This is a genomic window from Haloferax sp. ATB1, from assembly GCF_000730175.1.
On sequence record NZ_JPES01000077.1, the window covers coordinates 1 to 47,252 of the forward strand.

General features: G+C 62.5%; 43 protein-coding genes, 2 tRNA genes and 9 pseudogenes. 27 read left to right on the plus strand and 27 right to left on the minus strand.

The window, feature by feature from the left end; all coding sequences use genetic code 11:
- Positions 1-731: pseudogene (locus tag ATB1_RS12075) on the plus strand (SDR family oxidoreductase); the annotation flags it as partial.
- 18 nt (positions 732-749) lie between these two features.
- Here the strand turns inward: ATB1_RS12075 and ATB1_RS12080 are convergent.
- Positions 750-1,754 carry a mannose-1-phosphate guanylyltransferase gene (locus ATB1_RS12080; protein WP_042663970.1) on the minus strand — a complete coding sequence of 335 codons (1,005 nt, stop codon included), beginning with the start codon at positions 1,752-1,754 and terminating at the stop codon, positions 750-752.
- 22 nt (positions 1,755-1,776) lie between these two features.
- Positions 1,777-2,114: pseudogene (locus ATB1_RS12085) on the minus strand (hypothetical protein).
- 170 nt (positions 2,115-2,284) lie between these two features.
- Here ATB1_RS12085 and ATB1_RS12090 point away from each other — a divergent pair.
- From ATB1_RS12090 to ATB1_RS12100, 3 genes and pseudogenes are all read left to right on the plus strand, one after another.
- Positions 2,285-3,221 (plus strand): annotated as a pseudogene (locus ATB1_RS12090) (replication factor A).
- Positions 3,222-3,812 carry an RPA family protein gene (locus tag ATB1_RS12095; protein WP_042663972.1) on the plus strand — a complete coding sequence of 197 codons (591 nt, stop codon included), beginning with the start codon at positions 3,222-3,224 and terminating at the stop codon, positions 3,810-3,812.
- A 190-nt stretch (positions 3,813-4,002) separates the two neighbouring features.
- A complete protein-coding gene (locus ATB1_RS12100) occupies positions 4,003-4,416 on the plus strand; it encodes a ribbon-helix-helix protein, CopG family (RefSeq protein WP_004044633.1) in 414 nt (137 codons plus the stop codon).
- Positions 4,417-4,455: 39 nt separating this feature from the next.
- Here the strand turns inward: ATB1_RS12100 and ATB1_RS12105 are convergent, their stop codons facing one another.
- A complete protein-coding gene (locus ATB1_RS12105; protein ID WP_042663975.1) occupies positions 4,456-4,917 on the minus strand; it encodes a DUF5814 domain-containing protein in 462 nt (153 codons plus the stop codon).
- 150 nt (positions 4,918-5,067) lie between these two features.
- Between ATB1_RS12105 and ATB1_RS12110 the strand changes: the two genes are divergently transcribed.
- Positions 5,068-5,140, plus strand: a tRNA-His gene (locus tag ATB1_RS12110).
- 528 nt (positions 5,141-5,668) lie between these two features.
- Complete coding sequence (locus tag ATB1_RS12115; protein WP_042663976.1) at positions 5,669-6,451, plus strand: molybdopterin-binding protein; 783 nt, start codon at positions 5,669-5,671, stop codon at positions 6,449-6,451.
- A gap of 15 nt (positions 6,452-6,466) precedes the next feature.
- Here the strand turns inward: ATB1_RS12115 and ATB1_RS12120 are convergent, their stop codons facing one another.
- Positions 6,467-7,639: a M50 family metallopeptidase gene (locus ATB1_RS12120; RefSeq protein ID WP_042663979.1), complete on the minus strand. Its 1,173-nt coding sequence runs from the start codon at positions 7,637-7,639 to the stop codon at positions 6,467-6,469.
- 88 nt (positions 7,640-7,727) lie between these two features.
- Here ATB1_RS12120 and ATB1_RS12125 point away from each other — a divergent pair, with 88 nt between their 5' ends.
- From ATB1_RS12125 to ATB1_RS21605, 7 genes and pseudogenes are all read left to right on the plus strand, one after another.
- A complete protein-coding gene (locus ATB1_RS12125) occupies positions 7,728-8,123 on the plus strand; it encodes a cupin domain-containing protein (protein WP_042663981.1) in 396 nt (131 codons plus the stop codon).
- Positions 8,124-8,240: 117 nt separating this feature from the next.
- Positions 8,241-10,295 (plus strand): annotated as a pseudogene (locus tag ATB1_RS12130) (DEAD/DEAH box helicase).
- A 74-nt stretch (positions 10,296-10,369) separates the two neighbouring features.
- On the plus strand, positions 10,370-12,226 hold the full coding sequence (locus ATB1_RS12135; RefSeq protein ID WP_042663983.1) for an SLC13 family permease: 1,857 nt from the start codon (positions 10,370-10,372) through the stop codon (positions 12,224-12,226).
- A 49-nt stretch (positions 12,227-12,275) separates the two neighbouring features.
- Positions 12,276-12,348, plus strand: a tRNA-Pro gene (locus tag ATB1_RS12140).
- A 61-nt stretch (positions 12,349-12,409) separates the two neighbouring features.
- Complete coding sequence (locus ATB1_RS20740; protein WP_082256393.1) at positions 12,410-12,643, plus strand: hypothetical protein; 234 nt, start codon at positions 12,410-12,412, stop codon at positions 12,641-12,643.
- Between the two features lie 88 nt (positions 12,644-12,731).
- Positions 12,732-14,363, plus strand: a complete 1,632-nt coding sequence (locus ATB1_RS12150) for a hypothetical protein (protein WP_042663987.1) — start codon at positions 12,732-12,734, stop codon at positions 14,361-14,363.
- Positions 14,364-14,715: 352 nt separating this feature from the next.
- On the plus strand, positions 14,716-15,393 hold the full coding sequence (locus ATB1_RS21605) for a hypothetical protein (protein WP_128081460.1): 678 nt from the start codon (positions 14,716-14,718) through the stop codon (positions 15,391-15,393).
- Here ATB1_RS21605 and ATB1_RS12160 read toward each other — a convergent pair.
- The 8 genes from ATB1_RS12160 to ATB1_RS12195 all read right to left on the minus strand — a co-directional run bounded on the left by ATB1_RS12160 (position 15,390) and on the right by ATB1_RS12195 (position 22,181).
- Entirely contained in the window at positions 15,390-16,109 is a 720-nt protein-coding gene (locus tag ATB1_RS12160) for a hypothetical protein (protein WP_042663991.1), read from the minus strand. The genes ATB1_RS21605 and ATB1_RS12160 overlap by 4 nt on opposite strands.
- 734 nt (positions 16,110-16,843) lie before the next feature.
- The gene (locus ATB1_RS12165; RefSeq protein WP_042663994.1) at positions 16,844-17,986 is read right to left on the minus strand and encodes an ATP-binding protein; all 1,143 of its coding nucleotides are present in this window, start codon (positions 17,984-17,986) and stop codon (positions 16,844-16,846) included.
- Positions 17,983-18,777, minus strand: a complete 795-nt coding sequence (locus ATB1_RS12170) for a hypothetical protein (RefSeq protein WP_042663996.1) — start codon at positions 18,775-18,777, stop codon at positions 17,983-17,985. Before ATB1_RS12170 ends, ATB1_RS12165 begins: the two co-directional genes overlap by 4 nt.
- Entirely contained in the window at positions 18,771-19,334 is a 564-nt protein-coding gene (locus tag ATB1_RS12175) for a hypothetical protein (protein ID WP_042663998.1), read from the minus strand. The genes ATB1_RS12170 and ATB1_RS12175 overlap by 7 nt, the downstream gene beginning before the upstream one ends.
- Positions 19,335-19,366: 32 nt before the next feature.
- Positions 19,367-21,037, minus strand: coding sequence for a hypothetical protein (locus ATB1_RS12180; RefSeq protein WP_052367958.1), 1,671 nt, complete (start codon positions 21,035-21,037; stop codon positions 19,367-19,369).
- A gap of 6 nt (positions 21,038-21,043) precedes the next feature.
- Entirely contained in the window at positions 21,044-21,574 is a 531-nt protein-coding gene (locus tag ATB1_RS12185; RefSeq protein WP_042664002.1) for a hypothetical protein, read from the minus strand.
- Positions 21,571-21,786, minus strand: a complete 216-nt coding sequence (locus ATB1_RS12190) for a hypothetical protein (RefSeq protein ID WP_042664004.1) — start codon at positions 21,784-21,786, stop codon at positions 21,571-21,573. Before ATB1_RS12190 ends, ATB1_RS12185 begins: the two co-directional genes overlap by 4 nt.
- Positions 21,783-22,181 (minus strand): hypothetical protein, encoded by a 399-nt coding sequence (locus tag ATB1_RS12195; RefSeq protein ID WP_004045393.1) that lies wholly within the window; start codon positions 22,179-22,181, stop codon positions 21,783-21,785. Before ATB1_RS12195 ends, ATB1_RS12190 begins: the two co-directional genes overlap by 4 nt.
- A 117-nt stretch (positions 22,182-22,298) precedes the next feature.
- On the opposite strand from ATB1_RS12195, the gene ATB1_RS12200 reads away from it, so the two are divergent.
- The 3 genes from ATB1_RS12200 (at position 22,299) to ATB1_RS12210 (ending at position 23,363) form a co-directional block, all read left to right on the plus strand.
- On the plus strand, positions 22,299-22,502 hold the full coding sequence (locus ATB1_RS12200; RefSeq protein WP_042664053.1) for a hypothetical protein: 204 nt from the start codon (positions 22,299-22,301) through the stop codon (positions 22,500-22,502).
- Between the two features lie 23 nt (positions 22,503-22,525).
- Positions 22,526-22,840: a hypothetical protein gene (locus tag ATB1_RS12205; RefSeq protein WP_052367960.1), complete on the plus strand. Its 315-nt coding sequence runs from the start codon at positions 22,526-22,528 to the stop codon at positions 22,838-22,840.
- 262 nt (positions 22,841-23,102) lie between these two features.
- Positions 23,103-23,363, plus strand: coding sequence for a hypothetical protein (locus ATB1_RS12210; RefSeq protein ID WP_042664008.1), 261 nt, complete (start codon positions 23,103-23,105; stop codon positions 23,361-23,363).
- A 25-nt stretch (positions 23,364-23,388) separates the two neighbouring features.
- Here the strand turns inward: ATB1_RS12210 and ATB1_RS12215 are convergent, their stop codons facing one another.
- The 4 genes from ATB1_RS12215 to ATB1_RS12230 form a co-directional block, all read right to left on the minus strand.
- Positions 23,389-25,830 carry a class I SAM-dependent DNA methyltransferase gene (locus ATB1_RS12215; protein ID WP_082256391.1) on the minus strand — a complete coding sequence of 814 codons (2,442 nt, stop codon included), beginning with the start codon at positions 25,828-25,830 and terminating at the stop codon, positions 23,389-23,391.
- A 61-nt stretch (positions 25,831-25,891) separates the two neighbouring features.
- A complete protein-coding gene (locus ATB1_RS12220; protein WP_042664012.1) occupies positions 25,892-26,314 on the minus strand; it encodes a hypothetical protein in 423 nt (140 codons plus the stop codon).
- Positions 26,315-26,434: 120 nt separating this feature from the next.
- Complete coding sequence (locus tag ATB1_RS21610; RefSeq protein ID WP_128081462.1) at positions 26,435-27,544, minus strand: hypothetical protein; 1,110 nt, start codon at positions 27,542-27,544, stop codon at positions 26,435-26,437.
- A gap of 559 nt (positions 27,545-28,103) precedes the next feature.
- The gene (locus tag ATB1_RS12230; protein WP_013035412.1) at positions 28,104-28,391 is read right to left on the minus strand and encodes a hypothetical protein; all 288 of its coding nucleotides are present in this window, start codon (positions 28,389-28,391) and stop codon (positions 28,104-28,106) included.
- A 212-nt stretch (positions 28,392-28,603) separates the two neighbouring features.
- Between ATB1_RS12230 and ATB1_RS12235 the strand changes: the two genes are divergently transcribed.
- From ATB1_RS12235 to ATB1_RS12250, 5 genes are all read left to right on the plus strand, one after another.
- Positions 28,604-28,780, plus strand: a complete 177-nt coding sequence (locus tag ATB1_RS12235) for a hypothetical protein (protein ID WP_241768206.1) — start codon at positions 28,604-28,606, stop codon at positions 28,778-28,780.
- The gene (locus ATB1_RS12240; RefSeq protein WP_042664018.1) at positions 28,777-29,073 is read left to right on the plus strand and encodes a hypothetical protein; all 297 of its coding nucleotides are present in this window, start codon (positions 28,777-28,779) and stop codon (positions 29,071-29,073) included. Before ATB1_RS12235 ends, ATB1_RS12240 begins: the two co-directional genes overlap by 4 nt.
- Positions 29,070-29,240, plus strand: coding sequence for a hypothetical protein (locus ATB1_RS22445; protein WP_162471309.1), 171 nt, complete (start codon positions 29,070-29,072; stop codon positions 29,238-29,240). The genes ATB1_RS12240 and ATB1_RS22445 overlap by 4 nt, the downstream gene beginning before the upstream one ends.
- The gene (locus ATB1_RS12245; protein ID WP_004045374.1) at positions 29,237-30,268 is read left to right on the plus strand and encodes a tyrosine-type recombinase/integrase; all 1,032 of its coding nucleotides are present in this window, start codon (positions 29,237-29,239) and stop codon (positions 30,266-30,268) included. Before ATB1_RS22445 ends, ATB1_RS12245 begins: the two co-directional genes overlap by 4 nt.
- Before the next feature lie 310 nt (positions 30,269-30,578).
- Positions 30,579-30,770: a hypothetical protein gene (locus ATB1_RS12250; RefSeq protein ID WP_042664023.1), complete on the plus strand. Its 192-nt coding sequence runs from the start codon at positions 30,579-30,581 to the stop codon at positions 30,768-30,770.
- A gap of 18 nt (positions 30,771-30,788) precedes the next feature.
- Here the strand turns inward: ATB1_RS12250 and coxB are convergent, their stop codons facing one another.
- Complete coding sequence (coxB, locus tag ATB1_RS12255; protein ID WP_082256392.1) at positions 30,789-31,613, minus strand: cytochrome c oxidase subunit II; 825 nt, start codon at positions 31,611-31,613, stop codon at positions 30,789-30,791.
- Between the two features lie 188 nt (positions 31,614-31,801).
- Here coxB and ATB1_RS24385 point away from each other — a divergent pair.
- Positions 31,802-34,077, plus strand: a pseudogene (locus tag ATB1_RS24385) (DUF6789 family protein).
- Complete coding sequence (locus ATB1_RS12265) at positions 34,074-34,586, plus strand: hypothetical protein (protein ID WP_042664027.1); 513 nt, start codon at positions 34,074-34,076, stop codon at positions 34,584-34,586. The pseudogene ATB1_RS24385 and the gene ATB1_RS12265 overlap by 4 nt, the downstream one beginning before the upstream one ends.
- Positions 34,587-34,654: 68 nt before the next feature.
- Here ATB1_RS12265 and ATB1_RS12270 read toward each other — a convergent pair whose 3' ends face one another.
- Together ATB1_RS12270 and ATB1_RS12275 are read right to left on the minus strand one after the other, a co-directional pair.
- Entirely contained in the window at positions 34,655-35,467 is an 813-nt protein-coding gene (locus tag ATB1_RS12270) for a heme-copper oxidase subunit III (RefSeq protein WP_042664029.1), read from the minus strand.
- 50 nt (positions 35,468-35,517) lie between these two features.
- Positions 35,518-37,135 (minus strand): annotated as a pseudogene (locus tag ATB1_RS12275) (spermidine synthase).
- Between the two features lie 138 nt (positions 37,136-37,273).
- Between ATB1_RS12275 and ATB1_RS24150 the strand changes: the two are divergent.
- A pseudogene (locus tag ATB1_RS24150) lies at positions 37,274-37,964 on the plus strand (hypothetical protein).
- Between the two features lie 7 nt (positions 37,965-37,971).
- On the opposite strand, the gene ATB1_RS12285 reads toward ATB1_RS24150, so the two are convergent.
- The 3 genes from ATB1_RS12285 to ATB1_RS12295 all read right to left on the minus strand — a co-directional run bounded on the left by ATB1_RS12285 (position 37,972) and on the right by ATB1_RS12295 (position 39,452).
- Positions 37,972-38,574: an L-threonylcarbamoyladenylate synthase gene (locus tag ATB1_RS12285; protein ID WP_042664033.1), complete on the minus strand. Its 603-nt coding sequence runs from the start codon at positions 38,572-38,574 to the stop codon at positions 37,972-37,974.
- A 108-nt stretch (positions 38,575-38,682) separates the two neighbouring features.
- Positions 38,683-39,189 (minus strand): redoxin domain-containing protein, encoded by a 507-nt coding sequence (locus ATB1_RS12290; protein WP_042664034.1) that lies wholly within the window; start codon positions 39,187-39,189, stop codon positions 38,683-38,685.
- Positions 39,189-39,452, minus strand: a complete 264-nt coding sequence (locus ATB1_RS12295; protein ID WP_004968989.1) for a glutathione S-transferase N-terminal domain-containing protein — start codon at positions 39,450-39,452, stop codon at positions 39,189-39,191. The genes ATB1_RS12290 and ATB1_RS12295 overlap by 1 nt, the downstream gene beginning before the upstream one ends.
- A 235-nt stretch (positions 39,453-39,687) precedes the next feature.
- On the opposite strand from ATB1_RS12295, the gene ATB1_RS12300 reads away from it, so the two are divergent.
- Positions 39,688-41,097, plus strand: coding sequence for a hemolysin family protein (locus ATB1_RS12300; RefSeq protein ID WP_042664037.1), 1,410 nt, complete (start codon positions 39,688-39,690; stop codon positions 41,095-41,097).
- Positions 41,098-41,227: 130 nt separating this feature from the next.
- Here ATB1_RS12300 and ATB1_RS12305 read toward each other — a convergent pair whose 3' ends face one another.
- The 3 genes from ATB1_RS12305 to ATB1_RS22450 are packed head-to-tail and all read right to left on the minus strand — an operon-like array spanning position 41,228 to position 42,913.
- The gene (locus ATB1_RS12305; protein ID WP_042664039.1) at positions 41,228-41,503 is read right to left on the minus strand and encodes a hypothetical protein; all 276 of its coding nucleotides are present in this window, start codon (positions 41,501-41,503) and stop codon (positions 41,228-41,230) included.
- Positions 41,500-42,699 (minus strand): inorganic phosphate transporter, encoded by a 1,200-nt coding sequence (locus ATB1_RS12310; protein WP_042664041.1) that lies wholly within the window; start codon positions 42,697-42,699, stop codon positions 41,500-41,502. Before ATB1_RS12310 ends, ATB1_RS12305 begins: the two co-directional genes overlap by 4 nt.
- Positions 42,700-42,745: 46 nt before the next feature.
- Positions 42,746-42,913, minus strand: a complete 168-nt coding sequence (locus ATB1_RS22450; protein WP_167321013.1) for a hypothetical protein — start codon at positions 42,911-42,913, stop codon at positions 42,746-42,748.
- Positions 42,914-43,009: 96 nt separating this feature from the next.
- On the opposite strand from ATB1_RS22450, the pseudogene ATB1_RS12320 reads away from it, so the two are divergent.
- Positions 43,010-43,983, plus strand: a pseudogene (locus ATB1_RS12320) (ArsR/SmtB family transcription factor).
- 207 nt (positions 43,984-44,190) lie between these two features.
- Here ATB1_RS12320 and ATB1_RS12325 read toward each other — a convergent pair.
- Positions 44,191-44,709 carry a metallophosphoesterase gene (locus tag ATB1_RS12325; RefSeq protein WP_042664046.1) on the minus strand — a complete coding sequence of 173 codons (519 nt, stop codon included), beginning with the start codon at positions 44,707-44,709 and terminating at the stop codon, positions 44,191-44,193.
- Between the two features lie 140 nt (positions 44,710-44,849).
- Here ATB1_RS12325 and ATB1_RS12330 point away from each other — a divergent pair.
- Positions 44,850-45,793: pseudogene (locus ATB1_RS12330) on the plus strand (cation diffusion facilitator family transporter).
- A gap of 221 nt (positions 45,794-46,014) precedes the next feature.
- Here ATB1_RS12330 and ATB1_RS12335 read toward each other — a convergent pair.
- Positions 46,015-47,040, minus strand: coding sequence for a low specificity L-threonine aldolase (locus ATB1_RS12335; protein ID WP_042664049.1), 1,026 nt, complete (start codon positions 47,038-47,040; stop codon positions 46,015-46,017).
- Positions 47,041-47,252: the final 212 nt, after the last annotated feature.

Consider the following 47,252-nt stretch of genomic DNA (forward strand, 5'->3'; position numbering starts at 1 on the left):
CGGGCGCGCGAGCGCCGCGGCGCTGGCCGACGAAGGAGCGAACGTCGTCGTCTGCGGGCGCGACTCAGAGCGCCTCGCGGCGACCGAATCGGAACTGGGCGACCTCGACGGCGACGTGCTCGGCGTCGAGACCGACATCACGAGCAAAGGACGACGTCGAGGCGCTGGTCGAGGCGGCCGTCGAGGAGTTCGGCGGCGTCGACCACGTCGTCACCTCGGCCGGCGGCGTGCCGCCGGGCGGCTTCGCCGACCTGACCGAACAGGAGTGGTACGGCGCGTTCGACATGCTCGTCATGAGCGCCGTCTGGACCGTGCGGGCGGCGCGGCCGCACCTCGAAGCGAGCGACGCGGGCACGATTACCTGCATCACCTCCACCTCTGTCAGGGAGGTCATCGACGACCTCATCCTCTCGAACGCGGTCCGCCGCGGCGTCATCGGCCTCGTGAAGTCGCTGTCGCGCGAACTCGCGCCGGGCGTGCGGGTGAACGCGGTGCTGCCGGGCGCACACGAGACGAGTCGCATCGAGGAACTGGTCGAGGCGGCCGTCGAGCGCGGCGACCACGACAGCTACGAGGAGGGCCTCGACTCGTGGTCCGACGGGATTCCGCTGGGCCGCGTCGGCGACCCGCGCGAACTCGGCGACGTGGTCGCGTTCCTCGCCAGCGACCGCGCGAGCTTCGTCACCGGGGCCTGTGTCCCGGTTGACGGCGGCCGATTGCGGAGCGCCTGACGCGGCGCTCGACCCGACTCAGAACGCGTCGCGGTCGCGGAGGACCGAGACCACGTCGCGAACTTTCTGCGCTTGTTCTTTCGGCACGACGAGCACGCGGTCGTCCCACGCGACGACCGCGAGGTCGGAGACGCCGACGAGCGAGACGTTCGCGCCGTCGGTGGCGACCACGTTGTCCGCGGCGTCGACGAACACCGGGTCGTCGCCGAGCGCGACGTTGCCGTCCTCGTCGGCGTCGACGATGCGTTCGAGGGCATCCCACGAGCCGAGGTCGTCCCACTCGAAGCCGACCGGGACGACCGCCGCGTCGGCGGCGCGCTCCATCACCGCGTAGTCGATGCTGACGGCCTCGACCGCCGCGAAGCCGGCGTCCGTGTCGCCGTCGTCGAGCGCGTCGAGGAGGGGGGAAAGCGGCGAGTCGCGCGCGGCGGAAAACAGCGCCTCGGGCGTCCACGCGAACATCCCGGCGTTCCAGAGGTAGCCCTCGTCGACGTAGCGGGCGGCCGTCTCGGCGTCCGGTTTCTCGTGGAACGCGGCGAGGTCGCGGTAGTCGCCGCGGTCCGCGCCGGGTTCGATGTAGCCGTAGCCGGTGTCCGGACGGGTGGGTTCGACGCCGAAGGCGACGAGCGAGCCGGTGTCGGCGGCGACGCGCGCGCCGCGGGTCATCGCCTCGGCGAAGCCGTCGCCGACGTGGTGGTCGCTCGGGAGGACGACGACGACCGGGTCGTCGTACAACTCGGCGATGCGGTGGGTCGCGTAGACGAGCGCCGGGCCGGTGTCCTTGGCCGCGGGTTCGACTACGACCTCGGCGTCGGGCGCGTGGTCGGTGACATCGTCCGCGAACGCTGGTCGCGTCGAGACGACGACGTGGTCGGCGAAGTCGGCGCGAGCGACGGTCTCGGCGAGGAGGGAACGGTCGCCGCCGAGCGGGAGGAACTGTTTGGGCCGGTCGCTCCGACTCGCGGGGTACAGGCGGGTGCCGGTGCCGCCGGCGAGGACGAGCGCGACGAGTGGTCGGTCCATACGTCCCGGTGGCGCTACAGCCTCAAAACCGTACCACGTCGCCGGCGGCGTCGCCGACCGCGTCGCCGACAGCATCGCCTACCACTGTCTCGACTATCCCCTCGCGGATGTCCTCGACGCAGCCCTGGCAGTCGGGGTGGTCGGGGTCGAAACAGGCGGGACGACCCTTCCGTCGACGGCGACGGCGCGGCGCTCGGCGTGGCGGCGACAGACGATTTTGGCGCGGCCCTCGCCGTCCCGCGGGAGGGAGTGCGCCGGAGACGAGTCGCGACCGTCTCGATAGGCGCGTTTGGCCTCCTCGTAGCGCTTGCCGGCGTTTCGAGCGGCGCTGCGAATGATGCTTTCGAGGCGGTCGTCCATGCTGTCGAATGCGTCTCCGAGGCTATCAATTCCTCGCTCGGTGCGACGGTTCTGACGCGCTCTCCGGCGTGACGTTCACTTTCACTGCGCCGTTTGCAACTTTTTATATGAGTACGCATCCAAGCTCAGTATGCCTCCCAATGGAAACCAAGGTGGAGGCGAGGTAGACCATGACTGATTTGCGAACCCACGCGGCTGAGATAGCCGACCAGTTCTCGGACCACCTAGACGTGTCCGCGGACGAAGTCGAAGAACGATTAGAGAGCCTCGTCAGCGAGTACCGCGTCCCCGTCGACGAACGCGCGACGGAGCGTCGTCAACAGTTACCTCGACGAGGCCGGCATCGAGCGCGACGAGCTCGCCGGCGGCTCCGGCGGGAACGAACAGACCCTGCTCAACGACATCGACCAAGACGAGCAGTGGGTCGACGTGCGCGCGAAGGTCGTCGAACTCTGGGAACCCCGGAGCGAGTCCGTCGCACAGGTCGGCCTGCTCGGCGACGACTCCGGGCGGATGAAGTTCATCGCCTTCACCACGTCCGAACTCCCCGAACTCGAAGAGGGGAAGTCGTACGCGCTCGGCAACGTCGTCACAGACGAGTACCAGGGCAACTTCTCCGTGAAGCTCAACCGGACGACGAGCATCACCGAACTCGACGAGGAGATCGAAGTCGGCGACGACTCGACCAGCGTCGAGGGCGCGCTCGTGGACATCCAGTCCGGAAGCGGCCTCATCAAGCGCTGTCCCGAGGAGGGCTGTACGCGCGTCCTCCAGAACGGGCGCTGTTCCGAACACGGCAGCGTCGAAGGCGAGTTCGACCTCCGCATCAAGGCCGTCGTCGACGACGGCGACGAGGTCCACGAAGTCATCTTCAACCGCGAGATGACGGAGGAGCTGACCGGTATCGAACTGGACGAGGCGAAGCAGATGGCCATGGACGCCCTCGACACCACCATCGTCGAAGAGGAGATGCGCGGTGACCTCGTGGGGTTCTACTACCGCGTCACCGGCCCGACGCTGGGTCGGTACGTGCTCGCCAACGAAGTCGAACGGCTGAGCGAGCCAGCAGACGCAGAAGAACTGCTCATCAAAGCGAGGTCGATGTAAATGAGTTCCAACGAAATCCCCACCCGAGAGGTCGCCCGGCGCGTCTTCGCACAGGAGTTCAACGACGCCGGTTACACGTTCAAAGAGTCCGACGACGAGCGCGCGCCCGTCTACCTGCTGCTCCCGACGGGCGAGAGCGCCAACCGCGTCTTCCTCGTCGGCACGCTGACCGAGAAGGAAGACGTCGGCGAGGACAACGAGTACTGGCGCGGTCGCATCGTCGACCCGACGGGGACGTTCTTCGTCTACGCCGGCCAGTATCAGCCCGAGGCCGCCAGCGCGCTGCGCGACCTCGACGCGCCCGCCTACGTCGCGGTCGTCGGCAAGCCGCGGACCTACGAGACCGACGACGGCAGCATCAACGTCTCCGTCCGCCCCGAGTCCATCACCGAGGTCGACGCGGCCACGCGCGACCGCTGGGTGACAGAAACCGCCGACAAGACGCTCGACCGCATCGCGGCGTTCGACGACGAGGGCAACGAGTACGCGCGGATGGCCCGCGAGCACTACGACCTCGACCCCGAGGCGTACAAGCGCGCCGCCATCGCCGCGCTCGAAAGCCTCGAACAGGCCGACGAACTGAGCGCGTAAGCGAGCGTCTCGACCCGCGACCCGGCGCATCGGTGGGTTCGAATCGGTCACCGAACCCACCGAACGCCCTCGAACACCGACTGACGGCCGATTTCCACCGTCACACGCCCTTTTTTGCGACGAATCAGGACGTCTGAGACCCCTCGTCTGACGAACCATTAAGTGTCCTCACCACGGACCGAGGAATATCATGGGCAACAAGAACAAAACCATCTCGTTTCGCGTCAACGAGGACGCGTTCGAGACCCTTCGGGAGATAGCCGAGGAGCGGGACATCTCCCTGTCCGCCGTCTTCCGCGACTACGTGGACACGTTAGTTGCCCACGACGGTCAGGTGCAGGTCGTCCCCAAACACGAACTCGAAAAGCTGCGCGAGGGCGAAGACGAGTCGTTCCCCCCGACCGTGGAGGTTCCCAAGAGCTTCATCCGCGAGCACGAGCGCCTCGAACTGGAGGCCGAACACCTCCGCGAGCAGCTCGAAGAGCACAAGGGCTACGTGAACTATCTGCGCGAGCAGGTCGAAAACGACCACGACGACGTCGAGGAGGTCATCCAACTGGAAGACCTCGACACGGGTGACGAGCCGTCGTTCCGCCTCGGCTAAGCGCTGTACTGTCTTCTGTGTCGTCGGCTCTCACCGATTTCAGCGAGGACCGACGAGGTCCTGCTTCGCCTGCCGCGCGTCGTCCTGCATCTCTCTGTCTCCTTCCACGTCCGCGAGCGCTTCGACCGATTCGAGCGTCCGGACCGCGTCGTCGAGGAACGAGAGCACGTCACCGGGGTAGGCGTACACCATGTAGTCGTCGCTCATCACGTCCACGATGGCGTCGGGGCCGAGCCCCTGCGCGCGGAGTTCGAGCAGGTACTCGATGAACTGGCGCTCGGGGTAGCCGGTGTAGATGTCGTCCGAATTTTCGCAGTCGAGGAAGTCCTGCGCGAAGTCGAGCAAGCGGTCGCGGGTGGCGTCATCCACCTTGGCGAGTCCCTCGCCGGAGTAGAGGATTTCGAGGGTCGCACCGCTGAAGACGCGCTTGGGGATGTTCGTATCCAGTTGCGAGACGATTTGGCGGTGGTTTTTGAGATAAATCTTGTCGGTGATAGCCACTGCTACCCGCGACTTCGGGCCTCCGCGGCAAAAGCGTCCCGCTCGCCGGCGCGGCATCGTCGACACGGGTGAGCTCTGTTACGTACTGTCATTCCGAGACCGTAGCGTAACGTATTTTAGTCGTAGCGGATTAGGAAGGGTTGCAGCGTGTCCGGGTTGGGGTAGTGGACTATCCTTCAGCCTTGTGGAGGCTGAGACGCGGGTTCAATTCTCGCACCTGGACCTTCTTCACATTCTCACTCTTTCGAGCGTGTGCTCGCGCCAGCGAGCACCGCGAGAACCCACCGAGAATGTGCGAAGTCGAGCCGAGAGAATTGAACCGGGGAGCGAACGGAGTGAGCGACCAGGGTTCAATTCTCGCACCTGGACCTCTTCTCTAAATTTCGACCGGTGAGCGCCGCGTCGCGTGTGCGAATCGCCTACGTACCTCCCACCAGACCCAAGTGTGTCATAGACAAACACACCAGGTGGGATGAGAACCCAACTCCGCGCGGACAACTCGGTGTTCGACCGCATCCGCGACGCGATACTCAACCGCGGTGACCCGGAGGACAACGAAGACCCCGTCGGCCCCACGGTACCGACCGGGTGACGACTCGGTTGCGCACGGTCGCCGCCGGCCCTTCTCACTTTTCCGCACTCACACCGAGAGCGACCGTTCCGGAGCGGCGGGACTTCGGCCGTCGCCGACAACCCGAAGGGAACGCCGAAAACGGGCAGGTCTTTCGTCTGGGAGTCCTAGCACCCGGCCATGCAGGTCGCCATCCTCACCGTCGGCAACGAACTGCTGGCGGGGGACATCGAGAACACGAACGCGACGTGGTTGGCCAGACGGCTCACCGAGGGCGGGGCGACGGTGGCGCGGATTCAGACGGTCCCCGACGACCACGGGGTCATCGCCGAGACGGTCGCCGACTGGGCGGCCGCCTTCGACGCCGTGCTCGTCACCGGCGGCCTCGGCGGGACGCCGGACGACATCACGATGGAGGCCGTCGCCGCCGGTCTCGACAGGGCGTTCGTCGTCAACGACGAGGCCGAAACGCAGGTCGAAGCGACCATCGCGGCGATTCTCGAACGCCGGTCAGACATCGACTTCGACCTCGAACCGGAGTGGTACGCGTCGATGCCCGCCGACGCCGAGGTGCTCCCGAACGAGGAGGGCCTCGCGCCCGGCTGTCGAGCGGGGAACGTCTACGTCCTGCCGGGCATCCCCACGGAGATGAAGCCCATGTTCGAGCGCATCGCCGAGCGCTTCGCCGGCGACGCGCAGTCGCGAGAGTGCTACGCCGACGCGCCGGAAGGAGCCGTTGCCCGCGAACTCGGCGTCGTCGCCGAGCGGTTCGGCGTTGGCGTCGGGAGCTACCCCAACAGCGGCGGGCCGACGCGAATCAAACTCAGCGGCGGTGACCCGGCGGTCCTCGACGAAGCGATGGCGTGGTTCCGGGCGAACGCGACGGTTGACCTCTACGAAAGCGAGGCGGCTGTGATGGCGGCGCGCGAGAGAAACGCGGGGAGTGACGCTCCCGAGAACTGAGAGCCGGTCGGCGAATCAGCGGAGCTGKGCGAGGCCGGCGTCGGAGCGGGGCATGGCGTCGAGCGACCCGCGACTGCGGATGATGTTGAAGGCGGTGACGAGGTCCGACCGGGAGACGAGGCCGACGAGTTCGCCCGCCTCGTCGACGACCGGGAGGCGGCCCACGCCGCGTTCCTGCATGAGTGCGATGGCGTCCATCGCGTCGGCGTCGGGGGTGATGGTCGCCAGTTCGTCGCTCATGATGTCGTCCACACGGAAGGCGTCGCGTTCGACCTCCTTGACGCCACGGGCGTCGTCAAGGGTGACCATGCCGACGAGGTCGCCGTTCCTGAGGACAGGGTAGCCCGTGTGGCGTTCGACGAACATGCGTTCGAGAAGCTCCGCGACGGAGGTCTTCTCGTCGACCACGTCGAGGTTCTCGCGACCGGTCATGATGTCGCGGACGACCACGTCCTGGAACGTCGCCTTGAGGACGGTCTGTTGGGCCTCGCCGGACGCGCCCATGTAGATGAAGAAGGCGAGCGCGACGAGAAACAGGTTGAAAAAGAGGCCGAACAGGCCGAGCAGGAACGCGAACACCTTGCCGACCTCGGCGGCCATCTGCGTCGCTTTCGCGTGCGGACGGTTCCGCGCGAGGAGCGCCCGGAGGACGCGCCCGCCGTCCATCGGGAAGCCGGGGAGCATGTTGAACACGGCGAGCGAGACGTTCACCAGCGCGAGGTAGCCGAGGACGAACTGCGCGGGGGCCTGCGACTCGGGGAGCAAGAGGAAGCCGGCGTAGGCGACGACGCCGATGGCGACCGAGACGAGCGGGCCGGCGACGGCGATGGTGAACTCCTGTTTCCAGTCCTCGGGAATCTCCTTGAACCGGGCGACGCCGCCGAAGAGCCAGAGCGTGATGGACTCGATTTCGTAGCCGTAGCGCATGGCGACGAGCGAGTGGCCGAACTCGTGCAGCAGGACGCCGGCGAACAGGCCGATGGCGGCCGCGCTCCCGAGCACCCACTGCATCGACCCCGCGGAGATGGCCGCGCCGTCGATGTTCGCGCCGAAGAGGTCGTTGACGACGAGCGCGAGATTCGTCACGTCCGAGCCGATGAGCCACGCGAAAAGCGGGAGAACGATGAGGAACGTGAGGTCCAACTTTATCGGGATGCCGAAGGCGCTACCGATGCGGATTCCTCGCATACCCCGTAGTAACCGTGGAGGGGCCTTAAGCAGTCAGGGCGAAGAGACGGGGAAATGCTTACGCGGGCGGGCAATCGACGGAGAGATCATGAGCGATTCCCGACCGGTGCCGGTGGTCAAGCGGAGCGCGGACATCGAGTACGAGACGGTCGGCGCGGCCGACGGGATGTCAAAAGGCGTCCTCGTCTCCGAGGCCGACGGCGCGCCGAACTTCGCCATCCGGCGGTTCGTCCTCGACCCCGGCGCGACGGTGCCGAAACACACCAACGAGGTCGAACACGAGCAGTACGTCCTCTCGGGGCGGTACGTCGTCGGCATCGGCGACGAGGAGTACGAGGTCGAAGCCGGCGACTCGCTTTTGATTCCCGCCGGCGTCGTCCACTGGTACCGAAACGAGTCCGACGAGGAGGGAGCGTTTCTCTGTGCGGTCCCCAACGGCGACGACGCTATCGAACTCGCAGACGACGCCGACACCGACGCCTGAGCGCGGCCGGGCGTCAGTGACCGTCGGAACCAAGCCACGGGGGCGCATGCGGGTCGCTATCGTCCCTGAGCGTTCGCAGGCGAATCGCTGAAATACCACGTCGCCGTAGCAGAGACCGTGTCTAAACAGGTCACCCGCGTCGACACGCTCTTTCTCCACCAGACGGGAGACGACTACCTCGTCGTCGCCCGCCGGGACGGAAAGCGGGTGCTCCGCGGCAAGCTCGAACTCAAAGAGACGAACGCGGGGCCTCGTCCCCTGCGCTTTCTGGTGACTCGAAGGGAGACGACTCGCCGCGCGACCCGAGTCAGTTCGTCGAACTCGCCCGGTCGGCCGCCCGTATCCGCATCTCTCAGCAGACGCCGAAAGCCGGCCGCGACGAACTGAAAGAGATGCTCGACGGCTACCAGTTGGAGGCGCTGACGGTTCGGACCTGCCGCCGCTGTGCCGTCAACGGTCGGTACTCGCCCATCACCGACGACACGGCCATCAAGGCCGAACACGAGCACATTTGTCGCGACTGCGCCGTCCAAGAACTGGAGGGTGAACTCTCCTTCGCGGGCGGGCTCACGCAGGCGGCCCAAGAGCGCCTAGAGGAACTGCTGTACGAGACGGGCGACCTGACCCGCATCACGAACTTACTGCAGGGCGAGTTGGACCCCGACCTGACGAAGTTCGACACCATCAGCGCGACGACGGAGGACGTGGAACTGGTCGAGACGAGCACCGCTCGACCTCCACCCGAACCTGAAGTCGATGCTGACCGAGCGCTTCGACACCCTGCTCCCCGTCCAGAGCCTCGCCATCGACAACGGACTGCTCGACGGCGACGACCAACTCGTCGTGAGTGCGACGGCGACCGGGAAGACGCTCGTCGGCGAACTCGCCGGCATCAACCGGATGCTGAACGACGACGGGAAGATGCTGTTTCTCGTCCCGCTCGTCGCGCTCGCGAACCAGAAACACGAGGACTTCAAGGAGCGCTACGGCCACCTCGGCAAGGTCACCATCCGCGTCGGCGCGAGCCGAATCAACGACGACGGCAACCGCTTCGACCCGAACGCCGACGTCATCGTCGGCACCTACGAGGGCATCGACCACGCCCTCCGCACGGGGAAGGACCTCGGCGACATCGGCACGGTCGTCATCGACGAGGTCCACACCCTGAAAGAAGAGGAACGCGGCCACCGCCTCGACGGGATGATAGCCCGCCTCAAACACTACTGCGAGGCCCGCGCGAAGCGTCGTGAGGGGTACGGCGGCGCGCAGTGGATTTACCTCTCTGCGACCGTCGGCAACCCGAAATGGCTCGCCCAGAACCTCCGAGCGAACCTCGTCGAGTACGAGGACCGCCCAGTTCCCATCGAACGCCACGTCACCTTCGCCGACGGTCAAGAAAAGCCGCGCATCGAGAATCGCCTCGTGCGGCAGGCGTTCGACTCGAAGTCCTCGAAGGGGTACCGCGGCCAGACCATCATCTTCACTAACTCCCGGCGGCGCTGCCACGAAATCGCCCGGAAGATGGACTACAACGCCGCGGCGTACCACGCCGGACTGGACTACGGTCAGCGAAAGCGAGTGGAGCGACAGTTCGCCAATCAGGACCTCGCGGCTGTCGTGACGACCGCCGCGCTCGCCGCCGGCGTCGACTTCCCGGCGTCACAGGTCATCTTCGACACGCTGGCGATGGGCATCGAGTGGCTCTCCGTCCAGGAGTTCAGCCAGATGCTCGGCCGCGCCGGCCGCCCCGACTACCACGACAAGGGCGTCGTCTACCTGCTCGTCGAACCCGACGCGAGCTATCACAACACGATGGAGATGACCGAAGACGAGGTCGCGTTCAAGCTCCTCAAAGGCGAGATGGAGGAGGTTCGCACGGTGTACGACCAGTCCTCGGCGGTCGAAGAGACGCTGGCGAACATCGTCGTCGCCGGCAAGAAAGCGAAGGCGCTCAACAACCGGATGCTCGGCGAGGTGCCGACGACCCACGCAGTGGGCAAGCTTCTGGAGTGGGGCTTCATCGACGGCCTCGACCCGACCCCGCTCGGCCTCGCCGTGACGCGGCAGTTCCTCTCGCCGAGAGAGGCGTTCGCCATCCTCGACGGCATCCGGAAGGGCTCGTCGCCGTACGAAATCGTCGCCGACCTCGAACTCGACGAGGAAGGCCGGTAGCGACCGACGCGCTCGGCCGAGGCTGACATTCCGAATCCCGCACGCTTTTTGGCCGCCGACGCGTCGATGACCGCGTGGTAGCGATAACGCCGGCCATCCTCGTCGTCTTCGCCGTCATCCTCGTCGCGTTGGCGTTCTTCGCGACCGAACCCGTCCCGGTCGACGTGACGGCAATCGGCGTGATGGTGTCGTTGATGCTGATTCAACCCGCCTCGGAGGCGCTCGCCTCGGCGGGGATGCTCGGCGCACCCATCGTTCTCTTCGACTCTTACCCCGGCGACGCCCTCTCGGGGTTCGCCAACACGGCGACGCTGACCGTCCTCGCGATGTTCATCCTCAGCGAGGGCGTCCAGCGGACCGGCATCATCCAGCTTCTGGGCGCGAAAATATCGACGTTCACCGGCGACAGCGAACTCCGGCAACTCGGCGCGACCGTCGGCGTCGTCGGCCCCATCTCCGGCTTTATCAACAACACCGCGGCGGTCGCCATCCTGCTCCCGATGGTGACCGACCTCGCAGAGCGCGGGCGGACATCGCCCTCGAAGCTCCTCTTACCGCTGTCGTACGCCTCGATGTTCGGCGGCATGCTGACGCTCATCGGGACCTCGACCAACATCCTCGCCAGCGACGTCTACTCGCGCATCACGGGCGAAGCGCCCTTCACGATGTTCGAGTTCACCGCGCTCGGCGCGGTGGTCATGGCCGTCGGCGTCGTCTACCTCATGACCGTCGGTCGGCGGCTCACGCCGGCGCGAATCGAGCCCCGGCGCGACCTGACGGAGGAGTTCGAGATGGCGGAGTACCTGACCGAGGTCGTCGTCCGCGAGGACTCCCCGCTCGTCGGCCAACAGGTCCAGCGGGCGCTCGTCGAGACGGAGTTCGACGTGGACCTCCTCCAACTCATCCGCGGCGAGAGCGTCTTCCTCGAACCGCTCGGCCCGAAGGAGATTCAGCCGGGCGACGTGTTCACCCTCCGGACCGACCGCAACACGCTTGTCGAACTGCTCGACGTGGAGGGACTCGACCTCGTGCCGGCGACCGTCACCGAAGACGAACTCGAACTCGCCGACCGCGGCCAGAACCTCGTCGAAGTCGTCGTCGCGCCGGGGTCGGCACTGGTCGGCGAGTCGCTCGCCTCGGCGAGTTTCAGACAGCGGTACGACGCGACCGTGCTCGCGCTCCGCCGTGGTGGCGAACTCATCCGCCGGCGGATGGACAACCTCCCGCTCCGCGTCGGCGACACGCTCCTCGTGCAGGCGACCGTCGAGAGCATCGAGCGCCTCGACAACAACCGCAACTTCATCGTCGCCCAGGAAATCGAGCGCCACGACTACCGCGAGTCGAAGATTCCCGTCGCAGTCGGCATCGTCGCCGGCGTCGTCGCGCTCGCCGCGCTCAACTTCCTGCCCATCGTCGTCGCCGCGCTCCTCGGCGCGCTCGCCATGGTCGCCACGAAGTGTCTCCGGCCGACTGAGTTGTACGACGCCGTTCAGTGGGACGTTATCTTCCTCCTCGCCGGCGTCATCCCGCTCGGTATCGCGATGGAGAACTCCGGGGCCGCCGAACTCCTCGCCGAACTGGTCGTGATGACCGGCGATTTCCTCCCGCTTATCGCCGTCCTCGGGGTGTTCTACTTCGTGACGGCGCTCCTGACGAACGTCATCTCGAACAACGCGAGCGTCGTGCTCATGATTCCGGTCGCCATCGAGGCCGCGACGACGCTCGGCGCCGACCCGTTTTCGTTCGTCCTCGCGGTCATGTTCGCGGCGTCGACGGCGTTCATGACCCCCGTCGGCTACCAGACGAACCTGTTCGTCTACGGCCCCGGCGGCTACAAGTTCACGGACTACATCCGCGTCGGCGGCCCGCTACAGTTGCTCCTCGGGGTTGTGACGACGCTCGGCGTCGCGTACTTCTTCCCCCTGACCTGACGGGGCGGAACGAAACCCTTTACTCCGCGACGGGGAGAGTCGTATATGCGGGACCGTGGGTTAGCCTGGTATACTTCGGGCCTTGGGTGCCCGTGACCCCGGTTCAAATCCGGGCGGTCCCATACCCATTAAGGCTGAATCGGCCGTTTTTGCCGGTTCTAACGGCCGTTTGAGGTGGTCGGCATGATGCTACTCAAGTCCCAGAGCGACGCGAGTAGCTGTCGGTACTGCGGGTCACACGTCACCCGCGACTTCCGCCGCGTCTACGGCGATTCTGACGACCACGTTCACCGCTGCCGCGAGTGTGACACGCTCATTCGTCTGCAGAGCGGGTCGGCCGCTGGTCTCTCTGTCTCTGTCCCAGACCCACAGCACGCGTGCGGTCGGCACGGCGGTAATCCGGAGCGGTGGCAATGACGGTTCGCTGTCCATCCTGTAGCCGCGACAGCGACTGTCTCTTCCGCTGTGAGTACTGCGGCCACGATCTCGCGGAGGAGGACCGGCGGTGAGTTCCGTCGCAAGCGCGCCCCACGAGACGCGCGGTAATCTTCTCTACGGTGAGTACGGGTCATCGCCGTACTGGGCGGTGCGCCAGTTGTACAACCACATCGACGGCGGTTTCTCAAAACTTGAAGTAGAGGTCCCCCGCTTCAAGGAGGACGGAACCGAGACATGGGAAGTCTCGATGGGGTTCCACCAGTCGGGCCTGTCTCCGCGCGAGGCAGACACGGTGAACTCGCTTCTCGAGTACGACATCAACGCGTACGGTGAGGGAGAGCGGAAGCTCCCGGTCTGTGTACAGCCGCGTCTCGCGTGGTCCGACGAGAACCGGCCGGACAGCGTCCCTGCGGCGCTCGGACCTGCCACGAACGTGAAACTGCAGAACGTGGTCAATCTCGAGTTAGACGAGATTCCGCACGTCTTCAAATGGGTGATGCGCCGAGTCTGTGAGAAAGTCGGCTTCGACTGGTCGCGCAAGTACTTCGCCGAAGACCCACACGAGTTCTCGACGATAACTCAGCACGAGCGGTATCTGAGAATCGACCGTGATCAAGCCAAGAAACTGGTTCGGCGTGACGGCGTCTTCATGCGGTTGTTCATGCTCTCGGCCGACATCGAGGGCTCACACGTCGTCTACGATTCGAACAACGAGGACGTAGTCGGCTACAACCACCAGCTCCGGCTTGATCGGTCGGCGATCACCGAACTGTTCCCAAACAGCCAGCACCGTCCTCGAGGATTACAGCTGAAGCACTACCATCCGAAGCACGTTCGTGAGAGCGCTAACGGTGACCCGCTGTACCACCCGAAGCTCGGTGCGCTGTACAAGAAAAATCTGAATCGAGATCAGGCTGTCGCGTGGAGCGACCGGCACGATCTGGTTGGTGACCTGGAAGAGAAGTTGCTGAACGTCCTGTCGTGGGCGGACATCCCGACTCGACCCGGTATGTGGTTCATCGCTGACGACCATTTCAGCGCGGTCGCATCCGACCGAACGATTGCGCTGTGGGATGACCCGACGCCGCAGATCGAAGCGTCTCAGGACTCGATCATCATGCGTACGCTCTCGAGACTCGCCGATTCAGACAGAGACGTTCTCAAGCACCTCGCAGTAACCGATGGGGGCACACCTGTCGGTGAACTCGAGGACGGGACCGGCTGGTCTTCTACGACGATCTACCGCGTCCTCCAGCGACTTTCAGGACTCCTCGAGAACGACGGTGGAGTCGTGAAGTGGGTTTCTTCGAAGATCGCGCAGGAAGTGCGCGAGCTGGTGAGCATCGCGGACGACGTGGTGGACTCAGTCGCCGGCCGGATCGAGAACGTGCTGAACGTCGACCCGCGCGACCTGGAGCGCTCCGGTCGCGCACTACAGAACTGGCTGAACCGCTACGGTGCCGAAGTCGTCGCCGGGATGGACGACCGCGATGACCGCGTTCGGATTCGTATCCGGACGGTTCTCACTCAGTCGAAGAACTCCGCGGCGACGGGCGAGTATCTGCCCGACGTGCTCGAGGAGGGCTACAGCGCGTGGTGTGACGCCGGACTCGACTCTCGGCGGTTCCTCAACGCGATTGTGACCTATGACCGGGCGTACGGTCCCGTGCAGAACACGGTCGCTCAGAAGCACCTGTAGCCGGTGGCCGTCTGAGTGGCAACACTCTCGGTCGGTCTCTTCTTTTATATACTACACCGCTGTTTTCGCCCGAACCCTGTTTTCGGGTGGAGTCACGATTCTCCGTGAGCGGCCGCGCTCGAGGAGATCGGGCGGGTGCTGTTTCGTCCGGTGGGACAGCCCCCTTAGGGAGTGTGACTAACGTCACAACTGAGAAAAATAACCCTCCGGCCGTGTAACTGCAATTGATCCACATGAAACGGATGCCGAGCGGTTGCTTCGGCATGGCGTACTGCAATCGGGAGTGGAGATGTGTGACAACACGTTTGACCGACAGGTATTATACCAATACATTTCAATACGTCTTAATTAGATGCAAAACCCGCCTGCTACAATATACCGACTCAATAACGAGCACGCGGTTTCTGAGCTCTACGAGACTTTAGCGGATTATCACGACAAGCGTCACGTGACGGAAGTGCAAGAACCTTTAGAGACTACAGTTGAGCAACTAGAAAAAACAGAACGGGGTTTGAGCTTTGTACTGGAACATGACTACGTGCATACACTCCGCCAACGTGGCCAAGATGAGCCAGTACATATCAAAGCTACAAAATCTGTGACAGGTCGTTTTTGTAAAAATATCGCTAGTGATGGATTCATTCTGATGGGAAGCGGGCACGATATCGCTGCTGGTCCAGTCACAAAGGCCATAGAAGGTCGTGATGAATCATACGTTGAATTACAGATAGCACCAACTACGATAACGACTATCGTGAGTATGGACTCCCAAGACGCACGCTACAAAATATGGGAAAATATCGACGTATTCACCAATATGGCATCTATTCAAGGGAAAGTAAAAGATTCAACCTACTCACAAGATTTTGACGAGTATGGTCGTCCAGTATGGGTAATGTTTGACTCGAAGTATCTGGGAGAAACCGTTGGAATTAGCAAAAGTGGATTTGTCGTTTACGGCGCTGATATCGAGCCAGAAGACATTGAATCATACTTCTTTGATGTGATGAAAAAAGCGATCGAAAGTTAGGCATAGTGGACGATGGCGCGCCTAACAACAGATGTTACTGCTGAATCTGGGTCCGCATGAATCTGAATCTCGTTTCTCGAGACATCAATTCGGGTTCCGTCCTCCGTGCTTCCTCGAATCGTGTCTATATCCCCTTTGCCAATTAGCTTCTGCAGAGTGGGTTTAGCAGGCATTTCGCACTTTATTACTGACCCATTGCGGTGGGCACCAACAGACACAATTTGCTCCAAGAGATTTCTCTCGATGTCTTGCAGATCTAGAAGCGATGAAGTGAGCTGCCGGTAATCTGGATTGCAACTCATTGTCACAGTAAGTCTAGATACTGAGTTCTGATGGTGAGTGACCTTCCCACCTTGGCTCACACTACTCGCGTACTCAGGGATTATCTCGATATCCGAATCGATCATCCCTTTTTTTTTGTCAAAGGTGAACTTGCCATTGTCGTCGGAGCGAACACCGAGTGACCGCGCCAGTTCTTTATCAAATTGATTTGCATCAACTTGGGAATCCAATCGATACTTGGTGGTGATTTCAACCTCGTAGGATTCATTGCTAACCCACTTTCGGGCTCTCCCCCCCCAATATATCAGGTTGTTTCGCATAGAAGTGGGTAGCAATCCTTCCAATAACAATCCAACAGCTACCCCTACAATACCTATCAAGACCCGGCTTCCCAACCAGGTCAGAGTCTCCATAATTGCCGTGATAGGGGTCATGATAATTTCGCTACTAGTTCCAATGTTATTACTGTATTGTCTTATCACTATTCCCCAGAGTCAATGTGAAACCGGGGTGTTAAGCGGCCGTGCAAGCATATCACGCTCGGGGTTCGGTGATTTCCGGTCCATTATAGATGAATATGAAAAACAGCTAATGCTGGAATCAACCAAAGATTCGGTGCGGATGGATCTTCACCTGCTCCGAGTCACGGTGTCCACCTGCACTGTAAAACCGTAGTTGCAGCGAAGATGCGTCGACAGAGCGCATATTTCGAACCCGAATACCGCCACCGGCAGACCCACCGGTAGCTGAATAGAGAACGAACACATACAGACCATCTTCTCTCTGTAGCCGAGCATGATAGTCCTCGAACACACGAAATCGACCGATTTTCCCACTCCTCCGATTCAACATAGCACTCTTCACTTCGACGGGTTTGCCGTCATCGGTCTCAGCATCCTGCCAAGATGAGTGCGCAGGTTCAAGCCCGTACCGCTGTCGAGCAGCACGCTCAGCGAGTGCGCCGTAATGAGCTGCTTTCTTACTTCGATTCCTCATGGCCTTTGACCCACCACGTCTTCGCACCGATCTCCTCGAGGACCAAGAGCAATTTTCTGGTTCAACCAGGGTCGGGCCACCACCGGGGGCAGCCAGCGGCGCATCAGTAGATAAGTAATTATACGCCGTCCGGGGGGTCGATGGTGGTGGCGACTGCTGGAAGTTACCGCAGTCACTCGAAATCGCCTTCCGGACTGCTCACGATATCTCGATGATCGCCACGTTTCCACTCGCGGACGCGATTCCCGACCCATGAATCTCCGAAGCTGACGAGTTCGGCCGCGTCAGGATAGCTCATCCCGTTTTCTTCATCCCACGGCTTGCACGCTTTGATCACGGTCGCCACGGCAGACTCCCATCGAATCTGGTTCGGGTCTGGCGAGTCGCCGGAGTCATCGGTCTCGTCGTCGAGCGTCACCGAGAAGTGAGACGCTTCGTGTTCGTCGTACTTCTCGCGGGTGTCCGTAACGCCCGTGAACTCGGCGGCTTCCTCGAACGAGTCTGCACCACCCTCGGAATCGAGAAAGACAACGCGGCCGGGATCGTTCCGAGTGGGTTTGACGAACGCGCCCGATGCGAGTCGGCGAATCTCGGCGGCGGTGTCCTTTCTCGTGTGTCCGATGAGCAGAACGGAGCCACGTTTCGCGTAGGTATCGCCGTCCTCCTTCTTGCGGACGTACTTCAGCGATTTCACGAACTCGTCGGTGATCGCTGCTTCAGCTCCTCGAGACGTGAGCGACTGCCCCGCCTCGTCGATTAGCTGTAGCACTTGTCCATCGGTCGAACCCATCGCGTCGAGCATCGAACCGGACGATGTCGTGACTCGGTCTGCACCGTCCCACGCGACGTTCGCGAGGACGGTACCGCCGGTGAGAGAACCGAAGACGCGCGCCACGTCGAGCGCGAATGCAGTCTTTCCCGCACCCGGTGGACCGAGAACGAGATAGATCGCACCTTCGTCGGCGAGTCGTTTCGCCGCCTCGACGATAGCCTCGGAACCGTCCCGCTTCTGGTTAGTGAGACCGACCATGCCCTGCAGTTGCGAGACGTTCCCCTCGCGGTACGCACGGTCAGCCATCGACGTTGCGGCCGACCGGACGACGTGCCGACCGACGTGAGTCTCGAGAAAGTTCTTGCCGCGTTCCTCGTAGATCGAGCAGTAGCGATTCAGAAAGTCGAGTACATCGGGGTCGTCGATCATCCCGGCGAACTCGCGAATGTACTCGTTGCTCTTGTCGCGAAGAGCACCCCGCAGGAACTCGCGGCCCTGTGCCGCGGCGTAGACAGCCGAATCGCCCTGCTTGCGTCCGCTCATCGGTGACCACCGTCGTTAACGAGTGGGTCGGTGGGGACAGGCTCGAGAGCGTCATCGGGGAGGTCGTCATCGAGAACCATCCCGAGACCATCGCCCCAGTTACCCTGGTTGTCGTCCTGGTCGCCCGCGGCCTCGAGGAGATCACGGAGGTCACCGTTCTGCAGTCGGCCGGGGCGGAGTTCTTCGGGGAGTTCGGACGTGATGATCTCGTCGACCGTCGGCTGGTCGGTGATCATCGGTGCCGATGGGTCGAGCGCGGCGTTCTGTGCCTCCATCGTATCGTGCTTCACTCTCCTCACAATAGCTGGGAGCGCCTGTCTGAGTTCTTGTCCTCTCCGCGCCGCTGGTTCGAGATCGCCGCGAAGTTCTCCAACTACGTCGAGAACGTCGTCCGTATCGTGCCGCCCCACGAGTGACGAACCGGGGAGGGAACGCCGCCACGTCCCTACTGCGACATTCGAGGACGGATCATACGCGTAGCACTCGTACACATCGCCGTGTGCCTGCTCGTGAGGATACAGCGGTCCCCACTCGACCTGCATCTCTGCGAACTTGTCCGGGGACAGAGACCAGCACGCCAGCGGGTCGTCGCTGTTCGCGTTCACCTGCACGAGACGCACCCGCGGTGGGTCGGGGAGGAGATCGTTGATCTTCCCCGTCGCGAACAGCGCACCGATTCCAGCGATGACGAGACCCGACGCGGCGAGTGGTGCCCACTTGGGAAATTGGTACCCGCCAAAGTAGGCGAGAACAGCGCCCACAGCGCCGAGTTTTACCCAGTCGTTCACCATTCCCGCTCAACCTCCAGTTGCTTCTCGTCGCGCTTCTTGCGAACCCACAGGAAGGTACCACCAGCCGCGGCTACTGCTGTCGATGCGAGGAGCGTCTGGACTGTTCCGTACTCGACGGGCGGGTTTCCAGTCTTGATCGCGTCGGAGCGGATGGCGACGATGCCGTCTGCGTTCGACGAGGAGACGGTGATTGCCGACGCGTCGCCGACCGATTCGGCGCGGAACTTGACGACGGTCGTTCCGGGGGTCAAGGTCATGCGCCGGACGCGGGCTTTCCCGGCGGCTGCACCATCTCCCTCAGAAAGAATCCGAGAGAGTTCACCCGCGTCGGTGATGGCTATTCGAGTCGGGACTTCGGCGTTCACGCTCAGATAGAACGTGCCGTTTTCGAACCGCCAGTCTTCGATTGTCGTCGTTTGCGAGAGTTCGATAGTTCGGGTTGGTCCGTCGGTCGGGGTCGAGGCCACCGTAGAGTTGTTCGCGGCGGCGACGGTGCCGACGAAGGCGGGCGATGCGACTGCGATGAGCATGATGAGTGTGATGATGATTCGGCGCATGAGTCTCCGAAAGGGTTGATTGGAGGTCGGTGCTATCCGCGAAAGACGACGATGAGCGCGACGGCAACGAGGGCGATTAACGCCTTGTTCTCGGCTGATATCGAAACGCCGGCGTCTCCTCCACTACCGATGAGAGCCTCACGTTCCTCTAACTCAGATCTGAGGCTGAGGAGGCTCTGTTGTACCTCTAAGAGTTCGCTGGTGTTGGCGGTTCGGTAGACGTATTTTGTCGTTTCCTGTTTCTGGATGTTTGAGCCATCCTTGGCCGTCATCTCGTGGATGGTGAAGGTGGTATTGTTGGCGAAATCGACTTTGTTCCCCGTGACGGTCGCCATAAAGACGGGTCCGCTGATGTTTGCGGTGTTGTATGTGGTATTCGATTCCCACGCACCACCGGGCGCGTTCCGTGCAAGGATGAGACCCTGATACGTCTGGTTTTGATAGGAGACATTCATTACCCCGCTGGAGTTGAGGCGCGGCGTATCGAAGCCCATGAGCGATAGCGCAGCCGTAGAACTGTAGAGCGTCGAGTTGTTGCCAGTCCGAGTTGCGTACTCGAACATGGCGGTATTCGCGCTAATCACGTCACTCGGGTCGATCGCCCCGCTCTCGAAGTCAGAGTACGTCGCGTTGACGAAGTTGTCCGCCTCGCTCTGGAGACTCGCGGTCTGCGTCTCGATTTTGTCCCAGCGATTGTGGTAGTCCTCGAAATACCAGATTTCGAGGTCAGTATAATTGGAATCGGGTGCTTGAATCCCGACACCGTAGCCGGTGTACCCGTTCTGACTTGGGTTCGTGCTGTTGCCATCAACACGAATGTCGTAGCTGTCGCCTGCGGCATCGTAGAGGTAGAGGTACCGACTATCACGAACATCACCATTCACGAGTGTGACGCTACTCGTGTGGTTCAGAGAACGGATGTAGTACAGATCGTCACCCGCCTCTTTCCCAGTCGTTGCGATGTAGACCCACTCTTGATTGGTGGTGTGAAGGCCCTCCGTATCCGCTGTAGACCACAGCGTTTCCGACGAACTGACTGTAGCGTTGTAGGACTCGATGAGGTTCTTCTGTTTGGTTGCGTAGTAGTCCGCAATCGCGTCGCTCGCGGCTTGCTTGGCCTGAGCCTCTGTCGAGTTATTCTGATACGCCTCTGCAACAGCAACCTGAGCTTTCTGCCAAGCGACGCTTTGTGTGTCGCTCAGGTAGTTGTCAAACGGGGCCATCCCCGCATCCGTCGTCGCTTTCTGACTAAGTGCAGCGTTATAGAGGTCAACTTTCGTCTGGTTGTCCTGCGCGTCCTTGAGGTCCTGAACAGCCTGATCGACCTGATACTGGGTCGAACACGGGTTATCAGAGTTCCCGTCGAAGGGTTGGAAGTTGAAAATGTCGTAGATGAACCCATCCAAAGTAGTGCAGTCCTCCCCAGTTGCAGCAACCGCAGGACTGGCGGTCGAGGTCGTAACGAGCACTCCGATGAGTGCAAGGGTAGTCACCCGCTTCCCCATGACCTTGACCCCGCGAGGTACGACACCAAAGAGATCGGCGAGAAGACGCCGGTCAATCATCGTCACTCGGAGGACGAAGAAGAAGGCGGCGACCAAGGCGACGGCGAGGCCAGCCGATATCTCCCCGTGAACCCCGGCGAGGTAGGCGGCAGCCACCGAGAGACCAACGGCGGCGTAGGTCGATGCAATTCGGAGCATCAGGATTCAGTCCTCCTTGAGCGCGAGATAGCCGCCAACCGCGACGACCGCGATCGCGCCGATTCCGACGCCTCCGGACGAGCCACCGAAGAAGCCGCCGCCAGACGAGACTGCCGCGACCGTCCCCACGTCGAGGGCGGACGAGTCGATCGCCGACGCAGTCCCGAGCACTTCGACGCGGTAGGTCGAGACGTTCGTCGGGTCGAGAGCATCGAACTCGTAGAGTTCAGTCGTCCCGTCCGCTGCAGAGATCTGCACGCGGTCGACTTCTGTTTCGTTACCGTCAGCGTCGACTTCGAAGACCGCGACTTCGACGGGTTCGGAAGCAGTCGCGGTGTCGTTGTCCAACTCGACGTAGAGGCTCCGCGTGTCGTTCGTCACGTCGATGGTCTGGTTTGCGAGCGAGTCGTTGCCGACGCTCGTGAAGTTCGCCGAGTCGGTCGTCACAGTCGCTGCACCGAGACCGACGAAGGCGACTGCGGCGACAGCTGCGACCAGAAGACCGACGAGCGCGAGGGTTGCGCTGCCGCGCCTCACGACTCGAACACCTCAACGAGGCCGAGCTTGTCCGCGATAACGACACCACCAGCCGCACCGACCGCCATAAGTCCGGTTTCGAGGCTACCACCGAGGAGATCAGACAGGAGCGTGATGTCGGTCGCGGCCGACAGGCCAGCGTCGAGCGATCCGACGCCCGCGCCGATGATCGCGACCGTTTCGAGGTCGAAGTCGTCGAGATCGAGGTTCATAGCATCCACCCGATCGCCATCTGCGCGGTAAGACTCACAGCGACGTAGCCGACGCCCCAGAGGTCCTGTGACTGCACGAACGAACTCACGTCACCGAAGAAGACCCAGCCGACCAACAGGCCGACCGAGGCGACGATGCTGTAGTAGTAGTAGTTGTCGAGGTCCTTCGCCTGCTGGTGCAGGGTGGACAACTCGGCGTTGTCGTTCGTGAGGATAGTGACGCCGAGCGCCCCCAACGTGAGGAGCGTCGCCAGCGTCACGTCGTTGCCCGCGAGTTGGAACGCCACGTCCGAGAGCGTCACGTCGAACAGCGACCACGATGCGATTCCTGCCATTGCCGTCGTCCCGATGAACGTCGCGACGAGCGCCGCGGCGTCCTCCGGGTCGAACTCCATTACGGACATGATACGGTGATGGCGGCCACCCGGCACGTCGTATCATTCAGGGTTTTGGCTACGAGAGGGCCACAGCAGGAACATTTTTATCTAGGCGGGTGGCCCGCCCCGTGTACAATGTTCCGCAAACTGTGCGATCGAGAAGGTACCCCAACTGTGTCGCTTGACAAGGACGAACTACGGATGGACGGCGTCCTCGACGAGGATGGAGTAGTCCCAGATGACCAAGAGATGCACATTCAGCGGGTTGGGAAGCGCTCGTACCTCGTGCGCGCAGTCGATTCCGACGGCATCCCGGAGCTCGACGAGGTGTTTCAGTAGGCCGTTTCAGACGGGTGCTCACTATGATGACTCTACTCAACCGCTTCACAGACCGAGAAAAGATACTGGCCATCCTCAGCGCCTCAACGATGTTCGTCACGGGCGTCTGGGCCGGCGTCTGGATTGTTCCGAGCGCTGCCCTCGATGTTCCGATGAACTCGCACTTCGACGGCAGACAGATGGTCAACACACCAGCGTACCAGCCCGTTCCAACGTACCTCCCGGTGCTCTCGATTCTCGTCGTTGTCTTCGCCTTGTACGCCGCGAACCACTTCTACTCGAGAGAGTCACCACCCGAACTCGCGGCAACTGATGGAGGTGAGGACCATGACGAGTAGAGACTACTCAAGACACTCCGGTAGCCCCGTACAGACCCCTTCTCAATCCCGCACCCACGGGGTTGCCCGCGAATGTATACGCCATCCTCGATGTATGCATCTTCATCGACGTCGACGGGGGACACCGTGCATAGATTCAGACCGATTCGACCAAGTGGCCGGCACGGTCGCGGTCATGGGTCACCCCCAGTATAAGAAGAATCGACGTTCGGTTACTCCAGATTCACGCAAATCGACCCCCGGTGCATACGGTGATTCATAAATGACCAAGCGAACCAGCCTGAAGTTGACCGACGAACGGCAGCTGCTCTTCGACAAAGCAAGCGAGATCGTGGCGCGAAACGCGTCAGATGACCCGCCACGGAGTGACGTGATTGACGCAGCGCTCACGCACTTGATCGAGAGCTACGAGAATCTCGAAGACGTTCGCGATGCGTATCCGCCGCAGACTGTGAAGGAGTGCTGTAATACGTCGGTGTTGGGGATGCGGTATCGGACGAGTTTGGAGAGTCGATGGAGGTGAGCTAGTCGGTTTTTAGTTCAAGACCTTAGTCCATCATCAGTTTGAGTGCCACAACTTCCTTGAGCAGAGCAGGATACAATAGTGCGAGTATCTCTTCATGACGCTTGACCGGGACGTCAATTACTTCGAGGACCGCACGATCCAGCCGACGACGTGCATCAAATCCGTCACCGAGTTGTTCGAATAAGGACGGGAATGCGGTTTCTAAGCGCTTGTGTTCGTCTTCGGTTAGAGCTGCTTCAGGTGTGTTTCGGATCAACTGCTCTGAGATGCTGGGGAAGTCAACATCCCGTACTTCTTCAAACACGCTATCAAGTAGGGACTCATCTTCTTCGTCTAACGCGAGAGGGTCAGGAACGTAGAATTTCTCGACAGTATTCCGATGATATTTCGTCCACCCACCACGGTCCGGTACTCGAGTGATTAGCATCTGAAGGAGGTTCAAACTGCTATCCATCCACATCGAAAGACGTCGTGCATCGTTCTGTTCTAACCCAGGTAAGCAAAACATCATCCCGTGGAACAGATGAGGCTCGTCGCCGTAGTAGGCAAGGTGAGAAAGACCAGAGGCAGTAAGATCCAGACGTCGCATGAACCCAAGGTGTGAAAGACGCTTCTCGGCGAGTTCGGTCCAATTTTTCTTCGGATACTCGTCGATTTCGCCCAAGTCAAAGAACCGATTCACACCGTCGAAATCATCCCGAATAACAGCGTACTCCTCTGAACTGCTTAGGTCGAGACTGGTAGTATATGGAATTCGGTGGAATGCTGGTTCTACCTTCGATTTTGGAATCTCGATAGTCTCGTCTATGAATCGGTGTCTAGCGGTGACTGATTCTTCCGATGAATCATCTACAACCCAAACGTCGCCTTTGTGCAAACTCGAATTCGGGTTGTTCAGTATTGCTGCTTTACAGTCAGGAGCGTTTCCACCGAATCCCAGTCCACCGGTCAACCAAGGGTCTTTGAGATCTCCCAGTCGAGTGAACACGTCCTTTCCTCGTATCTGATACCACAAGTCGAACATCTCGTGGTTGTCGACAGTGAATGGCGCGAACAGGTTGTGTTCTTCCAATTCACTGGTAGGGAATCTTCGTGTAGTGTATCCTTCCCCATTGTAGTCTTTTGAGACACTCTCACTCGATTTGACCTCGCCCTCAGCGAGTATTTTTGCATCGTTCAGTAGGTCTTCTGGGTCGATTTTGGTAAGACCATTTAGGTTGGTGTATGCCGTACTGGAGCCCTCAGAATCACGCTCCTTTTCAGCCACGATCAGTATCTCACGAAGGTCAGTATCCTCGCTGAAATTAGGTGCGTCAGTCCGAGCAAGAATATGCTGGATGTTGTAGTCGTTTATCAGCATTTCACGAACACCCGAGTCCGTGGTTTTGTTGAGAGTTGATGCTGGAACGACCGCCGCGATCTTTCCACCTGGCTTCAGGAACTTGTCTGCAAGGAAGAAGAAATAAGAGCAGAACGACATTTTCCCGTGGATTTGGCCCTTCGAATCACGTCGAGAGAAGCGGTCACGTAGTCGTCCCTTGTACCCATCTGCAAAGCGTGCGATGGATTCCTGCCGCGAGTACGGCGGGTTCATAATCACGACGTCCACGTAATCCAAGTCCATCTCCTTACCGGACACCGCATCCATAGCGATACTCCCACCCTCAACCACTTCATCAGATACGTCGGGAGAATTGTCGCCAGAGAATTCATGAAGACCCCGTTGCTCGCTTGCTTCGGGAAGTACGAACGAGAGCGGACTGATCGTGCTACCGGGTTTGAGTTTGGTGCTGTCTTCAATGCCGATATTCACTTCGTCCGTCTCATAAACCGGTGCTTGAAGTGCGAGATGTATACAAGAAAGATGCGCTGCAAACGGCATCACGTCAATTCCCGTGATGTCTTTCTCAACGAACTGACGGTGCGTCTCTTCTCCGAACACCCCTGTGAGTTCGCGTTTCCGCATATAACTCGCTGCAAGCAGCGTTCCACTCCCACAGGCAGGGTCCATGACCCGATCATCCGCATCCTCAATTGCGAGGTGCGCGAGGATGTCTGCTGCCTTGTTCTTTGTGTAGTAAGCAGCGACTTTCTTTCGTGCAGAGATTGGAATCAGTTCGTGGAAGACCTTCCCCAGAATGTCGTGGTTTATCCGTTCTGGGCTTAGGGCGTAGATTGCTTTGATTGCATCTCGAAGAAGAGGGAGTGACTCTTGCGGTAGGTCATCGACAATTTTGAAACTGTAGACCGGTGTGTAGTCGTACTCCAGAACCAGTTCGAAGTAGTCTCCGAGGTCTCCAGGAGACTGTAAATCGTTCGGCTGAATGTCTGGGAAGTCCTTGTGAGCAGAAAGAACACGGTAGAATGTAATCTGGTTTGTGAGTAGGAACCCAGCTGCTTCGCGAGCAGCCTGTTGTTCTTCTTCGTCGTCTTCAGGTGTCGCTCCAAGGACGTTTCTGAACAGGTTTTCATCAGGTGCCGCTTCTAACTCCTCATTGAGTTTATGAGCAGTTTGCCGAAGGACTCTACGACTTCATCGGGGTCGGCTTCAGGAGAACGCTTCTGTTCGATATTCTCTTAATCCAAGCTGGGATTTCCTCCAATCGGAGGTTGACCATGTCGGTCGGCTTGTCACGTCTGAGAAATGCACAACTGTACTTGTGACCCGACAAGACTGACTCAGCTACATTTTGGCCGAGGCGACTCTGTGCACCTTCAGTCTTCAGTTCCATTGGGTAGGTGATCAGAAATGAGCCATTGACCCCAGTGAGCTGGCCATAATCACGCGCCTCACCAAAACCTTCCCACTTGTTATCTTCCCACTTGGCTTCACCAACATACGTGCCGCCATTATCGAGTTGGAAGTCGGGCTGTGAGCGAGTTCCTGGTGTTGAGATAGAGACCTGCGTAACCGTATTGACGCCATGCTGACGGAGGTAGTCAGCCATCAAATCGGTTATTCCGTCTTCCGTTGCGGACATTGATAGATAGAGTGACCTTCCAACACCGGACACATAAATTGTGTCTCTCGTTGGTACGGGGGTGGTTCCTGGTGAATTGAGATTGGACTAATTCTTTTCTCTCCCGATTGTTCTCTGGAGTTGAATCTCACAGGAGTCAATAGTACTCATTGACAGTCCGATAGCGGTGGAAATCTTGAATTTTGTTTCCGATCTCGAGCCCATCTTCTCACGTTCGTACGGTGTTGCAACGACACGTCCAGAACTATCGTACACCTTCGCAACAACAAAAAACGGATTAGAGTAACTATTTGTATTCTTTACTGAGCCCGTAACGGTGACACGGGTCCGTCCTCCGAATTCAGATACTGATAAATCCTTATCCACCACCTCAAATCCTCTTTGATCCCCTAAGTCAGGGTAGCCAATTTTCGTGTCCCACTCGATTTCCAAGTCAGACTGCGGATGCAAACTGAATGGCTCAAGATTGGGTGAGATTCTCCATGGTAGTTTTGAAAGGTGATCAATTTCAGATGTGTATCTGAAATGGACTCCTACAGTCCTGTAGAACTCAGATGGGACTGCGAACCACACTTCTCGTGGCGAAATAGAGACAATACTGTATTTGACGGTTGCAAGTGCAGCATCTTGACATTTGCTCGCTCGGGTATCGTAAAGAGTTCCAATCGCTTCAGCGGAAATCGGTTCGTCTAGTTCCGTATCAAATACGACTTCAGCAGTTGGAACCCAGAATTCTTCAAATGGATTTGGTTTCCCAGCAATGACCCATTGAGACCGAACTTTTGAGTCGGAGAAAACGCCATCTAGTGGGATTCTCTCAAGAGACCTATGAATGAGCCATGTAAAATTGGACTTCCCGATAGCCCATAATCTACCCTTCCATGCTCTCCAAAATCTAGGCGGATGGTGTGTCGCACTAATTGTATCATACCCAGTCTGAAGTATGATTTCACCACTTCGCGGTCCATGGTGTGAACATGAAATTTCATACCCAATTTCATATTTTCTAAATGGCTCTAACTCCAGTTTTCCTGAAAAGAGCCTGTAATCGCCTCCAGAATGGACTGCACCGTCAATTGTAAGCCTGTGTATTGACCCCTTGGCACCAAGATACCCATTCTCAGAATATTCTACATCAATTGGCTCATTGGAAGATGTGGTACCATCTGAATCGAATTCCCAAGTAGGGAATTCCACTCGGAGAAAGACGTCTTCTGCGGGTCGCCAGCCAGAATTCTGGATTCCAAATTTAGCATGGCCGATTATTGAGCCACCTGATCGACGGATGGAAGAAACGTTCTGAGATACGGATAACGATGGTCGACGAAACGTAAACTGGTATATCGCAAGAAGTGCTGCACTAATCGAAGCAATACCAACAATGACCGTTAGTAAACTTGGTTCGGTCGCACTGGTCACAGTTTTCCTCCGAGAGGTTGCATCGGTCTAACCTTATCTGGCGGCCTTGGCTTCGGGATTGGCCGAATCAAACTCGCATTCACTTTTCCTTCGAGATACAGTCGTCCCCACACAGTAATCTCGAACATATCGGCATCGGCGTCGTCGATGAAGGGTGCCGCCAAACCGGCATGACTCAGTACACGGCACCGTTCTCTCACTTGATGTAGAGTCGTCTCCTCACCAAGCTCCCAGTGAATCGTATCTGGTGAACCCCAGTCGTTCTCGAGGAGATACTCGAGAATCCGATCATCCCAGATGGTCATCCAGTCGCCTGACTTCCGCATCTCAGATTGAGTCACGCAGACGCAGAGCCCTCTTCGCCATTCTCGCCGTTCAGCTCTTCAGCGCTGAGTTCGCCTTCGAGATAGCTTTCGCCGGTAGCCGTGATGACGTAGACACCATTACCGAGGTGCTGGAGTAGCCCCTTCTCGTTGAGCTTCGAGAGCCGCCGTGAGAGCGACGAACGAGATACCTGGAAGTATTCGGTGTCTTTCATCGCGGCGGCGCTCGCCGACTCGTGTTCCCGTGCCCACTCGAGGATTCGGTCGTCCCATATCGTCATCCACGATGCAGACTTTCTCATTACGTGTACGTATACGCTGGTTTGGTCTATCGCCGACGAATCGTGCTTTAGCAATCCAAACATCTGTTCTCAAACTAACGGTGCATTTATGCACAGTTAGTGTTATGGTAGACTCACGGAACCCTGAGAGACACCGTCGGCTGGAGATGATTTTTGTAGGCCCTGAGCGCGGTGGGTCCAGCACCGCTCTCAGGGAGGGTCCGTCAATAGCCATGACGGAAGCCAAAACCACGGGTGTTACCACCCGCATAGCGACCGATGCAGCACAGTTTGATAAGAGCGACGAGTCCACGTGTGAGGTCTGTCTCCTCCGCCCGGCGGTCGGCGTCGATGCCGAGACTCGCCTGAGCGTCTGTCGGAAGTGCGCGGCGCTGGAGGTCGACAGATGAGCCACTCCGCGTGCAGGCGTCCCTGCCGCGCGTGTGACAGACTCCGCGGTCTCGACGACGACGGTCATTGTTCTGAGTGCCGCCGCGTCGAACGTCAGCTCGTGACCGACGGCGGGCAGGCCGATTCTACTCGTCCTGCGTTCATCGATCCGCTGACCGAGTGGGTTGAGTGTCACTTCTGCGGGCGAGTTCTGGAGCCGACGGAGTGCGACGGCTTCGATCTCTCGACCGAAGACGAGTATTATCCGCGAATGGTTCCGGTCTGCCCCGAGCACGACGGAGGATGCAGATGACGTACTACCCAACGTGTGCGGTCTGTCGGATGGAAGTCGATCCGTCTGAGGACTACGTCTCTGTCGAAGCGGAGTACAGGTTCACCGCCGACCGGAACGATGTCGACGACTACTACCTGCATTGGCGATGCGCCATGTCTGTCTTCGACGGGTGGGGTGAGCCATGAACGGACCCTCAGAACTCAAGCCCCGCGAGGCCGTTCGCCGCTATCTTGACCGTCGTGGGACGGAACTCTCGGAGTCGAGCATCAAGACCTACAGGTACCGTCTGAAACTCTGGGTCGAATGGTGTGAGGACCAGAATATCGAACGCGTCTCTGACCTGAACGGATGGACGTTCGAGCAGTTCGAGGCCTTTCGCGCCGGTCAGGGTATCGCCTCACCTACTCTCCATGGCGAGATGGAGACGCTACTCGGGTTCATCGAGTACCTCGAGCGCATCGAGGCGGTCGAAGACGGTCTCTCGAAGAAGGTCCACGTGCCGAGTGTCCCGATGTCGGAGCGGTCGCGAGACACGATGTTGGTTCCCGACGACGCGCTTCGATTGCTTCGGTACTACCGGTCACACAGTAGCGTCCGCGGGACTCGGTTCCACGCGGTTCTCGAACTCGCGTGGCACACGGGCGCTCGTCTTGGTGCCCTTCGTGGGCTCGATCTGCGCGACTACTACCCCGATGAGCAGTATGTCGAGTTCGTCCACCGACCGGAGTCCGAGACGCCGCTGAAGAATCAGATGAATGGCGAACGTACGGTTTCGCTCTTGCCGGAGGTCGTCGAGTCGCTGAACACCTACATCGAGAAGTTCCGGCCAGACGGTCACGACGACTTTGGTCGCTCTCCGCTGTTCGTGACGCACCACGGGACTCGTATCTCGAAGAACGGCTTTCGGGGGTGGATGTATCAGGCGACGCAGCCGTGTGTTGCCGGTCCGTGCCCGCACGAGTACGAGAAAGATTCCTGCGAGTTCGCGGGGTCATACACACAGGGTAGCAAGTGTCCGTCTTCTCGATCACCGCACCACATTCGAACGGGGTCGATTACGTGGCACAGAGATCGCGGGTTCCCTGCGGAGGTGACCGCGGAGCGCGTGAATGCGTCTCAGGAGGTTATTGAACAGCATTACGACAAAGCGTCCCAGCGCGAACGGATGGAGCTTCGCCGCCGTCCTCACCTGGACAAACTCCGGATTGAGTGAGCCATGAGTAGGAATATCTCAGTTCGACCGATAGAGGTAGTGGAGAGTCGGCTACTGATGGGTAAGGACAGCCCGGGCGGTCCCATTGGGTTTATAAATAAAACAACCCGTTTTGCTGCTACTTCCCACCCCAACAGAGAGGAGTCTCAACTCGGTTTTACCCCGGCGACGTGTTTCGACGCGAACGCGACACTCGAGCATCCAACGCGTCCGAGAGACACGCAAACTCCGTCGCAAACAGTCGGCGGCCCGGTCCCACGGGACGGCGGCGAGAAGATTTTTGCGGTGAGCGGGAATCCACTCGATTACGGTGTCAATTCAACCACTCGACGTTCTCGGCGGCCTCATGTTCCTCGCGGGAGTCCTGCTCATCACGGGCCTCATCGCGACCGGTAGCACCAGCAGCCAGCGACTCGAAACCGGCGCGATGCTCATGGTGTTAGGAACTGCCGCCGTGGCGGGACCGCGAGCGTACCGCAGGGCGCTCGACAGAACGGGATAGCCGGGTCCCCCGCGAGCGTTACGCGGTGGGTGGACGGACCGCGGCGTCGGTCGTCGTCGACGCCGGCGTCGAGGAGGGATTCCTCGCTACCGCCGATGCCGTCGAGTTGTTCGTCGCCGATTCGACTGTCGCAGTGCCACTCGAAGCGGCCTTCGCGTCGACCCACGACTCGTACTCCGATTGGGTCATCACGACGACCTGCCCGTGCATCCTGCTGTGTCCCGTTCCACAGAGTTCGGCGCAGTAGAGGTCGTACTCGCCGGTCTGGGTCGCGCGAGTGCGTGCGACCTGCTCCTGACTGGGGAAGATGTCCTGTTTGACGCCGAGGCCGGGGACGTATATCGAGTGGATGACGTCCTCGGACTCCATCACGAGACGTACGTCTCTGTCCTGCGGGATGACGAGGCGGTTCTGCGTGGTGATGTTCTCCTCTGGATAGCGGAACTCCCAGCCCCACTGGTACGCGACGACTTCGACCTCCATGTCGGCGGTGTCATCGCCCGAAGCGGCGGCGACAGCGGGCGTGAGGTAGGGGTTCGTGAGGACGTAGTAGCCGGAGATACCGACGAAGACGAGGATGACCGCCGTCGCCACAGTCCACGTAATCTCCAGTGCGGGGTCGTCGGTGGTGGGCTTCGGGTCGTCGTTGTTGCGGAAGCGATAGATGGCGTAGAAGAGGACCAACTCCACGAACAGCGTGAGCGGGAGGGCGACGTAGAGTAGCTGCGTGTTGAGTTCGTCAATCGCCGCGCGATTGATAGACTGCGCGGCGACCGGTGCCGCCACGAGCGCGAGAGCCATCGCAACGAGAGCGAATTTGACGAGCGGCCGAAGGCGACTCATTGAGTCGGGCTACCACGCGAAGGGCCAAATAGGTTGGTCACCGCTGTCTGTTGGTTTTTCGAGACAGTTCGGTTTGTCGCACCGGTTCATCCCGTGCAACCTAGTTTTATTTCCGGTCACAGTGAACGTCACGTAATGGCACTCACTGCGGGTCTCTCCATCGGTACGAAGGGCGGTGAGTCGACCCGATGACGAGCAGAGCACTCGTCGAGATGGCCGCGCTCGCGCTCGTCGTGTTCTCGGTCGGAGCGTTGTGGGTGCGACTCCGACGCGAGAAGACCATCGAGAGCGACGGTGGCGCGACCATCCAAGAGAGCATCAGCGCCGAACTTGGACGGTTCCAGAGACAACTGCTCCGCATCCTGACGACGACTGACCACCGCGAAATCGGTATCCTCTACATCCTCTTCGGGACGCTCGCTGGCGTCTGGGGCGGTATCGACGCGATGATGCTCCGAACGGAACTTCTCACCCCGCCCGCGGATATCTGGACGCCGGAGACCTACAACGCGCTCTTTACGACGCACGGGCTGACGATGCTCATCTTCTTCGTGCTTCCCGTGTTCTTCGGCATCGCGAACTACTTCATCCCGCTTCTCATCGGCGCGGACGACATGGCGTTTCCCCGCGTCAACGCCATCGGGTTTTGGCTCCTCCCGCCCGCACTGTTGCTTGTCCGGATGGGGCTCTTCGTCCAGGTCGGCGGCCAGTTTCTCGGCCTGTTCTTCCCGGAGGAGACGATTCGGTTCTTCCTCAGCCTCCGCGAGGTCGGCGTCGGCTGGACGCTCTACGCGCCGCTTTCGGTACAGAGTCAGAACCCACAGCTCGACCTGTTGCTTCTCGGCCTCCATCTCAGCGGTATTTCGACGACCGTCGGGGCTCTCAACTTCATCGTGACTATCGTCCACGAGCGCGGCGAGAACGTGACGTGGGCGAACCTCGACATCTTCTCGTGGAACATCCTCGTGACGAGCGGACTCGCGCTGTTCGCATTCCCGCTTCTCGGGAGCGCGCTCGTCATGCTCCTCCTCGACCGCAACTTCGGGACGACGTTCTTCGCCGTCGAAGGCGGCGGCGCGATTCTGTGGCAACACCTGTTTTGGTTCTGGGGCCACCCGGAGGTCTACATCCTGTTCCTCCCCGCAACGGGCTCATGAGCACGATTCTCCCGAAGTTCGTCGGGCGGAAGCTCTTCGGCTACCGCTTTATCGTCTACTCGACGCTCGGCCTCGGCGTCCTCTCGTTCGGGGTCTGGGCGCACCACATGTTCGTCACGGGCGTCGACCCCCGAATCAAGGCGTCGTTCATGGCCGTCTCCATCGCAATCGCCGTCCCCAGCGCCATCAAGGTCTTCAACTGGCTGGCGACGATGTGGGAAGGCGACATCCGGATGAGCGCCCCGTTCATGCTCTGTGCGGGCAGTATCTCGACGTTCATCATCGGCGGCGTCACCGGCGTGTTTCTGGCGGTCATCCCCGTCGACATCCTCTACCACGGCACGTACTACGTGGTCGGCCACTTCCACCTCATCGTCGTCGGCATCATCCCGTTCATGATGGTCGCCGCGAGCTACTACTGGTATCCGCTCATGACCGGCCGCTGGTACGACACGCGGCTGGCGAAGTTCCAGGCCGTGCTCATGATTGTCGGGTCGCTCGTGACCTTCATGACGCTCCTCATCATCGGCGGGGTCGGCCTGCCGCGGCGGCAGGCAATCTACCCACCGGAGTACCAGTTCGCAAACCAGATTGCGACCGTCGGCGCGTACGTCATCGGGCTGAGCGTCCTGCTGTGGCTCTACAACGTCGTGGTCTCGTACTGGCGAGGCGCGCCGGTCGAAACGACTGACCCGTGGAACCTCAAGGCGACGAGGCAGTTCACGAAGGAGTGGCAGTGGTTCGAATCCCGGATGGTCGCGCAGTACGGACTGTCGCCGGCCACGCCGTCGTCGGTTCGGCGGTCGTTCGACCCGTCCGCGGAACCGGAGGGGCTGGCGGGCGGTGTCGGCTCGGTCATTCAGGACGTGTCTCGGAAGGCTTCGGCGGCCGCCGTCGGCGGCATCGTCGGCACGCTCCTCATGACCGGCGGCCTCGGGACGGCGGTGTTCATCGACGTGCTCGACCCGGCCTCGTTCGGTGAAATCGCGGAACTCGTCGGGCTCCCGGCGAGTCCCGTCCTCGGCTCCCTCCTCTTTCTCGTCGGCGGCACGGTCACGTGGCCGCTTCTCTTCCTCGCCTTCCGCGAGTTCCTGCCCGGGCGGTTGCTCTTCGAACGCGGACTGGTGTTCTCGACGCTCATCTGGACCGGGTTCGTCGTGGCGTTCTACACCGGCCAGCAGGGACTCGGTCTCGTCGGCTACCTCGCGTTCGGCCTCGTCGCCCACTGGTCGTACGGGCTCGGGCTGACCGTCACCTTCCAGTACCTGCGGTCGAGACAGCGGGCCGCGCTGGGAGGTGGAAAATGAGTCGGAGCGGCGATTCGGTGCTGTTTACCTACATCGCACCTTTCCTCGGCGTGTTGCTCGTCGCCGTCGGCATCGCCGCGGCCGTCCCCGCCACGTACGACGTGATTCAGGACGACATCACGACCTGCGGGACGCCCACTATCGCGGTCGATTCGCCCGAAGAGACCACGGCCCGTTTCGGTGAGGACCCGCGACCGAATCTGACGCGGTTCGCCTACGAGGACCTCTCGGAGGCCGAACAGGAGGCGTTCAGGGACGCCCTCGACGACTCAGTCGGAGAGTCCCGCGTCGACGGCGAGTTCCCACACTACGGCGCGTTCCTGAACGGGAGCCTCGTCACCTACGAGGGCGAGCGCCACTACACGACCGTCGTCGCCGAGAACCCCTGTTTCGTGGCCGCGCCGCTCCAACTGCCGCTGGGCGTGTTCGCAATCGCCCTCGGGGGCATCGGCATCCTGACGCCGCCCGCGTATCGAAAACTGGTCGCGCTCGAAGAAGGCGCGGAGTGAGAGGAGGCGGCGCAGGGCCGCCGTCGCCGCGGACACCTCAATCTTCTCCAGCCATCTCCCCAGTCGCCTCAGCCGAGTTCCGCGCCGACGTAGACGACGGCGACGAGGAATATCCAGACCACGTCCACGAAGTGCCAATAGAGGGCGACCGTCCGAACCGACGTGTCCCGCTCCGCCGTGTACTGCCCGCGGAGCGCGCGCCCGAAGACGAGTATCAGGAGCAGGACACCGAGCGAGACGTGCAGGCCGTGAAGGCCCGTGAGACCGTAGAAGGCGCTGGCGAACGCGCCGCTCGTGAGCGTGAACCCCTCTTCCGCGATGAACTCGTAATACTCGAGCACCTGCCCGCCGAGGAACACGACGCCGAGGACGACCGTCGCGGCCATGCCGCCGAGGAAGCCGCGGCGATTACCGGCTTCGAGGGCGTGGTGGCCGTAGTGGAGCGTGACGCTGCTCACGACCAACAAGAGCGTGTTCACGAGGACGAGCGAACCGAGTAGGTGCGGGAGTTCGGTCGGGGGCCACGTTCCGACGCGGATGAACCCGTAGTAGACGAACCCCGCGAGGAACGTCGCCACGTCGGAGACGAGAAACAGCACCATCCCGCTGACGTACATCGGCTCGCGGTCGGTCGTCGAGGCGTCCCAGTAGTCGGCCAGAAACGCCTCGTACGTCCACCCGGCGATGCCGCCGAGGAATCCGAGGACGCCGAGGCCGACGAGAACGAGCGGAATTGCGGTCGGCACGAGGGACGAGCCCACGAGAAAGAGGCCGGCACCGGCGTACAGTCCAGCGGCACCGCCGGCGGTGACAAGCGGCCACCGACTCGTGTGTTCGTGTTCGCCGGTCGCCGACCCGACCGCGGTGTCGCTCAGTCCCATGCGAAACCGGTGGGTCTCGGGTCACAATAAACACCCGGACGACGGGGTCGTCAGGCGCGGGCCACCGTGACAAACGGGGTGACCGGAGGCGCATCGACGGCGGCGGCGTCTGCTTCGCTCTCGTTCGTCTCGTTCGTCCGCTGGACGACGTAGCGCTGGCCGACCATCGGGTCCAAGAGGCTGTCGACGGGCGCGCGGTCGTCAGTGAGAAGCGGCACGTCGCCGGTGGGTTCGTCGTTCCGGTAGGACGTGAGTTCGGCCGCGAGGTCGATGCCGATGTCGCGGCGCTGATTACGCGCCTGTAGCTCCTCGGCCGTCACGAGCGTCTCGTCTTTCGTCGCCACGACCTCGATATTCTGGACGACGACGCTCCCCGCGGTGGGGAAGCTGTACACCTGCGGGTAGACCGACTGCATCGTCTTGTACTCCGCGCGGTAGAACTGCGAGGCCGGGCCGCTCGGCGCGGAGATGATGTTGGCGAACAGGACGCCGTCCTCGTCGAGGCGGTCCGACGTGAGCTGCATGAACTCCTGAGTCGTCAACTGGAACGGGACCTTGTCCTTCCGGTAGGCGTCGAGGACGATGAGGTCGTACGTCCGGTTCGTCTCTCTGAGGTACTGCCGGCCGTCCATCGTGTGGACGTTGAGCCGCGGCGACTCCTCGACGCCGAAGTACTCCTCGGCGACGGAGACGACCTCGGGGTCGAGTTCGACCACGTCGACGGTCACGTTCGGATACTTCTCCAAGAAACACGCGCGGGCCGGTGAACCCGCCGCCGCCGACGAACAGCACCCGGTCGATGTCGTCGGACAACAGGAAGGGGACGTGGAAGTACGAGGTGTAGTCGAAGACGTGGCGCGTCGGGTCGTCGAGGTCCATCGCGCTGTGGGGCTGGCCGTCGAGGTAGAGCGTCCGCGTTCCGCCCGCGTCGGCGACGCGGAGCTCCTGATAGGCGGTCTGGGTGTGGTAGACCGTCGTGCCGCGGGAGTCGAGACCGACGCCGCCGGTCAGCGACGCGAGGACGAGGAGGGCGGCGATACTGACGCTCCAGACCGCCTCGTCGCGGCCGATGTTTGGCCGGGCGAGCGCGAGCGCCGTCACGACCGAGATGAGTCCGAAGACCAGCCCGATGTTGGTGACGCTCAGCGAGGGGATGAGGAAGTAGGTGGTGGCGAACGCGCCGATGATGCTGCCGACGGTGCCGACGGCGTAGACGTGGCCCGACGCCGCGCCCACGTCGGACCGCCCGGAGAGTTCGGCCGCGTAGGGACTGATGAAGCCGAGGAAGTAGGTCGGCGGGCCGAACAGGAGCGTAATCGCCGGGAGCGACGCGAATCGGCTCGGGAGCGGGAGGCTCGCCGTCGACTGGATGAACAGGTCGCCGAGGAGGATGACGCCCGCGATGTAGGCCGCGGTGCCGATGAAGACGCGGACGAGCGCGCCGTTCGACGCCGCTGCGGCCCGCTGCCCGCCGCGGTGGTAACCGAGGCTCAGCGCCGCGAGGAAGACGCCGATGATGCTCCCCCACGTGTAGATGCTGCTACCGAACTCGGGGGCGACCATCCGACCGGCGAGAATCTCCAAGCCCATGCTCGTGACCCCGGAGACGAACACCGCAAGTTCGGGACGCGTCATCCGGAGCCACGAGCCGGCGGCGGTCGATGCCATGTCAGTATGCCAAGGGGCGCGGCCGTATTAATTCACGCACGGCGGCGAGCCGGACGACGCGTAGGGGTGGTCGACCCCGCCGGCTCCGCGACGCACTCGCGCGAACCTTCTTATCTGATGACGGGGCCAGCCCGTCCCGTGTCCTCCCTCGTCGCCGCGTCCGACCTCGCCCGCGCCGCGTACTGTCCGCGACAACTCTACTACGCCCGCCGCGACGACGACCGAGCGCCGCCGCCCGCGGTTCGCGACGTTCGCGCGCTCGCCTTCGAGTATCCCGCCCTGCTCGACGGCCCCGCCGACGAACTCGCGGCCCGACCGATTTCGGTGTCAGCGTCGGCGTACCGCGAGAACCTCGCTCGCCTCCGCGAGCGCGACGACTGGGACGCGCTCACCGACCCCGTCGCCCGCGACGTGCTCCTCGCGGGGAAAGACTGCCGCGGCATCGCGCACAAACTCGTGCGGTCGCCCGACGACGGCGACGATGGCCGGCCAACCGCCGGTTCCGTCGCTCGTCTCGCCGGGCGAACCGCCCGAGCACGGCGTCTGGGAACCGCAGCGCGTCAGGGCCGTCGCGCTGGCGAAGGCGCTCGCGTGGGAGCGCGAAACGTCGATACCGCGGGCGCTGGTCGAGTACCCGAGAGTCGGCGTCGTCCGGACGGTCAGGCTCACGACCGGGAACAAGGCGGCCTACCGCCGGGCGCTCCGCGTCGCCCGCAACCTCGATTTCGTCCCGTCGCGGCTCCGCGACTCCTCGAAGTGCGAGTCGTGCGCCTATCGGGAGCGGTGCGGGGTGAAAACGTGGTCGTTGGCGTCGCTACTCGGCCGGTGAGGTTAGGCTACGCGTCGGCGGCGTGTTCGTCTAACCACGCCTCGATATCGTCTGCCATCGCGCCGCGGCGGTGGACGACGCCGCGACCGGGGTCGACGACGGTGCTCTCGGTGCCGGGGGTCGTCCCACCGTCGAGGACGACGGCGACGGCGTCCCGAATCTCGTCGGAGAGCTGCGAGGGATGCGTGATGCTCCCGGTTCCGGAGCGGTTGGCGCTGGTCGCCGTGACGGGTGTCCCGGCCGCGCGGAAGAGGTCCAAGGCGAGTTCGTGGTCGGGAACGCGGACGCCGACGCGCTCTTTCCCGGCGACGAGCGCGTCCGGCAGACTGTCGCGTCGCTCCACGACGACCGTCACCGGACCGGGGAGGAACCGGCGCATGAACGTCTCCTCGCGCTCGTCGGCGACGACGTGCGCCAGCGCGGCGTCCACGTCGGGGAAGCCGGCGGAGAGCGGTTTGTCTCGGTCGCGGCCCTTGATGTCGAAGACGCGTTCGACCGCGTCGGCGTTCGTCGCGTCCGCGCCCATGCCGTAGACCGTCTCGGTCGGATAGACGACCGCCTCGCCGCGGCGAATGGCGTCGGCGGCACGCTGTACGTCGTCGTCACTCATGGACGAACTGACGCGCAACGGGCGAAAAAGCGTGACGAAACGGCGATTCCGTGCGGGGCGGAGAAGCGGGGCAGCGCAGGACGGCGCGGCGGGAATCGAGCGCGTGGCCTACAGGCCGGCGAGCGCGTCCGCGAGTTCCTCGTAGTCCGGGAAGTCCGGCCACTCGTCGGCGACCCAGCGGTACTGGACCGTTCGCTCCTCGTCGAGGAGGAACACGGCGGGGCGGTGTTCGGTGACGCCGGTCATCCCGTCGAGGTCGTGTTCGAGGTCGTAGTCGGCCGCGACGCCGGCCGCGGGGTCAGAGAACAGGCGGGCGTCCACGTCGCGTTCTTCGAGGAACGACTTGTGCTCGTAGGGCGACGAGATGGAGACGCCGACCGCCTGCACGTCCTCCGGGACGCCGCGGTCGCGGAGTTCGTTCCAGACGTACGTCGCCGGGAACGCGCCCGCCATCGTGTGGAACACGAGGAGGACGGGGCCGTCGGCGGCGACGTCGGAGAGGGACGCGTCCTCCCAGAACTCGTCGTTGACGAGCGGACGGGTGAAGTCCGGGGCGGTGTCGCCCGGTTCCGGCGCGTCGTGCTCGGGGAGGTCGACGACGTCGAAGTCGACCATCAGGCTCCCTCCCCGTAGGTGTTTTCGAGGTACTCGACGATGTTCGCCGACTCGGACATCGTGACGCCGGTGTTGTCGTCCACGATGGCCGGAACCGAGCGCTTGCCCGAGACGCGCTTGACGACGTTCCGGTCGGAGTGCATCGGCTCGACGAACCGCGACTGGTAGGCGAGACCCTGCTCGTCGAGCGTGCGGACGACCCGCTCGCAGTACGGGCACGCCTGCAGTCGGTACAGCGTAATCGCCGGTTGCTCGTCGGACATGGGCGGCTGTTGGGAAGAGCGTCGCCTAAGCCCTTCGCTCGCGGGCATCCGCGCCGCAATATCGGTTCGGCGACGTACCGCCTCGGCCAGCTAGACGGTGTCACGCCGAGCCGGGGGCATCGAATCGGCGTTCTCGCGGTTCGCCAACGGGGTCGACGAGGGCGGACGAGACGCCGACCGAGAGGGGTTCGAGGGCAACTCTTAATTCCGGTCCCGCGCAAGACAGTGTAGTTACATGGGTTTGCCGCCGCTACAGTTACCACCAGCCACGACACTCGCGGCCGCACAGGTCTCGAACATTCCGCTGGACGATACGACGATAACGGTCCTCGGCGTGATCGGAATCATCGTCCTGATCGGCCTCTCGGCGTTCTTCTCCTCGTCCGAGATTGCGATGTTCTCGCTCGCAAAACACCGCGTCGACTCGATGGTCGAAGACGGTGTGCCGGGCGCGGAGCGGGTGAAAGCGCTCAAAGACGACCCGCACCGGCTTCTCGTGACTATTCTGGTTGGAAACAACATCGCGAACATCGCGATGTCCTCGATATCGACCGGACTGCTCGTCTTCGTCGGCTTCCAACAGGGAGAGGCGGTCGCAATCGCGACGTTCGGGATTACGGCGGTCGTCCTGCTGTTCGGCGAGAGCGCGCCGAAGTCCTACGCGGTCGAAAACACCGAGTCGTGGGCGCTCCGAATCGCGCGGCCCCTCAAGTACGCCGAGCTGCTGTTGCTCCCGCTCGTCGTCTTCTTCGACTACCTGACCCGCGTCATCAACAAGGTCACCGGCGGTCAGACCGCCATCGAGACGACCTACGTCACCCGCGACGAGATTCAGAATCTCATCGAGACGGGCGAGCGCGAGGGCGTCATCGAGGAGGAAGAACGCGAGATGCTCGACCGCATCTTCCGGTTTAACTCGACGATCGCCAAGGAGGTCATGACCCCGCGCCTCGACATGACCGCCGTCCCGAAGGACGCGACCATCGACGAGGCCATCGAGACGTGCGTGCAGGCCGACCACGAGCGGGTCCCCGTGTACGACGGTAACCTCGACAACATCATCGGCATCGTCAACATCCGAAACCTCGTCCGCGAGAAGTACTACGGCGAACGCGGCGTCGGCATCGCAGACATCGTCTCGCCGACGCTCCACGTCCCCGAGTCGAAGAACGTCGACGAACTCATGGCCGAGATGCAGGACACTCGGATGCAGATGGTCGTCGTCATCGACGAGTTCGGGACCACGGAGGGGCTCATCACCCTCGAAGACATGGTCGAGGAAATCGTCGGCGACATCCTCGAAGGCGACGAAGAAGAGCCGTTCGAGGCGGTCGACGAGAACACCTACCTCGTCCGCGGCGAGGTCAACATCGACGAGGTCAACGAGATGCTCGACATCGAACTCCCCGAGGGCGAGGAGTTCGAGACGCTCGCCGGCTTCATCTTCAACCGCGCCGGCCGCCTCGTCGAGGAAGGCGAGGAGATCAGCTACAACGACATCGTCATCCGCATCGAGCAGGTCGACAACACGCGCATCATGAAAGCGCGCATCCGGACCAACGCGGGCATCGAAGCCGCCGACGGAAACGGCGGCGACGACGAGAACGGCGGCGACGAGGAAGCGGAAGTCGAGCCCGACACCTGATCGGTCCTGACCGGTCCGACCTGACTGAACCCGTTCGTCTCGACGACCGATCCCGTTTCGTCCCGACATCCGAGCTCGTTTCGTCCCGACATCCAACTGGACTCGTTTTCGAACCGTCGTCCGCCGTGAGTCACCCGAGGAGCGTAAAGGAGAGAACCACGAGCACCAGCGACGCCAGCGCGAGGAAGGCCAACCCGGTCGCGTCGGCGGTGCCGTCGCCGAGGCGTCGCGCCCGCCCGCGGAAGCGAATCGCCAGCGCGAACGCGCCGAGACCGACGCTCCCGAAGGCGAACCCGCGGAGCGAGATACCGGTCACGACCGCCATCGCGACGTGGTAGACGCCGAAGACGGCCCAGAGGGCAGAAACGAGGGTGGCGAGCGCGACGCGGATCCCACGAACGTTCACAGACCGAGTACGCTCGACACGAGCGTAAAGACGCCGTAGCCCAGCCCGAACGCGAGCGCGAGCGAGCCGACCCACGCGAGGACCGTGTACAGCATCTTCCGCCGGGAGACGCCCGACCCGCCGGCGGCGTAGCCGGAGCCGATGATGGCGCTGACGATAATCTCGTTGAACGACACGGGAACGCCGAGGGCGACGGCGGTCTGGGCGATGGCGAACGAGGGAATCATCGCCGCGATGGAGCGCCGCGGCCCGAGCGAGGAGTAGTCCTGCGCGAGCGCCTTAATCATGCGCGGCGCGCCGGTCCACGACCCAGCGAGGAGACCCACCCCGCCGCCGACGAGAAGCGCCGGAAGCGGGACCGCGACCACGTCCAGCAGGGGAACGAGCGGCCCGATGGCGAGGCCGACCTGACTGCCGCCCGCCGAGAAGGCGACGAGGCCGCCGAGGACGAGCAGGAATCGCCGCTGACCGCGGGTCTTGTCGGTCGTCACCCAGCGACCGACGATCGCGGCCGCGACGAGCGCGACGAAGAGGGAGGCGGCGACGAACCAGACCGTCTCGCCGAGGCCGATGCGGTCGGTCAGTTCGACTGCAGCGGCCCGGGCGACCGAGGCCGAACCCGACGCGCCGCCGAGCCCCGCGAACTCCATGTTGGCGACGAGCAGGCCGACGATTCCGGCGAGCGCGGGGACGGTCCACTGCTCGGAGACGCCGTCGGCGCGGAGGAGTCTGGCGGTCGCGTACGACGCCCCGCCGCCGACGAACGGCGTGAGAACCCACAGCGAGACGATTTGTTGGTACTTCGCCCACGCGGGGTCGCCGCCCATGGCGAGGCCGACGCCGACGACCGCGCCGGTGACGGTGAAGGCGGTGGCGATGGGGTAGCCCGCGAAGACGCCGAGCGCGACGAGCACCGCCGCAGTGAGGAGCGCGACGACCGCGGCCCCCGCGGTCAGCGTAACGCCGCCGATGAGTTCCGTTCCGACCGCGTTGGTGACGTTCGCGCCCTGCAGGAACGCCCCGGCGAAGCCGAGCAGGCCGACGATGAAGCCCGCGCGCATCACTGAGATGGCGTTGGCTCCGACCGCGGGCGCGAACGGCGTCGACCCCGACGACCCCGCGCCGATGGCCCACGCCATGAACAGGCTGGCGAGAGCGGCGACGACGAACGTGGCGAGCGTCGCGGCGGCTACCACGGGGCGACACCCCGGCGGTCGTCGGCGTCGGCTGTTGTCCCGTCCATCAGCGGCGGCGCGCCTCGTCGTACCCCTCGCTCAGGCCGAGGAGCGTCCGACGGACGAGGAGATACCCGAAGAAGACGAAGAGCAACAACGCGACGAGCAGCCCGACGAACACGGGATTCCCCGCGAGAAAGTCGACGAGGCCGTCTACGACCAAAGGGTCGGTCATGTGGATGGGTTCGGCGGGCACGAGGTATAGCAATTTCGGCGACGGGTCGTGAAAGAATACGAACACTCATGAGAAAACGCGAGTAACGCGGATTCGATGGCCGACCTCATCCCCTCCAGCCCGGGCGACCCGGACGACGACCGGGACGACCGAGACCCCAAGGTTATCGGCCTCGACAGCGACGAGGCCGACGACCTGCTCGGCGCCATCTCCTCGTCGACCGCCCGGTCGGTCCTCGCGTCGCTCCACGAGTCGCCGGCGACGCCCTCCGACCTCGCCACCGAGGTCGACACGTCCCTCCAGAACGTCCAGTACCACCTCGGAAACCTCTCGGAAGCGGGCCTCATCGAAGTCGCGGACACGAGGTACTCCGAGAAGGGCCGCGAGATGAAGGTGTACACGCCCGCGGACCGGGCGCTCGTCGTCGTCGCCGGGCGCGAGGACGAGACGAAGGGACTGAAAGGCGCGCTCACGCGCCTCATCGGCGGGGTCGGCGTCCTCGGTATCGGCGCGGCCGTGGTAAACCGGCTCGCTCGAACCGGGTCGGTACTCCCGTTCGGCTTCGGCAACTCGGCCGGTGGTGCGGACGGCGCTGGCGGTTCCGAAGCCGGCCAAAGCGGCGGGTCGGGAGGCGACCTCAACGCGACCTATCAGGCCGATTCAGCCAACACGACGACTGCGGCGGACTCGACGACGCAGACCGCGACGCAGACAGCTACCGAAACCGCGACGACGACCGGCGGCGACGGCGGGTTCAGCATCGCCGAAGCGACTACGACGGCGGACTCGGCGACGCAGACCGCGGAGGCGACGCAGACCGCGACAGAGTCGACGCGGACGGTGACGGAGGCCACATGGACCGCCGCGGAGACCGCGACCGCGACGCCGACGCGACGGCGGTTCCGGACACGACGGCCGCACAGACGGCCACGGAGACCGCGGCGCAACTCACGAGCGGGTCGGGCGGACTCGCCCAGACTATCGGGTCGCTCTCGCCGGGGACGCTGTTCTTCCTCGGCGGACTGACCGTGCTTCTCGCGTGGGTCGCGGTGGGCGTGCTGCGTGACTAAAACGGTTGTTTGAGCTTACGGTGCGTATTTGATACCGTCACCCGTAGGAGTGAGTACGAGGTCGCGCGTGGCCCCCAACGGCGACGGGACTGCCATCCGTGCCCCTGCCCCTCACCCCGTCGTCTCGCGCGGCCTCGGACTGTCCCCAACAGGCTTCCCCAGCCTGTTCCCGCTGATTCTTCCGGCCCTCCGCCGGACTCCACTGGGTTACTCGTCAGGGACGATACGGAACGTCTCGAAGACGTCGCCGTCGACGGTGACGAGTCGCCCGCGGAGCCCGCCGTCCGGCAGTTCCTCCAGTTCCGCGTGCGCCTTGCGGTTCCCTCGCGGTTGGGCGTGACTCCCCGGATTGAGGAGTGGAATCGGACCGGTGCCGTCGAATCCCGGCCGGTGGCTGTGGCCGAAGATGACCGCGTCGGCCCCGCGCTCGCGGCCGAACATCGAAAGCGCGGTGTTCCCGCCGCGGCGGGTGTGCGTCACCGCGAACTCGACGCCGCCGTAGGTGACGTTTCGCGCGACTGGAATCCGGTCGCGAATCTCGGGACCGTCGTTGTTGCCGTAGACCGCGAGGAAGCTGTCGGCCTCGTCGATGAACGCGTCGAGGACGGACTCGCGCATGAAGTCGCCCGCGTGGACGACGAGGTCGGCCTCGCGGACCGCGTCGAGGGTTCGGTTAGTCAGACGATGGCCGTCCGTGCTGTGAGTATCGGAGACGACGACGAGCATGCGCCGGGCTAGGGCCCGGAGGGATTGAAACCTACCGACTGCGGCGTCGGTGTCGGTCGGGGCCGGCCAGGACCGGTCGGCGAGCGGTGTCTCGGTTCCTCGTCGGTAGCTCTATCCGAGCGGGGGGAGTGGCCCACGATATGGCAGGCAGTACGTCCGTCGTCGTCGCCGCGCTCTTCGCGAACGGGGCGATTGCGATTCTCAAGTTCCTCGGCTATCTCGCGACCGGGAGTCCCTCCATGCTCTCCGAAACGTATCACTCCATCTCCGACACCGGTAACCAGGTGTTCCTCCTCATCGGCATCCGCGACAGCAAGCGCGACGAGACGCAGTCGCACCCCTTCGGTTATGGGAAATCGCAGTTCTTCTACTCGTTTCTCGTCTCCGTGATGCTGTTCGGTATCGCCGGCTGGGAGTCAGCCAAACACGGCTACGACGCCTGATGCACCCCAGCCACGGCGGGGGCGGTGAGGCGCTCTTCCTGCTCGGCTTCGAAATCGAGCCTGTGTTGGTCAACGTCGCCATCCTCCTCGGCGCAATCGCCTTCGAGAGCTACGCCTTCCTGAAGGCGAACGCCGAACTCCGCCGGCAGATGGAGGAGTACGAGTGGAGCGGTCTCGTGGAGGCGTTCCGGGAGACGAGCGACGTGACGACGCTCACGGCGTTCACCGAGGACACCGTCGCCCTCGCCGGCGCGATGCTCGCACTCGTCGGCATCGGCCTCACCGAACTCACGGGCAACGAGCTGTTCGACGCCGGCGCGGCGCTCCTCATCGGGATACTGCTCATGGGCTTCGCCATCGCGCTCGCGTGGGAGAACAAGCGCCTGCTCATCGGCGAGAGCGTCCCCGTGGACGAAGAACAGGAGATTCGGAGACTCGTCCGCGAGCACCCCCACGTCGCACACATCGACAAGTTCCGCGCGTCGTACGTCGGCCCCGAGAAACTCCTCGTCGCCCTCGACGTGAGCTTCGACCCCGAACTCGACACCGAGGAGATAGACGACCACATCAGCGACATCGAGGCCGAACTCAAGGCGGCCGACAACCGGGTCCACTTCGTCTACATCGAACCCGAACTGTAGAGGGACCTCACGCAAATCGCCCCCTCGGTCATGTTCGTCGCCGCCGGCGGCTACATCTACAGGCGGCCGATGTCGGCGAAAAACCTCGTTTCGCCCCGGGAGTGGAGGCACCAGCGAAGGCGGAGAAGCTCCAACGGAAGTTGGCAACGGGGGTAGGTATCACACTCGCCCTCGGTGGCGTGCTGTGGTTCGTCGTCGCGCTTGCGACTGGCTGAAGACACCTACCGCGTTTCGACCGCCTGTGCGACCCGCTCGACTGCTTCTTTGACTTCCGCGCGCGACACGTTCAGATTCGTCGTAAAGCGGGTGTGGTACTCGCCGAACGTCCCACCGAGGACGCCCGCGTCGTCGCACAGACTCACAAACTCCTCGGCCGTCAGCCCGGTACCCTCGGAATCGACGACGACGATGTTCGTATCGGGCGTCGGCACCGACAGTCCGGGGACGGCGTCGAGACCCTCGGCGAGGACCGTCGCGTTCGCGTGGTCGTCGGCGAGGCGGTCGATATTGTCGAGCGCGACGAGCCCCGGCGCGGCGATGATGCCGGCCTGTCGCATGCCGCCGCCGAACTGCTTTCTGACGCGGACGGCGTCCTCGATGAACGCCTCAGAACCGGCGAGCACCGAGCCGACGGGCGCGCCGAGCCCCTTCGAGAGACAGAACATCACCGTGTCCACGTGTTCGACCATCGCCGTCGGGTCCTCGTCGAGGGCGACGCAGGCGTTGAACAGGCGCGCGCCGTCGAGGTGGACGGGAATTCCGAGGTCGTGAGCCGCCGCTGCCGCGGCGTCGATATCGGCTTTCGGAATCGCGACGCCGCCGCGGGCGTTGTGGGTGTTTTCGAGACACAGCACGCCCGTGCCGGCGACGTGAAGCGACTCCTCGCGGGCGTGGTCGCGGACCTGTTCGGGCGTCGGCGCGGCGCGCTCGCCGGCGTCGTAGGCGCGGACCTGCAGGCCCGAAAGCTGGGCGAAGCCGCCGACCTCCCACTTGTAGACGTGCGCCTTCTCGTCCACGAGCGCCTCTTGGCCGGGGTCGGCGTGGACGCGGGCGGCGATCTGGTTGCCCATCGTCCCCGACGGCACGAACAGCGCGGCCTCCTTTCCGACCAGCTCGGCGGCGCGCGCTTCGAGTTCGTTCACGGTCGGGTCGTCGCCGTACACGTCGTCGCCGACGGCGGCGTCGCGGGCGGCCTCGCGCATCTCGTCGGACGGGAGCGTGACGGTGTCGCTTCGGAGGTCTATCATGCGCGGAGAGACCGCGCCGACGGAGAAATAAACGATGGTCCGCGGGGCGTTTCCCCGCGGTGTCGCAATATTTGCGCTTCGAAAGGTGTTTGCCCCGGGGACACACACGACGCGGTATGGACCCGCGCATCCGCGAGCACGCACAGACCATCGTCGACCACTCCACGAGCGTCGAGGCCGGCGACAACGTCGTCGTCTCCGCGCCCGCGGTG

Excerpts from the sequence above, each read along its gene's own strand:
- ATB1_RS12080 (WP_042663970.1), bottom strand. The coding sequence starts at position 1,754 with ATGGACCGACCACTCGTCGCGCTCGTCCTCGCCGGCGGCACCGGCACC.
- ATB1_RS12325 (WP_042664046.1), bottom strand. The coding sequence starts at position 44,709 with ATGCTCGTCGTCGTCTCCGATACTCACAGCACGGACGGCCATCGTCTG.
- ATB1_RS12235 (WP_241768206.1), top strand. The coding sequence starts at position 28,604 with ATGACGGAAGCCAAAACCACGGGTGTTACCACCCGCATAGCGACCGAT.
- ATB1_RS12270 (WP_042664029.1), bottom strand. The coding sequence starts at position 35,467 with ATGGGACTGAGCGACACCGCGGTCGGGTCGGCGACCGGCGAACACGAA.
- ATB1_RS12095 (WP_042663972.1), top strand. The coding sequence starts at position 3,222 with ATGAGTTCCAACGAAATCCCCACCCGAGAGGTCGCCCGGCGCGTCTTC.
- ATB1_RS12230 (WP_013035412.1), bottom strand. The coding sequence starts at position 28,391 with ATGAGAAAGTCTGCATCGTGGATGACGATATGGGACGACCGAATCCTC.
- ATB1_RS12220 (WP_042664012.1), bottom strand. The coding sequence starts at position 26,314 with ATGGCTGACTACCTCCGTCAGCATGGCGTCAATACGGTTACGCAGGTC.
- ATB1_RS12335 (WP_042664049.1), bottom strand. The coding sequence starts at position 47,040 with ATGATAGACCTCCGAAGCGACACCGTCACGCTCCCGTCCGACGAGATG.
- ATB1_RS12295 (WP_004968989.1), bottom strand. The coding sequence starts at position 39,452 with ATGTCCGACGAGCAACCGGCGATTACGCTGTACCGACTGCAGGCGTGC.
- ATB1_RS12165 (WP_042663994.1), bottom strand. The coding sequence starts at position 17,986 with ATGAGCGGACGCAAGCAGGGCGATTCGGCTGTCTACGCCGCGGCACAG.
- ATB1_RS12180 (WP_052367958.1), bottom strand. The coding sequence starts at position 21,037 with ATGCTCCGAATTGCATCGACCTACGCCGCCGTTGGTCTCTCGGTGGCT.
- ATB1_RS20740 (WP_082256393.1), top strand. The coding sequence starts at position 12,410 with ATGATGCTACTCAAGTCCCAGAGCGACGCGAGTAGCTGTCGGTACTGC.
- ATB1_RS12205 (WP_052367960.1), top strand. The coding sequence starts at position 22,526 with ATGATGACTCTACTCAACCGCTTCACAGACCGAGAAAAGATACTGGCC.
- ATB1_RS12200 (WP_042664053.1), top strand. The coding sequence starts at position 22,299 with ATGTTCCGCAAACTGTGCGATCGAGAAGGTACCCCAACTGTGTCGCTT.
- ATB1_RS12195 (WP_004045393.1), bottom strand. The coding sequence starts at position 22,181 with ATGGAGTTCGACCCGGAGGACGCCGCGGCGCTCGTCGCGACGTTCATC.
- ATB1_RS12160 (WP_042663991.1), bottom strand. The coding sequence starts at position 16,109 with ATGACCCCTATCACGGCAATTATGGAGACTCTGACCTGGTTGGGAAGC.
- ATB1_RS12265 (WP_042664027.1), top strand. The coding sequence starts at position 34,074 with ATGAGTCGGAGCGGCGATTCGGTGCTGTTTACCTACATCGCACCTTTC.
- ATB1_RS21605 (WP_128081460.1), top strand. The coding sequence starts at position 14,716 with ATGCAAAACCCGCCTGCTACAATATACCGACTCAATAACGAGCACGCG.
- ATB1_RS22445 (WP_162471309.1), top strand. The coding sequence starts at position 29,070 with ATGACGTACTACCCAACGTGTGCGGTCTGTCGGATGGAAGTCGATCCG.
- ATB1_RS12285 (WP_042664033.1), bottom strand. The coding sequence starts at position 38,574 with ATGAGTGACGACGACGTACAGCGTGCCGCCGACGCCATTCGCCGCGGC.
- ATB1_RS22450 (WP_167321013.1), bottom strand. The coding sequence starts at position 42,913 with ATGACCGACCCTTTGGTCGTAGACGGCCTCGTCGACTTTCTCGCGGGG.
- ATB1_RS12115 (WP_042663976.1), top strand. The coding sequence starts at position 5,669 with ATGCAGGTCGCCATCCTCACCGTCGGCAACGAACTGCTGGCGGGGGAC.
- ATB1_RS12170 (WP_042663996.1), bottom strand. The coding sequence starts at position 18,777 with ATGGTGAACGACTGGGTAAAACTCGGCGCTGTGGGCGCTGTTCTCGCC.
- ATB1_RS12175 (WP_042663998.1), bottom strand. The coding sequence starts at position 19,334 with ATGCGCCGAATCATCATCACACTCATCATGCTCATCGCAGTCGCATCG.
- ATB1_RS12245 (WP_004045374.1), top strand. The coding sequence starts at position 29,237 with ATGAACGGACCCTCAGAACTCAAGCCCCGCGAGGCCGTTCGCCGCTAT.
- ATB1_RS12125 (WP_042663981.1), top strand. The coding sequence starts at position 7,728 with ATGAGCGATTCCCGACCGGTGCCGGTGGTCAAGCGGAGCGCGGACATC.
- ATB1_RS12300 (WP_042664037.1), top strand. The coding sequence starts at position 39,688 with ATGGGTTTGCCGCCGCTACAGTTACCACCAGCCACGACACTCGCGGCC.
- coxB (WP_082256392.1), bottom strand. The coding sequence starts at position 31,613 with ATGAGTCGCCTTCGGCCGCTCGTCAAATTCGCTCTCGTTGCGATGGCT.
- ATB1_RS12100 (WP_004044633.1), top strand. The coding sequence starts at position 4,003 with ATGGGCAACAAGAACAAAACCATCTCGTTTCGCGTCAACGAGGACGCG.
- ATB1_RS12190 (WP_042664004.1), bottom strand. The coding sequence starts at position 21,786 with ATGAACCTCGATCTCGACGACTTCGACCTCGAAACGGTCGCGATCATC.
- ATB1_RS12210 (WP_042664008.1), top strand. The coding sequence starts at position 23,103 with ATGACCAAGCGAACCAGCCTGAAGTTGACCGACGAACGGCAGCTGCTC.
- ATB1_RS12290 (WP_042664034.1), bottom strand. The coding sequence starts at position 39,189 with ATGGTCGACTTCGACGTCGTCGACCTCCCCGAGCACGACGCGCCGGAA.
- ATB1_RS12240 (WP_042664018.1), top strand. The coding sequence starts at position 28,777 with ATGAGCCACTCCGCGTGCAGGCGTCCCTGCCGCGCGTGTGACAGACTC.